The 57,671-nt window shown below is 66.1% G+C and carries 46 protein-coding genes (2 of these 46 cut by a window edge); 29 read left to right on the top strand and 17 right to left on the bottom strand.

The genetic code is table 11. From position 1 onward, the window contains the following. Positions 1–1,055: the 5' portion of a DNA-processing protein DprA gene (gene dprA, locus DFO50_RS03195; RefSeq protein WP_107888955.1), read on the bottom strand. Its footprint begins 46 nt before the window's first position; 1,055 of the gene's 1,101 nt are visible here — the first part of the coding sequence; it begins with the start codon at positions 1,053–1,055; its stop codon lies beyond the left edge, outside the window. A gap of 236 nt (positions 1,056–1,291) precedes the next feature. Between dprA and def the strand changes: the two genes are divergently transcribed. Continuing rightward, positions 1,292–1,795: a peptide deformylase gene (gene def, locus DFO50_RS03190; RefSeq protein WP_028498666.1), complete on the top strand. Its 504-nt coding sequence runs from the start codon at positions 1,292–1,294 to the stop codon at positions 1,793–1,795. Between the two features lie 55 nt (positions 1,796–1,850). After that, complete coding sequence (fmt, locus tag DFO50_RS03185) at positions 1,851–2,780, top strand: methionyl-tRNA formyltransferase (RefSeq protein ID WP_028498665.1); 930 nt, start codon at positions 1,851–1,853, stop codon at positions 2,778–2,780. Positions 2,781–2,804: 24 nt separating this feature from the next. On the opposite strand, the gene DFO50_RS03180 is transcribed toward fmt, so the two are convergent. The 3 genes from DFO50_RS03180 to DFO50_RS03170 form a co-directional block, all read right to left on the bottom strand. Further along, positions 2,805–4,778: a U32 family peptidase gene (locus DFO50_RS03180; protein ID WP_112692012.1), complete on the bottom strand. Its 1,974-nt coding sequence runs from the start codon at positions 4,776–4,778 to the stop codon at positions 2,805–2,807. A gap of 71 nt (positions 4,779–4,849) precedes the next feature. Next, entirely contained in the window at positions 4,850–5,239 is a 390-nt protein-coding gene (locus tag DFO50_RS03175; protein WP_028498663.1) for a hypothetical protein, read from the bottom strand. Positions 5,240–5,542: 303 nt separating this feature from the next. Beyond that, positions 5,543–7,405 carry a ribonuclease catalytic domain-containing protein gene (locus DFO50_RS03170; RefSeq protein ID WP_107888953.1) on the bottom strand — a complete coding sequence of 621 codons (1,863 nt, stop codon included), beginning with the start codon at positions 7,403–7,405 and terminating at the stop codon, positions 5,543–5,545. A gap of 71 nt (positions 7,406–7,476) precedes the next feature. Between DFO50_RS03170 and DFO50_RS03165 the strand changes: the two genes are divergently transcribed. Continuing rightward, positions 7,477–8,973: a diguanylate cyclase domain-containing protein gene (locus DFO50_RS03165; protein ID WP_146745004.1), complete on the top strand. Its 1,497-nt coding sequence runs from the start codon at positions 7,477–7,479 to the stop codon at positions 8,971–8,973. Positions 8,974–8,980: 7 nt separating this feature from the next. On the opposite strand, the gene DFO50_RS03160 is transcribed toward DFO50_RS03165, so the two are convergent. Then, on the bottom strand, positions 8,981–10,597 hold the full coding sequence (locus DFO50_RS03160) for a methyl-accepting chemotaxis protein (RefSeq protein ID WP_028498660.1): 1,617 nt from the start codon (positions 10,595–10,597) through the stop codon (positions 8,981–8,983). A gap of 18 nt (positions 10,598–10,615) precedes the next feature. Then, positions 10,616–11,743 carry an EAL domain-containing protein gene (locus DFO50_RS03155; protein WP_028498659.1) on the bottom strand — a complete coding sequence of 376 codons (1,128 nt, stop codon included), beginning with the start codon at positions 11,741–11,743 and terminating at the stop codon, positions 10,616–10,618. Positions 11,744–12,500: 757 nt separating this feature from the next. Here DFO50_RS03155 and DFO50_RS03150 point away from each other — a divergent pair. Together DFO50_RS03150 and ruvB are read left to right on the top strand one after the other, a co-directional pair. Continuing rightward, on the top strand, positions 12,501–13,457 hold the full coding sequence (locus tag DFO50_RS03150) for a LysR family transcriptional regulator (protein WP_051528734.1): 957 nt from the start codon (positions 12,501–12,503) through the stop codon (positions 13,455–13,457). Between the two features lie 118 nt (positions 13,458–13,575). Beyond that, complete coding sequence (gene ruvB / locus DFO50_RS03145; protein WP_028498658.1) at positions 13,576–14,610, top strand: Holliday junction branch migration DNA helicase RuvB; 1,035 nt, start codon at positions 13,576–13,578, stop codon at positions 14,608–14,610. A gap of 30 nt (positions 14,611–14,640) precedes the next feature. Here the strand turns inward: ruvB and DFO50_RS03140 are convergent, their stop codons facing one another. The 3 genes from DFO50_RS03140 to DFO50_RS03130 all read right to left on the bottom strand — a co-directional run bounded on the left by DFO50_RS03140 (position 14,641) and on the right by DFO50_RS03130 (position 17,647). Then, positions 14,641–15,480: a ThiF family adenylyltransferase gene (locus DFO50_RS03140; RefSeq protein ID WP_051528733.1), complete on the bottom strand. Its 840-nt coding sequence runs from the start codon at positions 15,478–15,480 to the stop codon at positions 14,641–14,643. Positions 15,481–15,552: 72 nt separating this feature from the next. Further along, positions 15,553–16,611 (bottom strand): M48 family metallopeptidase, encoded by a 1,059-nt coding sequence (locus tag DFO50_RS03135; protein WP_107888951.1) that lies wholly within the window; start codon positions 16,609–16,611, stop codon positions 15,553–15,555. Further along, entirely contained in the window at positions 16,589–17,647 is a 1,059-nt protein-coding gene (locus DFO50_RS03130; protein ID WP_199489721.1) for a YjgN family protein, read from the bottom strand. The genes DFO50_RS03135 and DFO50_RS03130 overlap by 23 nt, the downstream gene beginning before the upstream one ends. 142 nt (positions 17,648–17,789) lie before the next feature. Between DFO50_RS03130 and DFO50_RS03125 the strand changes: the two genes are divergently transcribed. Next, positions 17,790–18,548, top strand: a complete 759-nt coding sequence (locus tag DFO50_RS03125; protein WP_028498655.1) for a TlyA family RNA methyltransferase — start codon at positions 17,790–17,792, stop codon at positions 18,546–18,548. A gap of 24 nt (positions 18,549–18,572) precedes the next feature. Here the strand turns inward: DFO50_RS03125 and DFO50_RS03120 are convergent, their stop codons facing one another. Continuing rightward, complete coding sequence (locus DFO50_RS03120) at positions 18,573–19,280, bottom strand: pseudouridine synthase (protein WP_107888949.1); 708 nt, start codon at positions 19,278–19,280, stop codon at positions 18,573–18,575. 326 nt (positions 19,281–19,606) lie between these two features. Here DFO50_RS03120 and DFO50_RS03115 point away from each other — a divergent pair, with 326 nt between their 5' ends. Then, positions 19,607–22,534: an HD domain-containing phosphohydrolase gene (locus tag DFO50_RS03115; protein WP_112692011.1), complete on the top strand. Its 2,928-nt coding sequence runs from the start codon at positions 19,607–19,609 to the stop codon at positions 22,532–22,534. Here DFO50_RS03115 and DFO50_RS03110 read toward each other — a convergent pair. Continuing rightward, positions 22,531–23,172: a bifunctional 4-hydroxy-2-oxoglutarate aldolase/2-dehydro-3-deoxy-phosphogluconate aldolase gene (locus DFO50_RS03110; RefSeq protein WP_028498653.1), complete on the bottom strand. Its 642-nt coding sequence runs from the start codon at positions 23,170–23,172 to the stop codon at positions 22,531–22,533. The genes DFO50_RS03115 and DFO50_RS03110 overlap by 4 nt on opposite strands. Positions 23,173–23,343: 171 nt before the next feature. On the opposite strand from DFO50_RS03110, the gene bioH reads away from it, so the two are divergent. From bioH to DFO50_RS03060, 10 genes are all read left to right on the top strand, one after another. After that, positions 23,344–24,123: a pimeloyl-ACP methyl ester esterase BioH gene (gene bioH, locus DFO50_RS03105; protein WP_112692010.1), complete on the top strand. Its 780-nt coding sequence runs from the start codon at positions 23,344–23,346 to the stop codon at positions 24,121–24,123. Positions 24,124–24,234: 111 nt separating this feature from the next. Further along, positions 24,235–25,131: a malonyl-ACP O-methyltransferase BioC gene (gene bioC / locus DFO50_RS03100; RefSeq protein WP_112692009.1), complete on the top strand. Its 897-nt coding sequence runs from the start codon at positions 24,235–24,237 to the stop codon at positions 25,129–25,131. Between the two features lie 73 nt (positions 25,132–25,204). After that, positions 25,205–26,122: a patatin-like phospholipase family protein gene (locus DFO50_RS03095; protein WP_028498650.1), complete on the top strand. Its 918-nt coding sequence runs from the start codon at positions 25,205–25,207 to the stop codon at positions 26,120–26,122. A 69-nt stretch (positions 26,123–26,191) separates the two neighbouring features. After that, positions 26,192–26,788, top strand: a complete 597-nt coding sequence (ruvA, locus tag DFO50_RS03090) for a Holliday junction branch migration protein RuvA (protein ID WP_028498649.1) — start codon at positions 26,192–26,194, stop codon at positions 26,786–26,788. 2 nt (positions 26,789–26,790) lie between these two features. Further along, a complete protein-coding gene (locus DFO50_RS03085; RefSeq protein ID WP_112692008.1) occupies positions 26,791–27,399 on the top strand; it encodes a phosphatase PAP2 family protein in 609 nt (202 codons plus the stop codon). A gap of 151 nt (positions 27,400–27,550) precedes the next feature. Then, positions 27,551–27,766, top strand: coding sequence for a hypothetical protein (locus DFO50_RS03080; RefSeq protein ID WP_112692007.1), 216 nt, complete (start codon positions 27,551–27,553; stop codon positions 27,764–27,766). 65 nt (positions 27,767–27,831) lie between these two features. Next, entirely contained in the window at positions 27,832–28,935 is a 1,104-nt protein-coding gene (locus tag DFO50_RS03075) for a hypothetical protein (protein WP_146745003.1), read from the top strand. 15 nt (positions 28,936–28,950) lie between these two features. After that, complete coding sequence (locus DFO50_RS03070) at positions 28,951–30,816, top strand: S9 family peptidase (protein WP_158537394.1); 1,866 nt, start codon at positions 28,951–28,953, stop codon at positions 30,814–30,816. A 3-nt stretch (positions 30,817–30,819) separates the two neighbouring features. Then, positions 30,820–32,061: an HlyD family secretion protein gene (locus DFO50_RS03065; protein ID WP_107888943.1), complete on the top strand. Its 1,242-nt coding sequence runs from the start codon at positions 30,820–30,822 to the stop codon at positions 32,059–32,061. 5 nt (positions 32,062–32,066) lie between these two features. Beyond that, positions 32,067–34,148: a peptidase domain-containing ABC transporter gene (locus DFO50_RS03060; RefSeq protein WP_233495172.1), complete on the top strand. Its 2,082-nt coding sequence runs from the start codon at positions 32,067–32,069 to the stop codon at positions 34,146–34,148. Positions 34,149–34,214: 66 nt separating this feature from the next. Here DFO50_RS03060 and DFO50_RS03055 read toward each other — a convergent pair whose 3' ends face one another. The 3 genes from DFO50_RS03055 to DFO50_RS03045 form a co-directional block, all read right to left on the bottom strand. Continuing rightward, on the bottom strand, positions 34,215–35,183 hold the full coding sequence (locus tag DFO50_RS03055; RefSeq protein ID WP_028498648.1) for a septal ring lytic transglycosylase RlpA family protein: 969 nt from the start codon (positions 35,181–35,183) through the stop codon (positions 34,215–34,217). A gap of 203 nt (positions 35,184–35,386) precedes the next feature. Further along, the gene (locus tag DFO50_RS03050; protein ID WP_112692006.1) at positions 35,387–35,851 is read right to left on the bottom strand and encodes a tRNA (cytidine(34)-2'-O)-methyltransferase; all 465 of its coding nucleotides are present in this window, start codon (positions 35,849–35,851) and stop codon (positions 35,387–35,389) included. An 82-nt stretch (positions 35,852–35,933) separates the two neighbouring features. Further along, on the bottom strand, positions 35,934–36,722 hold the full coding sequence (locus DFO50_RS03045; RefSeq protein WP_107888940.1) for a ComF family protein: 789 nt from the start codon (positions 36,720–36,722) through the stop codon (positions 35,934–35,936). Between the two features lie 49 nt (positions 36,723–36,771). Between DFO50_RS03045 and bioB the strand changes: the two genes are divergently transcribed. Both bioB and bioF read left to right on the top strand, forming a co-directional pair. After that, positions 36,772–37,782, top strand: coding sequence for a biotin synthase BioB (gene bioB, locus DFO50_RS03040; protein WP_036385495.1), 1,011 nt, complete (start codon positions 36,772–36,774; stop codon positions 37,780–37,782). Between the two features lies 1 nt (position 37,783). After that, positions 37,784–38,929, top strand: a complete 1,146-nt coding sequence (gene bioF, locus DFO50_RS03035) for an 8-amino-7-oxononanoate synthase (RefSeq protein ID WP_112692005.1) — start codon at positions 37,784–37,786, stop codon at positions 38,927–38,929. 53 nt (positions 38,930–38,982) lie between these two features. Here the strand turns inward: bioF and DFO50_RS03030 are convergent, their stop codons facing one another. Then, positions 38,983–41,646: a hypothetical protein gene (locus DFO50_RS03030; RefSeq protein ID WP_146745002.1), complete on the bottom strand. Its 2,664-nt coding sequence runs from the start codon at positions 41,644–41,646 to the stop codon at positions 38,983–38,985. A gap of 211 nt (positions 41,647–41,857) precedes the next feature. On the opposite strand from DFO50_RS03030, the gene DFO50_RS03025 reads away from it, so the two are divergent. The 5 genes from DFO50_RS03025 (at position 41,858) to DFO50_RS03005 (ending at position 48,846) form a co-directional block, all read left to right on the top strand. Next, positions 41,858–42,934 (top strand): efflux RND transporter periplasmic adaptor subunit, encoded by a 1,077-nt coding sequence (locus DFO50_RS03025; RefSeq protein ID WP_158537393.1) that lies wholly within the window; start codon positions 41,858–41,860, stop codon positions 42,932–42,934. Positions 42,935–42,956: 22 nt separating this feature from the next. Beyond that, positions 42,957–46,013, top strand: a complete 3,057-nt coding sequence (locus DFO50_RS03020; RefSeq protein WP_112692002.1) for an efflux RND transporter permease subunit — start codon at positions 42,957–42,959, stop codon at positions 46,011–46,013. A gap of 33 nt (positions 46,014–46,046) precedes the next feature. Next, complete coding sequence (locus DFO50_RS03015) at positions 46,047–47,036, top strand: serine/threonine protein kinase (protein WP_028498641.1); 990 nt, start codon at positions 46,047–46,049, stop codon at positions 47,034–47,036. A gap of 156 nt (positions 47,037–47,192) precedes the next feature. Then, positions 47,193–48,209, top strand: a complete 1,017-nt coding sequence (locus tag DFO50_RS03010) for a class I SAM-dependent rRNA methyltransferase (RefSeq protein ID WP_028498640.1) — start codon at positions 47,193–47,195, stop codon at positions 48,207–48,209. A gap of 421 nt (positions 48,210–48,630) precedes the next feature. Further along, positions 48,631–48,846, top strand: a complete 216-nt coding sequence (locus DFO50_RS03005; protein ID WP_112692001.1) for a hypothetical protein — start codon at positions 48,631–48,633, stop codon at positions 48,844–48,846. A 94-nt stretch (positions 48,847–48,940) separates the two neighbouring features. Here the strand turns inward: DFO50_RS03005 and DFO50_RS03000 are convergent, their stop codons facing one another. Then, positions 48,941–50,623, bottom strand: coding sequence for a PAS domain-containing methyl-accepting chemotaxis protein (locus DFO50_RS03000; RefSeq protein ID WP_028498638.1), 1,683 nt, complete (start codon positions 50,621–50,623; stop codon positions 48,941–48,943). Positions 50,624–50,636: 13 nt separating this feature from the next. After that, the gene (locus tag DFO50_RS02995) at positions 50,637–51,731 is read right to left on the bottom strand and encodes an HD-GYP domain-containing protein (protein WP_028498637.1); all 1,095 of its coding nucleotides are present in this window, start codon (positions 51,729–51,731) and stop codon (positions 50,637–50,639) included. Positions 51,732–52,039: 308 nt separating this feature from the next. Here DFO50_RS02995 and ada point away from each other — a divergent pair, with 308 nt between their 5' ends. From ada to kdpB, 5 genes are all read left to right on the top strand, one after another. Then, positions 52,040–53,116, top strand: a complete 1,077-nt coding sequence (ada, locus tag DFO50_RS02990; protein ID WP_107888930.1) for a bifunctional DNA-binding transcriptional regulator/O6-methylguanine-DNA methyltransferase Ada — start codon at positions 52,040–52,042, stop codon at positions 53,114–53,116. Positions 53,117–53,496: 380 nt separating this feature from the next. Further along, positions 53,497–53,592 (top strand): K(+)-transporting ATPase subunit F, encoded by a 96-nt coding sequence (kdpF, locus tag DFO50_RS02985; protein ID WP_084299915.1) that lies wholly within the window; start codon positions 53,497–53,499, stop codon positions 53,590–53,592. A gap of 124 nt (positions 53,593–53,716) precedes the next feature. Further along, complete coding sequence (gene kdpA, locus DFO50_RS02980) at positions 53,717–55,435, top strand: potassium-transporting ATPase subunit KdpA (protein ID WP_233495171.1); 1,719 nt, start codon at positions 53,717–53,719, stop codon at positions 55,433–55,435. Positions 55,436–55,446: 11 nt separating this feature from the next. Beyond that, positions 55,447–56,130 carry a K(+)-transporting ATPase subunit C gene (gene kdpC, locus DFO50_RS02975; protein ID WP_051528725.1) on the top strand — a complete coding sequence of 228 codons (684 nt, stop codon included), beginning with the start codon at positions 55,447–55,449 and terminating at the stop codon, positions 56,128–56,130. Between the two features lie 15 nt (positions 56,131–56,145). Beyond that, positions 56,146–57,671, top strand: the 5' portion of a protein-coding gene (kdpB, locus tag DFO50_RS02970) for a potassium-transporting ATPase subunit KdpB (RefSeq protein ID WP_112692000.1). 556 nt of this gene lie beyond the right edge of the window; the window shows 1,526 of its 2,082 coding nt (coding positions 1–1,526); it begins with the start codon at positions 56,146–56,148; its stop codon lies beyond the right edge, outside the window.

Raw genomic sequence — 57,671 nt, 5'->3', positions numbered from 1 at the left:
CCAGCGAGCTCTAGCGGCAGCAGCATCGCCAAAACCCCCTCCACCGTCAAGCCCGTACGTTGCGCCAGGGTATCGGCATCGACCGGATCGAAGCCCAGCGCAGCCAGCAGCCGCGCGTCGCCGGCGGCGAATTCACTCTCCGGGACAGCGGCGGGTCCGGCGACCGGCGGCAGTGCCGGCAAGGGCGGCAGTTCGGCCAGGATGTCATCCAGCGACTCGGTCAGCCTGGCGCCGTCGCGGATCAGCGCATGGCAGCCGCGCGACAGTGGCGAGTGAATGGACCCGGGAATGGCGAACACTTCGCGGCCTGCCTCGGCAGCCTGGCGCGCCGTGATCAGCGAGCCGCTGCGCAGGCCGGCCTCGACCACCAGGCAGCCGGCGCCGAGCCCGGCGATGATGCGGTTGCGGCGCGGGAAATGGGCGGCCAGCGGCGGCGTGCCGAGCGGAAACTCGCTGACGATCAGGCCGTGACCGGCGATGCGTCGTGCCAGCGGCCGGTTGCAGGCCGGATAGACGCGGTCGATACCGGTGCCGATCACGGCGACGGTGGCCGCCGGGGTGTCGACCGCGCCGTCATGGGCCGCCGCGTCGATGCCGGCGGCCAGGCCGCTGACGATGGTATAGCCGGTGTCGGCCAGCGCCCGGGCGAAGCGGCCGGCATCGCGGATGCCCTGCGCGCTGGCATGCCGGCTGCCGACGATGGCGAACAGCGGCCGGGACAGCAGTTCGCGCCGGCCGTGCAGGAACAGCAGCGGCGGCGCGGCCGGCGACTGTGCCAGCGCCAGCGGGTAGTCTGCGTCGAGCCGTGTCTGCAGCGAACGGGTCGCGTCGGCGGCCAGCCAGTCGGCTGCCGCCTGGCGCGCAGCCCGGCTGTCGTCGCCGGCAATCGCCGCGGCCAGCTGGCGCGATACGACGCTGGCCAGCTGCCGGGGCGGTGCGGCGCAGATGGCCTCCGCCGTGCCGAATGCCTCCAGCAGGGCATTGAACCCGATCGGACCGAGGCCCCTGACATGGAACAGATGCAGCCAGGCATCGTGGCCGGTCAGCAGGCTCATGGCCGTATCGCCACGGCGATAAGGTCTGGCGTCGTCACAGCCGATATAATGGAAAAGCGCATGGAAGCCTCTTGCCGGACGAAACGGACAGCACCATGTTGCAGATGAACGACAATGACGGGCGGCGCCGACGGTCAGGCGGTCCGGAATACCGGGCATGACCACGGTGCGGCGAGGCCCCGCCGCCTCCGGCGACCCGTCCCCAGACAACGCAATGTATTAGATAACATCACCCTATGGCGCTGCTCAACATCCTGAATTACCCGGACGACCGTCTGCACACCATCGCCAGGCCGGTGGCCGAGGTGGACGATCGCATCCGCACCCTGATCGACGACATGGGCGAGACCATGTACGCCGCGCACGGCATCGGCCTGGCGGCGACGCAGGTCGACGTGCACGAACGCCTGCTGGTGATCGACCTGTCCGACACCCATGACGAACTGCAGGTGTTCATCAACCCGGTCATCACCCATCGCGATGGCGAGGTGGTGTACGAGGAAGGCTGCCTGTCGGTGCCGGGCGTCTACGACAAGGTGACCCGTGCCGAGCACGTGATCGTCGAGGCGCTGGACCGCGACGGCAAGCCGTTCACGCTGGATACCGACGGCCTGCTGGCCATCTGCATCCAGCACGAGATCGACCACCTCGACGGCAAGGTCTTCGTCGAGTACCTGTCGCCGCTGAAGCAGAACCGGATCCGGAACAAGCTCAAGAAGCGCGAACGCCAGAGCATGTAGCGTGGTCGCACCGGGCCTGGCGCCCGGATTTCGCTTTTTCAGATCGGATCGTCACATGAAACTCATCTTCGCCGGCACGCCGGATTTCGCCGCCGCCGCCCTGTCCGCGCTGCATGCCGCCGGACACGACATCGCCCTGGTGCTGACCCAGCCCGACCGGCCGGCCGGCCGTGGCATGAAGCTCAAGCCGTCGGCGGTCAAGGCGCGCGCGCTGGAACTGGGACTGCCGGTCAGCCAGCCGCAGACGCTGCGCGATGCCGGCGCCCGGCAAGCGCTGCACGACATCGGGGCCGACGTGATGGTGGTGGCCGCCTACGGGCTGATCCTGCCGCAGGCGGTACTGGACATCCCGCCGCTCGGCTGCCTGAACATCCATGCGTCGATCCTGCCGCGCTGGCGTGGCGCCGCGCCGATCCAGCGCGCGCTGCTGGCCGGCGATGCCGAGTCCGGCGTCACCATCATGCAGATGGAAGCCGGGCTGGACACCGGTCCGATGCGGCATGTCGTGCGCACGCCGATCAGCGCCACCGACACTGCCGCCAGCCTGCACGACCGGCTGATGGCGCTGGGCGCGGCCGCCATTGTCGAGGTGCTGGCCGATCCGGCCGCCTTCCCGCCCTGCACGCAGCCGGAAGCGGGCGTCACCTATGCGGCCAAGCTCGACAAGGAAGAGGCCCGGCTCGACTGGACCCGGCCGGTGGCGGAACTCGACCGTGCCGTGCGCGGCTACTGCCCGGTGCCGGGCGCGTGGACCACGCTGGGCGGCGATCTGCTGAAAGTGTGGGGGGCGAGCCCGGCCGACGGGCGCGGTGCGCCTGGCACGGTGCTGGAAGCCGGCCACGACGGCCTGCTGGTCGCTTGCGGTGATGGCGCGCTGCGCCTGAGCGAAGTCCAGCCTGCCGGCGGCAGGCGCCTGGCGGCCAGTGCCTTCGCGGCCGGCCGGCACGGGCTGGTCGGCCAGTTGCTCGGCACCGACCCTGCATAAGGGCGGTCGCCCGGGCCGCTGACCCTACGGCTGCTTGCGGTGGAAGGTCAGCGGCTGGACCGGCACGCTGGACGGCGGCGGGGCGTTGAAAATGTGTTTCTTCATCTTGCCCATGACGTGCATTTCGCACGGCTTGCAGTCGAAGGTCAGGGTATAGGTCTCGCTGCCGGACTTCAGTGTCATCGGCTCGGCGCGGATCTGGCCCTTGACGCCGATGACCCCTTTGGCCTGCTTCGGGCACAGGTTGTAGCTGAAGCGCAGGCAATGCTTGGTGATCATCAGGCTGACCTCGCCCGGCTCCTCGTGTGCCTCGTAGGCCGCATCGATCAGCGTGACGCCGTGGCGGGCATAGAACGCCCGGGCCTTGTCGTTGTACACATTGGCCAGATACGACAGTGAGGTCTCCGGATACGGCACCGGCGGTTCCAGCGGCGCCTTGCGCGGCGGGCGCGGCCAGTTGGCGATGCGCGCGGCGGCCAGCCGGGCGACCACGTCGCGGCGCAGGGCGTTGATGGCCGAGGCCGGCACGAACCAGGCCGAGGCCAGCGCCAGCTCGACGCCGTGGGCGACGAACATGGTGCTGCCCAGCTTGGCCAGGCTGTCGCGCAGCCCGGCTTCCGCCCGCGCGGCGTCACGGGCCGGTTCCAGCATCAGCGCCATGGCGGCCGATGCCGTCCCGCCATCCTCGTCGGTGGCAGTCAGTTTCAGTCCGTCGGGCTGGTCTTCCAGCTTCAGCCAGACGCCGACCCGGCGCTCGGCCGACTTGCGTGTCAGCGCCTGCTCCCAGGCATGGTCGCGGTTGCGGCTGACTTCCGTGCCCGGCTTCAGCCCGTCCAGCGCGCGCATGCCCTCGTTCGGATACACCCGCCAGCGCGTGGTGCCGTTCTCGCCAGGACCGGTCATTTCGACGGTATTGGCCTGCATGCCGTGCACTTCGCGCTTTTTCATGTAGTTGAGGCCGTCGCCGTTGGCGAGCGGCTCGGTGGCGTCGATCTCGAACCAGTCCTGGGCCAGCCGCGTTACCGTGCCGACCGGTACGCCGATAAAGGTCGGCGAATCGAAGGCGCCGATATCGTCATGGCGGCCGTTGACGAAATAATCGGTATGGCCGCGATGGAAGGACTTGTCGATATCCGGCGTGAACAGGATCTCGCTGCGGCCGCTGGAGGCGCGCGCCAGTTCCGGGCGGCGTTCGAGGATCTCGTCGAGCAGCAGCCGGTAGTGGGCGGTGATGTTCTTGACGTAGTTGGCTTCCTTGTAGCGCCCCTCGATCTTGAACGAGCGCACGCCGGCGTCGATCAGCGCTTCCAGATTGGCGCTCTGGTCGTTGTCCTTCATCGACAGCAGATGCTTGTCGAAGGCGACCACGCCGCCACTGGCATCGGTCAGCGTGTACGGCAGCCGGCAGGCCTGCGAACAGTCACCCCGGTTGGCGCTGCGGCCGTTGTCGGCATGGCTGATATAGCACTGGCCGGAAAACGCCACGCACAATGCGCCGTGGATGAAGAATTCGAGTGTGGTGTCGGCCGGCAGCGCATCGCGCACGGCGCGGATCTGCGCCAGCGTCAGCTCGCGCGCCGGCACCACCTGGGAAAAACCGGCATCGGCCAGGAAGCGCGCCTTTTCCGGTGTGCGGATGTCGCACTGGGTGCTGGCGTGGAGCTGGAGCGGTGGCAGGTCGAGTTCCAGCAGGCCCATGTCCTGCACGATCAGCGCATCGACGCCGGCCTCGTACAGCTGCCAGACCAGCTGGCGCGACGGTTCCAGCTCGGCATCGTGCAGGATGGTGTTCAGGGTGACGAAGATGCGGGCGTGGTAGCGGTGAGCGAATTCGGCCAGACCGGCGATCTCGCTCACCGTGTTACAGGCGTTGTGGCGCGCGCCGAACGACGGGCCGCCGATGTAAACCGCGTCCGCGCCGTGCAGGATCGCCTCGCGGCCGATGTCGGCGGTCCTGGCGGGCGCGAGCAGTTCAAGCTGGTGGGCGGGCAGGCTCATGACGTGGTCGTCCGGGGTCGGTAGGAAAAGGGCGGCAGTATAACGGATCGACCGGGCGCCGCCGCGACCGCTCACGTGCCGCTGTGTGCCGCCTGCCCGTACAGGTAGCCGGGAAACACGCAGATCGACACGTCGGGCGCGTCGACCTCGTCGCGGTGGCCGAGGAAGATCCACAGCTGCTGACCGTCGCTGAGGAGGCGGTACACCGGTTGCCCGGCACTGTAGAACATCAGTTCGCGGCCGCGAAAGCCGTCGAGCGGCATCATCGGTTTGCGCGGGGTATCCAGCAGCATGGCGGCGGCATCGGTGTCGAGCGAACGCAGGCGACGGCAGTCGTCGATCGCCACGGCGGTGAACATCAGCAGCAGCGGGATCGGCAGCAGGATCCAGGCGGCATTGACGAGAAACAGGGCGCCGCAAATGGCGGCACCGGTGAAAAAGAACGCGCTGTCGAACTTCACGGGACTCTCCGGTAAGGGCGCCTGCAGTGGCGTCCGGACGTGTCCCCTTGACGGACGAGGGGGCGAAAACGGTGTCGCGACCCTCCGCCTGGCCAGGCTGTCGGGCCGGGCCTGACACCACTTGCAATAATGGCATACGGACGGCGTGATTGCCGTCCGTGATCGGGAGGGATTCTAGTGGCAGTCGGCGCGCGTAACGAGTGCAAGTGACTGAGCAGAAAGGGAAATGGCGCAATTGTGTAGCGTTGCGTCGCGCCGGTGCCGCCGACGGCCGGCGAACCGGCCCTGGCGGCATCACTGGCGTCAGGCGCTTTCCGGCGTGACCTTGCCGAGCACGCGGAATTCGATTTCCAGCGCCAGCTCGTCGATGCGTGCCACCTGCAGCCGCACCCGCTCTCCGGATGCCATTTCCGGCAGACCGGCCACGCGCGTGGCCATCGGCAGGCCGTCGAGGCGGACCAGGTCGTCCTTGATCCACTGCGCGGTGATGTCGCTCACGTTTTCCTGACTGAACCAGCGCAGGCACCAGAAGCGCTCCATCTGGTACTGGAAATCGCCATAGGCGTTGTAGGCGACGTCGAAATCGCGCAGCCGGGCGAACAGGTCGGGGTCGCCGCGCTTGTAGCGCGGGGTCTCGCCGCGAACCATGGCCACGATCTGCTGCTGGTTGACAAAGTCGGCCGCGCGGCGCAGCGGCGAGGTCGACCACGCGTACTGCGGCACGCCGAGGCCGACGTGCGGTTCGGCGGCGGTGGTCATGCGTACCTTGCCGGCCGTCTGTGCCCGGTACATGGCCGGGATGCCGGCGGCGGCCAGGTCGCCGCCCCAGGTGGCGTTGGCCAGGATCATCAGCTCGGACACCAGCTTGTCCATCGGCGCGCCGCGGCGGCGCGGCGTCAGCACCACCTTGCCATCGACGATGGCGAAGTTGTAGTCGAGACGCTGCTGCTGGTTGCTGTCGGCCTTGCCGCGGCCGACTTCCAGCGCGTTGGCGAATTCCCACAGCACGCGCAACTCGTGCTTGTATGGATAGTCGCGGCCCGGATCGTGGGCCAGCGTGTCTTCGTTGAATACCGTTTCCAGCCAGTCGTGCCGCAGGTTGGCGGTGATTTTCACGCTGTCGACCCGGCTTTCGTGGCCGAGGATGCGATAGTCGTCCGGCGCCACCTCGAAGTACACGCTGACCGCCGGGCAGTGCCGGCCTTCGGCCAGCGTGAACTGCTGGACCAGCGAATCAGGCAGCATGGTGATCTTCTCGCCGGGGAAATACACCGTCGACAGGCGCTGGAATACCAGCTTTTCCACGTCCGAATCCGGACCGACGCCAAGCGTCGGCGCGGCGATATGGACGCCGATGCGCCAGTTGCCGTTGTCGAGGCGGGTCAGCGACAGCGCATCGTCGATCTCGGTGGTGGCGGAATCGTCGATCGAGAACGCTTCGACACCGGCGTCGGGCAGGCCGGCCGGCATCTCGACCGCCTCGAACACCGGGAAGCCGCGTCCGCGCGGGAAGTGCTCCATGATGAAACCGGCCAGCAGATAGTCGGGCACCGACGAAATGCCGCCGCGCTCGGCCACCAGCTTCAGCGGCGACACCTGCAGTGCCTTGCTGGCGGCTTCCAGCCCCTTCCATTCCAGCGTGTTCTTGTCCGGACGCCACAGCAGCGACATCAGGTGCGGCTTCCACTCTTCCGGCAGCTGGCCGGCGCGGCAGGCGTCGACCCAGCCGTCAATCTGCTGCTGCTGGCGCTTTTTCTTCTCGATGCCGGCCAGCGCAGCCTGCAGCGCCTCGTGCGGGGCGGCCTTGTAGCGGCCCTTGCCCTTCTTGTAGAAATACATCGGGGCGCCATGCACGCGCAGGGCAATCGCCGCACTTTCCAGTGCTGACGGCTTGTGGCCGAAATAATCTTCTGCCAGCGTTGCCGCATCGAACTCCGCGTCGCCGCAGCACTCCCACAGGAAGTCGATGTCGATTTCCGCCGCCTGCTGCTCGGCCGCAGGCAGGAAATCGGCCAGGGCCGAGCTAAAGCGCAGCAGGATCGCTGCCGATTTGATTTTGGATCGCTTGCCGTGAGGGGCCTCCACCTGGAGGCTGGTATCGTTGTCGGTCAGGACGGCGCCCACTTTGAATCCGCCGTCTTCCTCGTAAAATACGTTGGTCGCCATCGCCTTGACCGCATTGCTGAAAAAGGCGGCGATTATAACAGCGGCGCCTGACTGTGCGCCCGGAGCCCTGCATGCCAGACCTGTCCCGAGAATTGACCGACATCGAGCGGGGCCTCGCCTTGCTGGGCCGTGGCTGGGATACGCCACTGGCGGCCCACCTCGCCTATCTGGCGCTGAACCTGAAATGCCAGGCCGAGCGCGATGGCGAGGATGAGCTGGTCGCCGCTGCCCAGACCCTGGCGCATTCACTGCACGATGCCGTTCGCGAGGCCAGGCAGACCGGGCACCCGCCGGCCGACCTGACCCAGGCGCTGGCGGCCCGTCTCGCCAGGCTCAAGGCCAGCCGCAAGCTGGCCTCGCCGCCGCCGGGCCTGCCGGTGGTGCATGGCGGCATCCTGCTGCTGGCCGGGCCCGGCGATGACGTCGCGGCGCTGGAACAGTCGCTGGCCCGCTATGGCGTAACGCTCAGCGTCCACCCGGACCCGGATGCGCTGATCGCCGCGCTGGACACTTTTCAGCCGGCCGCGCTGGCGCTGGTGCGTACCGACAGCCGCCACGATGCGGCGATGTCGGCGCTGGCGCGGACCCGGCTGGCCCACATACCGTTCGTCGTCCTGTCGCCGGAATCGGACTTTGCCAGCCGCATTGCCGCCGTCCGGCTGGGGGCGAGCGTGTTCCTGCCATGGCCGGTCGGTCACGACGAACTGCTGACGGCGCTGGCGGTCCCGCTGGCGGACAGCCAGCCGTTGCGCGTCCTGGTGATCGACCCGCAGGTCGATCTGGTCCACTGGTATGCCGACGCGCTGACCGCTGCCGGCATCGAGGTCCTGCTGGCCTCTTCCGGCGCCGAAGGCTACGACAGCATGTTGCGCAATCACCCGGACGTGCTGCTGGTCAACCGCATCCTGCCTGACTGCGACGGCCTGGATTTTGCCCGGGTGGTGCGGCAGACCTGCCCGGTACCGCCGATGCCGGTCCTGATGCTGGCCAGCGAGGCGCTGCAGCCGCAGCGACGGCTGTCCGACGAAAGCATCGAATACTGGCTGGCGCGGCCGGTCGCGACCGATGAACTGCTGGTGGCGGTCCAGCGTGCCGGCCGCCGCCGCCGGCTGCAGCTCGGACTGAGCCAGCGCGACGCGCTGACCGGGGCGCTGACGGTCCAGGCGCTGTGCGAACGGCTGGACGAGGAACTGTCGCGCGTGGCACGCAGCGCGCAGCCACTGGTGCTGGCGCTGGTCGACCTGAACGGCTTCTCGTCGTTCAACCGGCGCCGGGGCTATGCCGCCGGCGACCGGGTGCTGGCGACCTGGGCGCGCTTCCTGCGCAAGCGGCTGCGCCGCAACGACCTGATCGGGCGTGTCGATGGCGACGCCTTCGTGCTGGTGCTGCCCGATACCGGGCTGGAAGCCGCGCAGGCGCTGCTCGACAGCCTGTCGCTGGCCTTCTCCGAGCTGGCGCTCGGTGACGGCGACGCCGCCGAACGGCTGTCGTTCAGCATGCGTCTGTGCGAGGCCGATCCCCGGCTGCCGGCGGCCGAGCAGCTGACCACGCTGGAGACGGACGTCTGAGGCGACACTAGACGCGGAAGGCCTGGAGGGTGTCCTGCATCTCGGCGGCCGCCTCGCGCAGGGAGGCGGCCGACGCCGCCGTATGCGTGGCGCTGGTATGGCTCTGCTCGGTCATCCGGGCGATATGTTCGACCCCCTGGGCAATGCTGGTGCTGGTCAGCGACTGTTCGCGCATCGAACCGGAAATTTCCGCCACCTGGGTCACCGTGCCGTCCGTGCTGTCGATGATGCGCTGAATGGCGACCGTGGCCAGTTCCGCCTGGCTCATGCCGTGGCCAAGCAGGGACACGACACCCTGCATCGACTCCACGGTTTCATTGGCCCCCTGCTGGATCAGGCGCACGGTCCGGGTGATCTCCTGCGTCGAGGTTGCCGTTCGCTCGGCCAGCATGCGGACTGCATCGGCGACCACGGCAAAGCTGCGGCCGGACTCGCCGGCGCGGGCGGCTTCGATCGCCGCGTTCAGCGCCAGCAGATTGGTCTGTTCGGCGATATCCTTGATCACGGCGATGACCGTGCCAATGGCCGCAGTATGGGCCTTCAACTGCTCGATCTGGCCTGCGGCCAGCTGCACGGTCGACTCGGTGTTGCGGAAGCCGCGGATGGTGTCGTCGATGACTTCGCCGCCATGGCTGGCTTCCTTGCCGGCCTGCTGGCTGCTGTGACTGGCCTGTTCGGCGCGGTCGGCCGCATGGGTCACACTGACGGTCATCTGCTCGACGGCCGCCGACATGCTGGCCGCCGATTCGCTGACCTGCAGCGAGGCCTGCGAGACGTCAGCCGAGGCGGCTGCCACCGTTTCCGCCGCTGCATTCACATTGCTGCCCAGGGTGTGGAGGCGCTGGAAACTGCCCTGCAGTACGTCCAGCAGCCCGTTCAGCGCCTGGTAGGTCTCACTGATTTCGTCTTGTTGCCGGCGCCGGAAGCGGCGGGTGAAGTCGAAATCCCGGGCAAGCTGGTTCAGCCCGTCGCGCAGGGACGTCATCGGCCCGTAAATGGTCCTGACCGCCCAGATGCCGCCGCCCAGCAGCAGCAAGACGACCACGGTTGTCACCCCCAGCAGCACCAGTCGGGCATTGTCGATCGATTCGTCCACGTCCTGCTCGGACTGATCCAGCACCGAGATGTTGAAGTCGACGGTTCGCTTGAAGGTCTCGAGGGTTACTTTCCCTTGAGGGCGTGTGGCCTGGGCGATCATGGCGGCCGCCTGGTCGGTCTGCCCGAGGTCGGACAATGCCAGCACCTGGTACATCAGCGCCTGATAGCGCTCCACTTCCGTCTGCAGCACCTTGATGTTGGCTGTGTCCTGCGCATTCGTGGCCAGGTTGTCGGCATAGTATTTGAAGTGCTCGTTCAGCCATTTGCTGCCTTCGGCGATATTCGCGCGCAATGCGGCCTTGTCTTCGGCGTGAAGGCTCAGGACATGCAGCAGCATATTGTGGCGCAGGGTTGAAAACTGGTCCTGCAGCTCTGCCAGTGCCTTGACCGACGGCAGTGAATCGTCGGTGATGCTGGCGATGGAGGTCCGGATGCTGCCGAAGGCCAGCAGGGCGGAAAGGGACACAATCAGCAGGCCGATGATGCCGGTGCTGCACAGCGCATAGAGGCGGGTCGATATTTTCATGTGTGACTCGGAGGAGGCTCAGTGAGGTTCGAGCTGATTCAGCGGAACGGGTTTTTCGATCGCATAGCCCTGGGCATAGTCGATGCCCAGTCCGGTGACGCAGTCGAGTACCTGCATGTTCTCGACCTTCTCGGCCACGATCTGCTTGCCGAGGTGCCGGCAGGTTCGGCACAGCTCGCGGACCAGATCGCGGTTCAGCGGGCTCTGGTCCAGGCCAATGATGAAGCTGCCGTCGATCTTGACCAGGTCGACGGGCAGGTCGCGCAGATAGGACAGCGTGGCGCTGCCGCTGCCATAGTCGTCCAGTGCGAAGCGGTAGCCGTACTCCCGCAGCCGCTGCATCACGGCGATGGCGCGCGGCAGATCCCTGATGCGGCTGGTTTCCGTCAGCTCAAAGCAGATTTCCGCCGGATTGATGCGGTGCTCACGCTGGCGGGCTTCGATGAACGCGGGCAGGTCGGTTTCCGTCAGGCTGTGCGCGGACAGATTGATGGCGGTCCACCGGCACGGCGTGTTGCCGCCCGGACGATGGTTTGCCAGCCAGGCATAGGCGCGGTCGACGACCCGGCGATCCAGCTCCGGCATCAGGCCGAGTCTCTCCGCCTCCGGCAGGAAGGAGTCCGGCATCCACAGCGCGCCGTCGTGGTCGGTCAGGCGGGCCAGGATTTCATGGTGATAGCAATCGCTGCCGATCGAGTCGAGCGGCAGGATGCGCTGCGAGTACAGCGTGAGACGATCGGCTTCCAGTGCCCCGCGGACCCTGTCCTCCCTGCGCAGCGGCTCGATTCTCTCGTCCAGTTGTTCGGCGTCGTCGATCAGCGTCAGGCGGGAGTGGGCGGCCGGCCCGGCCCGCTGGCTGGCCACCAGCGCCCGGTCGATGAGGCTGTCCGGCGAATGGACGGGGGTGTGGGCCGCCAGCAGGATGAGGTGGACCGGGATCGGCAGTGACTCGCTGGAGCGCATCTGGCGCACGCTGGTGATGCGGGCCAGCAGGGCATTGCCGAGGATCTGCAGGTCCTGCCCGGCCTGGTACGGAAGCACAAAAGCCAGACTGTCATCGGCAATGTGGCAGCTGTGCTGTTCCAGCAGATCGCAGATCAGCCGGATTTGCGCCTGTGCGCGGGCCCGTCCGTCAATTGCCAGCATGGCGTGGTAATCGCTGAGAGTCAGTACGCCAAGGGCAAAGGGCTGCCGATTGGCGGGAGAGCGTAATTTCTCCTGCAAGACGTTCAAAATTTTCCCCGTCCTTGTCAAATTTCAACCGGGTACCGAAGAGGTAACCGCTCGTTCCGGAAAAATGCCTGGTGTGCCCGGAACATCGGCCTGCGGATTTTTATCTTGAATCAGGGCAGGGGTTCTGCGGAATGGTGTTAATTATATAGTTGCTGCAAAAAAACACCTGTTGGTTATTCAGGTAAATCATTTATGGGATGCCGGCAGATTATATAGTGGAAATCCGTTTTATTTATCCGGCGCGAGGAAAACAGCCAGCATTTTCTGCAAAAACATATGTCTATGGGGTCGAATAGTTTTTATGCTACTTGCGTCAAGGACACGGTAATGTAGTGACGGTGCGAGGCTGCCAAACGCCGGAGCCAGTGCGTTTTTATTACATTGCAATTTTTGGATGCCGGAAAACTTGGATTTTGCATCGCCTGTTTTCTCGCCTGCCAGAAAAAGCCGGTAGCCGCCGCTCGTCCGAAGTCTATTGTCTGGCAACTTACATACACATATGATTGTAAACGTGGATTGCAGCTATCTGGCCTTTCGGTGACAGACAGTGAGCAGTGATTGGAAATAGGTGGTGGCTTCATCCCTGATTCCCCACACGGTGGCGACGGGACGAAAGCTCATTCTCCTTCGCTTTGAAGGCCTGATCGAAATAACAATTGGTTTTATTCCTATGGACAATTACAAAATCCTGCACCCGGAGTGCGTGCTTGCCTTTGTGGCACTGGGCGAAGAAGGTTCTTTTACCGCCGCAGCGGCAGCACTGAGAGTCAGTCATTCCGTCGTCAGCGAGCGCATCAAGAAACTCGAGACCTACGTGAATGCACAATTGGTGCTGCGCACGACACGGAGCATGTCACTGACACCTGCCGGCGAGAAATTCCTGCAGGCCTGTCGGCGGATCATTGATGAATACCGTGATGCGGTGGCCGTGGTCCGCAGCGATCACGAATATCCGCACGGGCTGTTGCGCATTGCCGCGCCGGATTATCTGATCCTGCACTATCTGACCGAAAGTGCCGTGGCGTTTGCCGGACAATACGCGGAGGTCACGTTCGACCTGATGGCCACGGAAAACCACATCGATCTGCTGGCCTCGCGGGTCGACATCGACATCCGCGTCGGTCAGCCGCGGGACTCCAGCCTGCATGCGGTCAAGCTCGCGGACTGCCGCCAGAGCCTGGTGGCCAGCCGCGACTATCTGACGCGTCACGACCGGATCTGCACGCCGCAGGATCTGCTGGAGCATTCGCTGATCGCGCATGAAACCAGCGCGCAGTCCTGGCACTGGGTGTTCTCCCGTCCCGGTGACAAGGACGAAAAAGTGCTGGTCAAGGGGCGTCTGCGCGCCAACAGCACCAGCATCATGCGGAATCTGGCGCTGGCGGGTGGCGGTGTGACGGAACTGCCGGACTTTCTGGTCGCCGACGATCTGGCGGCCGGCCGTCTGGTCCATGTGCTGCCGGAATGGAACCTGTCGGCCGGGGGCATCTATGCCATCTACCCCAGCCGCAAGCACCTGCCTGCCCGGGTACGCCTGTTTATCTCCCTGCTGCGCGAGCAGTTTGGCGCGGCCCCGGCATTCAAGCGCCGGCTGCTGGGGGCGATGGCGGCATCCGCCCTGAATTGAACGGGCGGCTGTCAGCCGAATTCTGACCAGCATCGGGCTGACGGCGGCTACACTTGGCACATTTCCGCGCCTGGCCGCGTTGTGCCGACGGGGCCGCCAATCCGCAAGAAGCCAGCTCATGATTGAAACCGACTCCCTTACCAGCGGTGCGCCCGAACGCGTCGTTGCGCCCCGCCCGCTGTCCAACCAGGAAGAAGCGCTGGAGCGTGCACTGCGCCCGAAGCAGCTCGACGACTATGTCGGCCAGCACAAGGCGCGCGAACAGCTGACCATCTTTATCGAGGCGGCCAAGATGCGCGGCGAGGCGCTGGACCATGTGCTGCTGTTCGGACCGCCGGGGCTGGGCAAGACCACGCTGGCCCATATCGTGGCGCGCGAGCTGGGGGTCAACCTGCGCCAGACCAGTGGTCCGGTCCTGGAGCGTGCCGGCGACCTGGCGGCGCTGCTGACCAATCTGGAACCGCACGATGTGCTGTTCATCGACGAAATTCACCGCCTGTCGCCGGTGGTGGAGGAAATCCTCTATCCGGCGCTGGAGGACTACCAGCTCGACATCATGATCGGCGAAGGGCCGGCCGCCCGTTCGGTCAAACTCGACCTGCCGCCGTTCACGCTGGTCGGGGCGACGACCCGCGCCGGCATGCTGACCAACCCGCTGCGCGACCGCTTCGGCATCGTGGCGCGGCTGGAGTTCTATACCGCCGACGAGCTGAAGCAGATCGTGACCCGGTCGGCCGGTCTGCTGAACGTGGATCTGGCCGATGACGGCGCCTTCGAGATCGCCCGCCGTGCCCGCGGCACGCCGCGGATTGCCAACCGCTTGCTGCGCCGGGTGCGCGACTACGCCGACGTCAAGCACGACGGCCGCGTGACCGCCGCCGTTGCCGATGCCGCTCTGGCAATGCTCGATGTCGATCCGGCCGGGCTCGACGTGATGGACCGCAAGCTGCTCGATGCCATTCTGAACAAGTTTGCCGGCGGGCCGGTCGGCCTCGACAACGTGGCCGCCGCGATCGGGGAATCGACCGATACCATCGAGGACGTCATCGAGCCATATCTGATCCAGCAGGGCTATCTGCAGCGTACGCCGCGCGGCCGCATGGCGACGGCGCTGTCGTGGAGCCATTTCGGGCTGGATGCGCCGTCCGTCTAGGGCTGTGGCAGCCGGGGCGGGGACTGCCGGTCAACAGCTGGTGTGCTGTTCCGTCGTTTGCCCGCCGGTGTTGCCGTCCGTCGCCTCGTCCCGGTTTGCCGGCGCAACCCGGGTCAGCCGTGCCAGTACACGGCTGACCGCGACCAGGCCGAACACGGCGGTCACGGTGACTGCCGAGCCATAGCCGGCACAGGCCAGTCCCTGCGGGGCGGTACCGGTGTCACAGGCGGCGCCGGCCTGCGGGCGGCGTATCGGCTCGGCCGAATACACGCACTCGATGCCGAATTTGCGCCCGGCCTCGCGCGGGAAACCGTAGCCGCGGCGCAGCGTATAGCGCAGCCGGGCACAGACGGCGTCGCCGGTCACCCGCGACAGGTCGTCGACCTGCACCCGGGTCGGGTCAACGCGGCCGCCGGCGCCGCCGCTGACCACCAGCGGGATTCGCGCCCGGTGACAGTGCGCCGCGATCGCTGCCTTGGCACGAATGTCGTCGATCGCATCGACAACGGCGTCGAACGGGCCAGCCAGCAAATCGGCAACGTTGTCGACGGTGACGAAATCCTCGATCAGCCGGATCTCGCACTGCGGGTGGATGGCGCGCAGGCGGGCGGCCATGGCCTCGACCTTGGGCTGGCCGAACACGCCGTCCAGCGCATGGATCTGACGGTTCACATTGGATTCGTTGACATTGTCCAGGTCGATCAGTGTCAGCCTGCCGACCCCTGAGCGGGCCAGCGCCTCCGCTGCCCAGCTGCCCACCCCGCCGATCCCGATGACACAGACGTGCGCCGCGCGGATGCGAAGGGCGGCATCGTCGCCATACAGACGGTTCATCCCGCCGAATCGGCGGTCAAGGTCGGGCGCGGTCATGGCAGGCAAGTTCTTGAAAAAACGGCGGATGCTAGCGCCGGTGCCGCCCCGGCGCAAGCATCGCGTCGTCTATCAGCCCGGGAAGCGCTCGCGGTCCGCCTGACGCAGCCGGGCAATTCGTCCGGCGGTGTCCGGGTGGGTCGATGCCCACTCCATGTTCCGCTGGTGCGCATCCGCCGCCGATGGCGCATGTGCGGCGTCGAGCCGGCCAAGCAGCGCGGCCAGCGGCGCGGCGTGCAGGCCATTCATATGCAGCAGCCGGATCGCGTATTCGTCGGCCTCGGTCTCGTCGTCGCGCGAATGGCGCAGTTCGAGCCAGGTGGCCGGCAAGACCGCCAGCAGGCTGGAGAAGTCGCCGAGCCAGAAGGCGAATGCGCTGCCGACCACCGTGGTCTGCACCATCTGCCGCAGCGCGTGTCGCCGGTCGACGTGGCCTGCCTCGTGCAGCAGCACACCGATCAGCGCGTCGTCATCGCGGCTCAGGGCCACCAGTTCGTCGGTCATGACCAGCGTGCCGCCCGGCAGGGCAAAGGCATTGGGACCGATGTCACTGGCGCGGAACAGCAGCGGCCCGGCCCCGGCCGGCACACCGTCCAGCGCGGCGAAACGCGCCCGCAGCGCCGCCTGCCGGCTGGCCGGCAGCGTGGTCGGACGCATCAGGCTGCGATCGAGCAGGTCGAGCGTGGACGCATCCATCACCGTCGTGACCGAATCCGGCACGGCGGCGGCCAGTTGCGCCGACACCCATGGCAGGGCGAAGCGGTAGCCGCCGACGATGACGGCGACCATCAGCAGCAACGCCAGCAGCGCGGCCCGCCAGTGTTGCTGCCAGCGGTCGATGCGGCTGGTGCGCATGCCGGCCTGCACCAGCAGCCGTTCCAGCCCCTGCTGATCGTCGACTTCGCACAGGCTGCCGTCGGGAAAACCGAGCTGGCGCGGGGCATGACGGTGGGCATCGGACAGCTGCACGCTGCGCGGTGCGACCTCGAAGGCGATGCCGTCGCCCTGCACCTGCAGCGCGCCATGGCGGAACGACAGCACCACCGCGCGGGCCTGCGCGGTCTTGCCGTCGAACAGACGGGCATCGACCCTGGCCGGGCCGGCCGGATCAGAGACTGATATCGATGTCATACCAGTCCGTCATGGCGTCGCCAAGCGCAGAAACACCTTGCGTCTGGCCGGCGGCGAAGCTGTCGAGCGGCACGCTGGCGGCCACGCTGACATGCTGCAGCCGGTAGCGCAGCAGACGGATGCGGGCGAACGGGTAGAACAGGCCCAGAGTGACGATCATGCCCAGCAGGTTGGTGACCAGAATGGCCAGCAGCGGCAGCGTGCGCACGTCGCTGCGGAAGCGCAGCGCGTCGTCGCCGAGCGTGGTGCCCGACCAGACCAGGTTCTGCAGCGATGCCACCATGAAGGCGTTGATGGCGAAGATCCCGGCATAGGCCGGCAGCGCGATCATCAGCAGGCTCGACACGGCCGGCATTTCCAGATTGCCGCCATCCAGCAGGATCGAGGTCAGCGTGGCGACAATGACGCCGGTGACGATCAGCATGCCGATCACGGCGAACATCAGTCCGTACACGCTGCCGGTGCGCAGCCGGATATGGAACGGGGTGCTGCCGTAGCGGGAGTGCTCATGCTGGTATTGCTTGAAGCGCTGGTAGGCGATCGGCGCCAGCAGGCCGCACGAGACCAGGGCCAGCACCGGCCACAGCAGCAGCGTCCGGTAGGCGCCGGCCAGCCGGCCATCGAAACCGAAGCGCAGGCCGCGATGGCTGGTATAGGCCATGCGGAAGCTCAGCGAGCGCATGATCAGCCAGGGCAGGACGGCGACGAACAGCGCGCTCAGTACCAGCGACAGCAGCGGCAGGATGCCCTCCAGCACCTGCGTCACCACCACCAGCGCGAAGACGATGATGCGGCCCTTGAGGATGGAGAGCGGGTTGCCGTGATAGTCGAAACCGTGGCCGTCCAGCTGCGTGTTGCGGTACAGGTAGCGCAGCGTGCGCACCTTGGCCCAGGCGGAATAGATGCCGAGGGTGAGGATGGACAGGAACAGATTGACGATCCAGATGCGGAAGTATTCGCTGCCGGTTGCGGTGAAAGTCAGCGGCGTGGCGTCGGCCATCGGTGCGTCGTCGGGTATAAAGGTCATAATTTGCATGATTTTTTGATCGAGACGGCATGGTAGCAAGGCTTGCGGCGCTCCGGGATCGGATGAGTCCTAAATTGCGCGGCCGGCGCTTGACAGCGTGCAGCCGGGTGCCGACCATCGCGACCCTGTCCGTTACCGTCGATAAAACGCCATGCCGCGTGCCGATCTCCTGCTGGTTGAACTGGGTTTTGCCTCGTCGCGCACTGCCGCGCAGCGGCTGATTGCCGCCGGGCGCGTCAGCGTCGCCCGTCATGATGGCGCCCATGTCCTGAAGAAGCCGAGCGATACGCTGCATGCCGGCGACGATATCGTCGTCACGCCGGACCCGGCCGACCGCTATGTGTCGCGTGGCGCGCTGAAGCTGGCCGGTGCGCTGGCACAGACCGGCGTGCGTGTCGACGGCGTGATCGCGCTGGATGTGGGCCAGTCGACCGGCGGCTTCACCGACTGCCTGCTGCAGGCCGGTGCGGCACGGGTGGTCGGCATCGACGTCGGCCACGGCCAGCTGCATCCGCGCATTGCCGCCGACCCGCGCGTGGTGGCTTTCGAGGGCATCAATGCCCGTGCCCTGGACCTCGACGCCATTCGTGCCGCGGCCGGGGCCGGGCATGTCGACCTGATCGTGTGTGACGTGTCCTTTATCTCGCTGACCCTGGCGTTGCCGCCGGCCCTGCCGCTGCTGGCGTCCGGCGGTGTGCTGCTGAGTCTGGTCAAGCCGCAGTTCGAGGTCGGGCGTGACGGCGTCGGCGGTGGCGGCATCGTGCGTGACGAGAGTCTGTACGCCGGGGTGGAAACCCGGATTCGTGCGTTGCTGGCCGAACACGGGCTGCAGGTCCTGCACTGGCTGGACAGCCCGATCCTTGGCGGCGACGGCAACCGTGAATTCTTCGTGGCAGCCGTGCGCGACTGAGCACACGGCGGTCATTGCCGCCGGCTAACCCGGCGTGCCGCGCAGGGCGGTGACTTCGTCCGCCGTCAGTTCGCGCCACTGGCCTTCGGCCAGGTCGCCCAGTGTGACCGTGCCCACGGCAACCCGGTGCAGCGCTTCGACGCGATTGCCGACGGCGGCCAGCATGCGCTTGACCTGGTGGTAGCGGCCCTCGCCAATGACCAGCGTCAGCCGGCGGGCGTCGACGCGTTCGCACTGCCGCGCGGTGACCGGTGCCGGATCGTCGCGCAGCACCACGCCGCCGAGCAGCGCGTCGATCTGCGCGTCGTCGATCTCGTGCCGGCAGGTGACCAGATAGGTCTTGGGCACGTGGTGGCGTGGCGAACTGATCCGGTGCAGGAGCGGTCCGTCATCGGTCAGCAGCAGCACGCCGGTGGTGTCCTGGTCCAGCCGGCCGACCGGCTGGACGCCGCGTGCGGCAAACCGGGCCGGCAGCAGCGAGAACACGCTGTCGTGGGCCTGTGGCTCGCGCGAACATTCATGGCCGGCCGGCTTGTGCAGCAGCAGGTACAGCGATGCGCGCCAGACGGCGGCTTCGCCGTCCACGGCATGGTGCAGGCCATCCGGCTCGAAGGTGGCTGTCGGGCGGGTGACGATTTCGTCGCCGACGGTCACCCGTCCGGCGCGTATCCACTGCTGGCACTGCTTGCGACTGCCCCAGCCCTGGCTTTGCAGCAGGCGGTCGAGCTGCATCAGACCCGGGCGAGATTGCGGAAGGCCAGCGCCGCCTGTCTGGCGGCTTCAAGTGCGGCGGCCAGGCGTTCGTTCGGGACCGGCAGGGACGGGGAAGGTGACGGGATCGGCGAAGTCATGGTGCAGTGCAGTAAAAAGAGTGGCGCGGAGCATAGCGCTCCGGGCGGGCCGCGGCAAGCAAGGGGTTGATATGACAGCGGTTTTCTGTTGCGATTACGCAACCGCGTGTGTCATTGCACAGAAAGGGCGAGGCGACGAACGGCATATTCTCACTACCGCCTTCTATAACGAATCTGGACTGTTCCCTCCCAACTTTGCGGGACATCATGCGCAACCGGCTTTTCCATGCCCAGGTCTACCTGGCCTCCCTGTTCGTCGTGCTGATCCTGGCTGCCGGCGGCATCCTGACCTGGTCGCACTATCGCGATTCGACCCGGATGCTGCTGGATGCGACTACGCATATCTTCACCGCCTCGTCCGACTCGGTGCAGGTGCATCTCGACCAGGCAATGAGGCCGTCCGGGACCCTGTTGCGCCAGCTTGGCCAGGGACCGCTGGCCCGGGCCGGGTCGCTGGCGCAGCGCCAGGCCTCGCTGCCGGTCCTGCTGGCACTGCTGAAAGACTTTCCGCATCTGTCTGCGCTGTACGCCGGCTACGACACCGGTGATTTCTTCCTGGCGCGGCGGCTGGACAGCGCGGCCCTGCGCGAGCGTCTGGACCTGCCGGCGGAGGCCGCTTTTCTGGTACAGAGCATCGAGCACCGGCCGGATGGCGTGGCCGATGCGCGCTGGATCAGCTACGACAGCCGGGGCAATGAAATCGCCAGCCTTGCCCGGCCCGGTTATGTGTTCGATCCGCGCACCCGGCCGTGGTACCAGCATGCCGTCCACAATCCCGGCCTGCATACCATGACCGGGCCGTACCTGTTCTACACCAGCGGTACGGCCGGGATGTCGTTCGCGCGCGAAGCCGTGCCGGGCGTGGTGGTCGGTCTGGACATGGAACTCAGTGACCTGTCGGCCCTGCTGACGCGGCAGAAGGTGTCGCCGAGTGCCGAGATCGTGCTGTTCAGCGCCCAGGGCAAGGTGCTGGCCTACCGCGGCGACCCCGGCCATCCGGCGGCGACCCCGGCCGGCAAGCCCGAGCTGCCGGATCTGGACGCGCTGGGTTCGGCACCGCTGGCGGTCTTCTCCCGCCATGCGCTGAAACCCGGCGAAACCCACTTTCAGGTCGATGGCCGGGACTGGTTTTCATCATCGAGTGCGCTGGCGACCGGACATGGTCCGCCGCTGTATCTGGCGGTGCTGGCGCCGATGGACGAATTGCTGGTGGCCGCGACCCGCCAGCGCAACCAGTCGCTGCTGCTGACGGGATTGCTGGCACTGCTGTTGCTGCCGGTGTCGTGGTGGATCTCGCGCCGGGTGTCACGGCCGCTGGCCGAGCTGGCCGAGCGCACCCGGGCGATCCACACCTTCGATTTTTCGCAGTCGGCGCGGGTCCGGTCGCGGGTGCGCGAAATCGACGACCTTGGCCAGGCGCTGGAATCGATGCAGGGGACAATCCGCAATTTCCTCAATATCGGTCTGGCGCTGGTGCGCGAGCGCGATGTCGAGTCGCTGTATGCACGGGTGCTGCAGGAAACGCTGGATGCGAGCCAGGCCGGTGCCGGCGTGCTGTATCTGCTCGACGAGTCGGCCGCGCACCAGCTGCTGCCGGTCGGCAGCCGGGTGGCGGGGGGCGGGCAGCCCATCCTGCCGTGCCTGTTGCTGGAACAGTATCCGGATGCCGCGCTGGCCCGGGCCCTGGCCAGCGGCGAGACCTCGATCGAACGGCTGGCGGCCGCATCGCCGGCACTGGCGTCGTTCGGCCCCGGGCTGACGGCACTGGCCGGCACGGACGGGGTGACGCTGGTGGCGGTGCCGCTGAAAAACCGCGACGGCCGCGCCATTGGTGCGCTGGCGCTGTTTGTCGGCGAGGCGGCCAGTGCCAGCCATGAGCGGATCGCCTTTGTCGAGGCGCTGTCCGGGCTGGCGGCGGCGATGATCGACAACCAGCGCTTGCTGGCAGGGCAGAAAGGGCTGCTGGAGGCGTTCATCAAGCTGGTGGCCGGGGCCATCGACGCCAAGAGCCCGTATACCGGCGGCCACTGTCAGCGGGTGCCGGAGCTGACCAAGATGCTGGCGCGTGCGGCCTGCGACGCGAACAGCGGGCCATTCGCCGACTTCCGGCTGTCCGGCGACGAGTGGGAGGCGATTCATATCGCCGCCTGGCTGCACGACTGCGGCAAGGTCACCACGCCGGAATACGTGGTCGACAAGGCGACCAAGCTGGAAACACTGCATGACCGCATTCACGAGGTCCGCATGCGCTTCGAGGTGCTGAAGCGCGATGCCGACATCGACTACTGGCGCGGCGTGGCCGAAGGCGGTGAGGCGATGCTGCTGGCCGCCGCCTGCGACGCGCGCAAGCGCGAACTGAACGACGAGTTCGCCTTTGTGGCCGCCTGCAATATTGGCGGTGAATACCTGTCGCCGGACAAGGTCGAGCGCCTGCAGCAGATTGGCGCCCGCCACTGGACCCGTACGCTGGACGATACGCTCGGCATCAGCCAGGACGAGGCGCGGCGCAAGGGCGCGCGCATCCCGCCGCCGGTGGCCGAAGCGCTGCTGGCCGACAAGCCGGAACACCTGTTCGTGCGCAAGGAAGCCGAGGTCCATGGCGAAGGTAACCCGTGGGGATTCCGGCTCGAGATTCCCGAGTACAAGTACAACCGGGGCGAGCTGCACAATCTGTCGGTGTCGCGCGGCACGCTGACGCCGGAAGAGCGCTACAAGATCAACGAGCACATCGTCCAGACCATCATCATGCTGTCGCAACTGCCGTTCCCGCCGCACCTGAAGCAGGTGCCCGAGATCGCCGGCGGCCATCACGAGAAAATGGACGGCACCGGCTACCCGCTGCGGCTGAATGGCGGGCAGATGAGCGTGCCGGCACGCATGATGGCCATTGCCGACATCTTCGAGGCGCTGACGGCCGTCGACCGGCCGTACAAGGAGGGCAAGACGCTGTCGGCGGCGCTGGCGCTGATGCGCGGCATGCGCGACGGCGGGCATATCGATCCCGATCTGTTCGCGCTGTTCCTGACCAGCGGCGTATACCGGCGCTATGCCGAGCGCTACCTGCGCCCGGAGCAGATCGACGAGGTCGACGTGGCCCGGCTGCTGGAGCCTGCCCCCGCGCCTCCGCAGGGCTAGCCGGCCCGGCAGTCCGCCAGTGCCTCGCGCGCGGCGGCGGCGTTGTCCTCGATCCACGCCCAGTCGCGCCGCTGCAGGTGGTCGCCGGTCGCGATCCAGCCGGCGCCGATGGCGGCCACGCCATCCTGGGCGATAAAGCTGTCGGCATTCAGCGCGTCGACGCCGCCGGACACGATGAAGCGCAGGTCGGGCAGGGCCTGGTGGAAGGTGGCGACCTGGGCGACGCCGCCCTGGATCGGCACCGGCCCCAGCCGTACCCGGCTGAAGCCGGCTTCGCGGACCGCCATCGCTTCCGAAATCGTCGCCACGCCGGGCAGGTAGAGGACGCCGGCGTGACTGCGCGCCACGGCCTGCAGGCTGGGCGTGCTGCCGGGGCTGGAGATGAAGCGGGCCCCGGCTTCGACCGCATGGGTATAGGTGGCGGCGTCGATCACGCCGCCGATGCCGACGACCATCTGCGGGCACTGGGTGGCGATGGCGCGAATGGCGGCCAGGGTGTCGGCGCCGTGCCAGCGCAACTCGACCAGCGACAGGCCGCCGGCGCTCAGTGCGCGCGCCAGCGGGACGGCGTCGAGCGGGTCCGGCAGCGACACTTCGGGAATCAGCGGTACTCGGGCGAAATGGGCGTCTAGCGGCATGGGCGCATCCTGGGTTGGCATGAGGGGCCGCGCGGGGCGGCGGGCTGTTCGCATGGTGAGGGCGGCCGGCCCGGTTACAATACGGTTTTGACCCGTTGCCCGTCTGCCGGATGACTCTCTCTTCCCACGCTGTTACAGCCCGCATTATCGCGCCCGTTGCGCCGCTTGCCCATGTCCGCTGAGGCGCCGCTGATCCATTTCGAGACCCGGGGGCAGGGCTCTGACGTCGTGCTGCTGCATGGCTGGGGCCTGCACGGTGGCGTCTGGGACCGGATTGCCGACCGGCTGGCCGAACAGCATGCCGTGCATCTGGTCGACCTGCCCGGCCATGGACTGAGCCCGGCCCCGACCCATGCCACGATCGACGCGGTGACCGGGCGGATTGCCGACGCTTTCCCGCTGCCGGTGCACGTGGTCGGCTGGTCGCTGGGCGGTCTGGTCGGCCAGCACTGGGCGGCGACCCGGCCCGATGCCGTGCGTTCGCTGGCGCTGACTGCCACCAGTCCGCGCTTCGTGCGTGCGCCGGACTGGCCGCATGCGCAGGAGGCGGCGCAGATCGAGGCGGTCGGCGCCAGCCTGGCCACGGCGTTCGATGCCACGCTGACCCGCTTTCTTGCATTGCAGACCCTGGGTTCGGACTCGGCGCGCGAGACACTGGCGACGCTGCGTCGCGACCTGTTTGCCCACGGCCGGCCGCAGGGGCTGGAGGCGATGCTGGAGGTGCTGGTCCGCAGCGACCTGCGGGCCGACGCGGCAGCCATCGCCTGCCCGACCCTGTTGCTGTTCGGTCTGCGCGACGCCATCACGCCGATTGGCGCCGGCCGCTGGCTGGCCGGGCAGATCGCCGATTCGCGGCTGGTCGAGTTCCCGCGTGCCAGCCACGCGCCGTTCCTGTCGCACGAGGCGGATTTTCTCGCCGCGCTGACGACGTTCCTGACGGAACATGACTGACCCGACCGTCCGTCCCGTGGTGGCTTGGCATCCCGGCCAGCTGCCCCCATCTACCCGCGTTATGGTTTCCGACAATGCGCATATTCGCCCGTCGCGGGCAGGCTGAATCCGATGAGCTCTGAATCGTTCTACACCGACAAATCGCGCGTCCGCGCCTCGTTCGACCGTGCCGCGCGCAGCTATGACGGTGCCGCCGTACTGCAGCGCGAGGTGTCGGACCGCATGGCCGGCCGCCTTGACCTGATCCGGCATGCGCCGGGGGTGATCCTCGATGCCGGCAGCGGCACCGGCTATGGCGCGGCAACCCTGCGCGACCGCTATGCCGATGCGCGGGTGGTCGAATTCGATCTGGCGCTGTCGATGCTGCAGGCGTCGCGCGCCAAGCAGATGCCGGCCGGCCTGCTGAAGAAGCTGTTCACCCGGGCGCCGGCCCAGGTCTGTGGCGACCTGGAAAACCTGCCGCTGGCGACCGGCTCGGTCGACATGGTCTGGTCGAATCTGGCCGTGCAGTGGATGAATACGCCGGACCGGGTCTTCGCCGAATTCCACCGCGTGCTGAAAGTGGACGGGCTGCTGATGTTCTCGACCTTCGGCCCCGACACGCTGAAGGAACTGGGCGCCGCCTTTGCCGGTGTGGATGCCGCTACCCACGTCAACCGCTTCATCGACATGCACGATCTGGGCGATGCACTGGTGCGTGCCGGTTTTGCCACGCCGGTGATGGACATGGAAAAAATCGTGCTGACCTATGACGACGTAAAAGGCGTCATGCGCGACCTGAAGGCCATCGGCGCGCGCAACGCGACCGAGGGCCGCGGGCGCGGGCTGATGGGCAAGCATGCCTGGGCACGGGTCGAGGCCAACTATGAGCAGTGGCGCCGGGAAGGACGGCTGCCGGCCACCTATGAGGTGGTATACGGCCATGCCTGGCGACCGGCCGCAGCGCCGAAGCGCAAGCTCGACGATGGCCGGGACATTGTCGAGTTCATGCCCCGACGTCCGGCGTAGAATGGCCGGACGTCAGCTTCCCTTCACCTGCTTCCTTCACGCTGGCGGCTTTTCGCCGCCCGGTCTGCCCATCATGCAACGCCGTCGTTTCCTCGCCGCTTCCCTGTTCCTGCTGCTTTCCGCCTGCGCGACCACGCCGCCGCCGGAGCCGGTTACCCCGCCGGCGGCACTGCCCAAGCCGCGCATTGCGCTGGCGCTTGGCGGTGGTGCGGCCAAGGGCTTTGCCCATATCGGCGTGATCAAGGTGCTGGAAGCGCATGGCATCCATGCCGATATCGTCACCGGGACCAGTGCCGGCAGCGTGGTCGGCAGCCTGTACGCGGCCGGCTACAGCGGCTTCCAGCTGCAGAAGGTGGCCCAGCAGCTCGACGAGGCCGACCTGCGCGACCTGACCGTGTCCAGCCAGGGTTTCATCAAGGGCGAGGCGCTGCAGGCCTACGTGAACCGGCTGGTCGGCAATCGCAATATCGAAAAGCTCGGCAAGCCGTTTGGCGCCGTTGCCACCGACCTGTCGTCCGGTCGCCGGGTCGTGTTCCGGCGCGGCAATACCGGCCAGGCAGTGCGTGCGTCGTGCAGTATCCCGAATGTGTTCATCCCGCCGGTGATCCAGGGGCGTCGCTATGTCGACGGCGGCCTGACCAGCCCGGTGCCGGTCTCGGCCGCGCGGGAAATGGGCGCAGACCTGATTATCGCCGTGGACATTTCCGCCCGCGCCCGCAACGGCAAGGCCGAAGGCTTCCTCGGCCTGCTCGACCAGAGCGTGACCATCATGGGCGAGCGGCTGCTGAACCAGGAGCTGAAGGATGCCGACGTGGTGATCCACCCGTCGGTCGGCCAGATCGGCGGCGCCGATTTCGACGCGCGCAACCGTGCCATTCTCGAAGGCGAAAAAGCCGCGCAGCAGATGATGCCGCTGATCCGTGCCCGCATCGATGCCAAGGCGCGCGAACTGGCTGCCGCGCAGGCGGCAACCCGGACCGTCTCCCGCTAGCGTCTGGCCCCGTGGCCGCATTCCGGGCGACAATCCCCGTTTTCCCCTTCTAGCAAAGAACACGACGCCATGATCGGACGCCTTGCCGGCACCCTGCTGGAAAAACACCCGCCCCAGATTCTGATCGACGTCGCTGGCGTCGGTTATGAAGTCGACGTGCCGATGAGCACCTTCTGCCTGCTGCCCGCGCCCGGCGCGGCGACCACGCTGTGGACCCATCATGCGGTGCGCGAGGACGCGCAGCTGCTGTACGGCTTCGCCAGCCGTGCCGAGCGTGAAGTGTTCCGCCAGTTGATCCGCATTTCCGGTGTCGGCGGCAAGCTGGCGCTGGCGCTGCTGTCCAGCCTCAGCGGTGACGAACTCGCGCTGGCGGTCGAGCGCGACGACATCAAGGCGCTGTCGCGCGTGCCCGGCATCGGCAAGAAAACCGCCGAGCGGCTGATCCTCGAACTGCGCGGCAAGCTGGTTGCCTCCAGCGGCGTGCCGTTGCCGATGGTCGCCGGCAATGCCGTCAGCGAGATCGACCCGCGCGACGACATGGTCAATGCGTTGCTGGCACTGGGCTACAACGCCCGCGAGGCCGATGCCGCGCTGAAGGGCGTGCCGGCCGGCACCGACGTCGGCGCCGGTATCCGCATGGCGCTGAAGGCGCTGGCAAAGGGCTGAGCATGAAGTGGCCGGGCTGGATCGCAGCGACGGTTTTCGTGGCGGTGGCGACAGGACTCAATACGCCGCAGATGGCCGCGCTGGACCAGTCCGTCTTCCGCGGGCTGGCCGCTGCGCCGGCGCCATTCCTGTCGTTCGCCTATGGCTGGGATCTGGCAGGCAAGGCGCTGCCGACACTGGGCATCGCCGCGCTGCTGGCGGCACTGGCCTGGCGGGCCGGCCGGCGGCGCGATGCAGGGTTCCTGATGCTGGCGGCTGCGGGGGCCTGGGGCGTCAATGGTGCGCTGAAACTGGTGGTCGAGCGCCCCCGGCCGCCCGGCATGCCGGATGTCGGTACCTTCGGCAGCTCGTTCCCGAGCGGTCACGCGATGGGTACGACCGCCCTGTATGCCGCGCTGGCCTGGCTGCTGGCGTCCCGCCTGCAGCGTCCGGGCGCGCGGATTGCCGTCTGGCTGGCGCTGGCGGTGTGGCTGACACTGACCGCCCTGACCCGGCCGGCGCTGGGCGTCCACTACTTCAGCGACGTACTGGCCGGCACCGCCGCCGGGCTGGCCTGGGTGGCGCTGTGCGTGAGCTGGCATGCGCGAAGCATGGGAAACGAATGTCAATAATCATATGCCAATTCAAATGGCATTAATGGTTTTTTTGCCACAGTAACCGGCCACACATGTTCCGCAACTTTTGACTGAATCTTTCCTTCTGTGCAGTCTGGATTCGCCACTCTATTCCGAGAGGCAATTTCGACCGCAATGGAGGTTTGAAATGAAAGGCATGGAAAACACGGGCCAGGCGATGGCCAGTCATGGGGCCAATACGGAGGCCACTTCCGCAATGGAAGCCGGAAATGTCCGTACGCTGGCGGGAACGCTGATGCGTGAACTTGCTCCGTCCGAGCTGGATCTGGTGGCGGGTGGTGTATTTGCGTTTGCTGGTGCTTCCCAATATCGAGGTGGGGGTGACGTAATTATTATGGCTTGACCTGAGTCGATCGCCTCTGTCCTTTGCCATGGATGGGGGCGGTCAGCCCGTGGGGTTTTCTCATTATGGCAAAGAAAATTCTGATTATTTCCCACCCGCTGGATCTGCATGCGGCAGCGGTGTCCTTTTCGCTCAAACTGGCCGGCCACCAGGTTGAAATCTGGTATCCGTCCGAGTTTCCTGCCTTCCAGACAGTGACGTACCGTATTGATGCGCAGGAGGCGAGGCTGGAAATCGGCGAGGCAGAGGCATTGCATCATGCCTTCGACGTGATCTGGAACCGGCGGCTTGCCGCCCCGGCCATGGCGAATCATCTGCATCCCGCGGATGTGGAAGCGGCGGCCAGGCAGAGCCGCTGGTTTCTTGAATATCTACCGGACTTGCTGCCGTCCGCCCGCTGGGTCAATCCTTTTGCAAGCTGGCGCCGGGCCGAATACAAGCCGCTGCAACTCCGGATCGCAAGGCAATGCGGATTCCGGCTGGCACCCACCCTGATTTCAAATAGCCCGTCGCGAATCACTGCTTTCTTTCATCAATATGCCGGGCAGGTGGTGGCGAAGCCACTATTGCCTGAATGGAGGGAAATGCACAATGGTGGCATTCGCGCCCTGCATGCCGAAGCCTTACTGGAATCGCATCTTGAAAATGTGCAGCGGCTACAGGCCATGCCTTACGTGTTTCAGCGAAAAATCGATATTGATTACGAGATCCGGGTCACCGTACTGGGTCGCGAACTGCTTGCCGCCCGGATAGCGCGCAGCGGCAATCCGGACGTGTCGGATCTGCATCTGGACACCACGACGGCGGCGTGGCTTGCGTTGCCGCGCAAGCTGGAACGCCCGTGCCGGGCCTTGATGTTGGCCATGGAGCTCGAGTTCGCCTGCATCGACCTGGCCGTGGACCGGTCGGGCATGGTGTTCTTTCTTGAGGTCAACCAGGCCGGGCAGTTCCTCTGGCTTGACCAGGCCTTGCCGGGTCGCAATGTGTTGCGCCGCTTTTGCGCGTTTCTGACCGGGAATGACGGGGCATGGCTGGATCGTATCCGGTCTTTCCCGGACACGCTGGCCTGCCACGAATTCAGGGATGCCTTGCGGCATACCCTGCGGACGACCCGGAATCATGAGGGTCTTTTACCGGCGACGGCGGCGGCAAGCCTGCGCCAGTCGTGAGTGATGGAGGTTTGCATGACCACATCGATCCGTAGCGCCCCCCGATACGAAGCTCATGGCCGCGGTCGGCAGTTGCAGGCGCTGCCCGACACGCTGGCCAGGCTGCTTGAGTGTCTGGTCAATCAGCCGGAACCCTTGTGCCCGGGTCTGTCGCCCGATGGGCAGACGCTGTTCCATCTCCGGAGAGAGGACGCCGGGGCGTCCCTGATTGCCAGGGAGGTGGCCCGCGGCCTGGAAACCGTGCTGATCCGGCAGGACGCCTCCCTGTTCGCGCAGTACCCTTCTCCGGATGGCCGGTACCTGGCTTTGGGTGTGTCGCCGGGCGGCATGATTCATGAGTCTGTCCTCGTCATGGATCTGGCCACTCGGCAGATACAGTCGGTTCAGACCAGTCAGGACGCAATCTGCAGGGTGGCCGGCTGGTTGGATACCAGCAGCCAGCTCGTGGTCTGGACAGACGGCTTTGCGAAAATGACCTGCGGGCTTTATGTGATTGAAGATGATGGGGCATGGAGTCTTCTGTTTGCCGCGCCTGGGGGTAGCCGACTGGCTGACGCTTCTCGCGATGGCAAGCGGGTATTAGTCATCCATTGTCCCCAGCGTGGTCAGGTGCATTTGTACGAGGTCGTTCTTGCGACGCGACAAGCGAGGCTGCTGACGCCGCTTGAACCTGAGGCGGAAGTGGTCTTTGCCCACTATTCGGGATGCGGGAAATACATCCATGTGGTCAGCAATCTCGGGGCTGACCGCCATTATCTGGGCACGATTCAGGTCGGTACCGCGCAGCCGGTGCTGCCAACACCGCTGTATGCGAGGGACGACGCGGATCTGAGCTGGTTTGCCCCGCTGGGGCAAGGAACGGCGGCGGTCATGCGCTGGACGTCTGCCCGTTCGGATGCGCTAGAGACGGTCAGCATGGTGGGGCCGGTGCTCAAGTCGCTGGGCTCGCGCGAATTCGCCAGTATCCCGGGCCTGTCTGTCGCAAGCCAGGCGGCACGGATTGCCGTGTGCGCCGAGCGTGCCTCGCGACCGGCCTCCATCGAAGTGAGGGATCTCATGTTACGGGTGCAGGGGCCTGAAAATCCGAATGCCGCCCTTGCTGGTTTCGTGATGCAGGAGCCTGAATTCGTTGAATTCAGTGCCCACGATGGGCTGCTGCTGTCCGGCTGGCTGTACCGTGCGCCGCCGGCGGAGGGCCAGGCGCCGCGGGTCGTGCTGTATTTTCACGGCGGGCCCGAAACGCATGAACGCGCCGAATTCAGACCGCTGTTCCAGACGCTGCTGGCGGCCGGCATTTCCGTGTTTGCACCCAATGTCAGGGGCTCGACTGGACGGGGCCGCCACTTCAGTGAACTCGACAATGGTGCGCTGCGTCGGGATGCGCTTCTGGATATCGGCAATTGTGCCGAGCTGATGCTGGCGCATGAAATTGGCCTGCCGGGCCGACTCGGCATCATGGGGGAATCCTATGGCGGTTATATGACGCTGGCTGGCCTGGCCGCCTTCCCTGAGTACTTTGCCGCCGGAGTCAGCATCTGCGGGATCAGCAATTTCCTGACCTTTTTCGAGCGGACGGCGGTCTACATAAAAGAGATCTCCAGGCGCGAATATGGCGATCCAGACACCGAGCGGGACATGCTGAAAGCGCTGTCGCCCTGCTACCGGTTTGCGTCTGTCGAGGCACCGATTCTGTTCATTCATGGCGAGAACGATGGCAACGTGCCGTATACGGAATCGCTGGAGGCCTTCCGGACCCTGGTCGGGCTCGGCAAGGACGCGGGTCTGTTGAGCTTCCCGGGAGAGGGGCACAGCGTCTCCGGCAAGAAAAACCAGATAACCGAGCGCGACCATACGGTCCGGTGGTTTCTGCAGTTCCTGTAGGCCATGCGACTCTTCCGCGCCGCGGTCCTCGTCCACGATGACACACGACAGTACGGACGTATCGTGCTGGCGCGGCCAGTGAGTTTTGCCTGGCTGACCGGGCTGTTTGTCGCCATCGCCGTGTCGATCGGGCTGTTTCTGGCCGGGTTTTCCACCACGCGCAAGGTTCAGGTCGGCGGGGTGCTGCTGCCGCGCGACGGGTTGATCGGGGTGCTGCCGGCACAGTCCGGCAGGGTCATGGAAGTTCGGGTGCGGGAAGGACAGGAGGTGGCGGAAGGGGATGTGCTGTTCGTGCTGGGCAATGACCGGACCAGCGCTACCCGGGGAGAAGCCGGGGTGGCGATGACCGAGCTGCTGACTGCGCGACGCGACAGTCTGGTCCGGGAACGGCAGTGGCTCGATCGGCAGGCGATGCAGAAGCACACGGCCCTGCGGCGGCGGGTGAGCGAGTTGACGCACGAGCTCCGTCGAATCGATGCGCAGATCGCCTTGCTGCGCCGCCGTGTTGATCTGGCCGGGCAGTCCGTGGCGCGCAGCCGCGAACTGCTGCTGGCCGGTTTCATTTCCGCCGCGGGTGTGCAGGATGCGGAATCGGGATGGATAGACCAGCAGGCCCGGCTCAGTGACTTGCAACGTATCCGCGCGTCTGTGCTGCGCGAGCGGGATACCGTGCGGGCCGATCTGGATGATACGGTCATACAGGCGCGACGCGATGCGGCTGCCGTGCAGCGGCAGGCGGATGGCGTGGAGCAGGACCTGACCGAGAACGAGGCGCGGCGGCGACTGCTGGTGCGTGCGCCACATACCGGCAGGGTCAGCGGCATGACGGCGCAAGCGGGCCAGGTCGTGGCGGCGGAGCAGTCGCTCGCCTGGCTGCTGCCACGGGACTCGCGGCTGGAGGCGGAGCTGTATGCGCCCTCGCATGCGGCAGGCTTCGTCAGACCGGGCATGGTCGTACTGATTCGCTATCAGGCCTATCCCCATCAGAAATTCGGCCAGTTTCGCGGCATGGTGCGCGAGGTCTCGCACAGCCCGATCAGCGGGAGGGCGCCACTGGACCGTGGCGAGCAGGATGAGCCGCGCTATCGCATCCGTGTGACGCTGGCCCGGCAGCACGTGACCGCATATGGCCGGCCGGAAGCGCTGCGGCCGGGCATGAGGCTGGAGGCGAGCCTGTTGCTCGAACGGCGAAAGCTCCATGAATGGGTGCTGGCGCCGCTCTACAGCTTTCATGGGCGGATGTGATGCGCGTGCCGCTTCGGCTCGCCTTCTGGCCGCGCCGGCGCCTTCCCGTGGTGCTGCAGACCGAAGCCGCGGAGTGCGGGCTGGCCTGCCTGGCCATGGTGGCCGGCTTCTGGGGGATGACGCTGGACCTGCTCAGCCTGCGCCGCCGTTTTCCGGTATCCCTGAAGGGCGTCACGCTGAAAGGGTTATTGGCTATGGCTGCAGGGCTGGGTTTTCAGGCGCGTCCCCTGACGCTGGAGATGGCCGGTCTGCCGTACCTGAAGCTGCCGTGCGTGCTGCACTGGAACATGAACCATTTTGTGGTGCTGAAGGCGGTGGGGCGCGGGCAGGCGCGGATCCACGATCCGGCCGTCGGTGAACGCCGGCTGTCCCTGGCTGCAGTTTCCCGGCAGTTCACCGGCGTGGCGCTGGAGCTGGCGCCGGGGTCGGCATTCCGGAAAGTAGAAGCAAAACGGTCGTTTACCCTGCGCTCGCTGATGGGGCGGATAGAGGGACTCGGATGTGGGCTCGGGCAGATGCTGCTGCTGGGGCTGGCGTTGCAGGTGTGCGCGCTGGTGCTGCCGTTCTATCTGCAATGGGTGGTTGACGAGGTGCTGGTCTCGTCGGACCGCGACCTGCTGACCGTGCTGGGCTCGGGCTTTCTGTTGCTGGTACTGCTGCAGACCGCCATTGGCGGGGTCCGCAGCTGGGTGACCACGGTGCTGGCCACCAGCCTCCACTTCCAGTGGCTGGGCAATGCGTTTGCCCACTTGCTGCGTCTACCGCTGCCGTGGTTCGAAAAGCGTCATCTTGGCGACATCGTCTCGCGTTTCAGCTCCATCCAGCACATCCAGCAAAGCCTGACGACGCAGCTCGTGGAAACCCTGCTCGACGGTCTGCTGGTCATCGTCACGCTGGGGATCATGGGGATGTACAGCGCCGGTCTGGCCATGGTGAGCCTGATCGCCGTCGCGCTGTATGTGTTGCTGCGCCTGGTCCTCTTCCGTGCGCTGAGGGATGCCACCGCCGAACAGGTGCTCCATGCGGCCCGGCAAAATACCCATTTCATTGAATCGGCTCGCGGCGTGCAAAGCCTGCGGCTGTTTCATCGTCAGGAAGTGCGTCGCATTGGCTGGATGAATATCCTGGCCGAACAATTCAATGCCGACCTGCGCGTCGCCCGGCTGTCGGTCTCGTGTCAGACCGCCAGCACCTTGCTGTTCGGTGCGGAGCGGGTGGTCGTGGTCTGGCTGGCCGCGCTGGCGGTGATGGACAACCGTTTTTCCGCCGGCATGCTGTTCGCTTTCCTCAGCTACAAGGACCAGTTCAGCCAGCGCATGGCTGCGCTGATCGACACGCTGTTCGAACTGCGCCTGCTGCGCCTTCATGGCGAACGCGTGGCGGATATCGTGCTGACTGAGCCGGAGCCGGAGCGGAACGGGATGGAAACCGACCTGGCCCGGCTGCCGATGACGCTGGAGATCCGTCGTCTGGGGTTTCGCTACGCCGACACTGAGCCTTATGTGCTGAGAAACATCAATCTGCACATTCCCGCCGGTCAATGCCTGGCCATTACCGGTGCCTCGGGCTGCGGCAAGACCACCTTGCTGAAGCTGATTCTGGGTCTGCTTGAGCCCACCGAAGGCGAGATTCTGGTCGGAGGCATTCCGCTCGGACGGTTGGGTCTGAACAATTACCGTCAGCTGCTGGGGACAGTCATGCAGGATGACTCGCTGTTCGCCGGCTCGATTGGCGACAATATCTGCTTTTTCGACCCCCAGCCGGACCCCGGGCGCATCCGGCAATGCGCCGAACGGGCAGCGATCCATGAAGACATCATGGCCATGCCGATGAATTACCACACGCTGGTCGGCGATATCGGAACCGGTCTGTCCGGCGGACAGAAGCAGCGCGTGCTATTGGCTCGGGCCCTGTACAAGCAGCCCAGATTGCTGGTGCTGGATGAGGCGACCAGCCATCTGGACGTGGAAAACGAACGACGGGTCAACACCGCCTTGCGCGGCATCGACATGACCCGCATCCTGGTGGCTCACCGGCCGGAAACCCTCGCCATGGCCGAACGTGTCGTTATTCTCGAATCACCATGAAACATGGCCCCGGCTTTTCGAGCCTGGGGCCATGTCTGTCATGCCTGTCTTGCTGCACCCGGGGGGTCAGCGCATCACCACCGTCTGGACCTTCAGCGCCTGTGCGACTTCGCGGGCGCGGGCCGGGCTGACGAACGGGCCGAGGCGGACCCGGTACAGGCCGTCACGGTCCACGATCTCCAGATCGCCTTCCTGGTTCTCGTCATTGATCATCGCCTGCAGCCGGGTACGCTGCGCTTCGGCATTGGCCTGGCTGCCGAAGGCACCCAGTTGCAGCCAGATACCGGCCGAGTCCATCGACTTGCGGGTCGTGGTGGCGACGGTGTCGTTGGCGATGGTTGCCGGACGCGACACCGGCATCAGCGCCGAGGCGAACGGACGGGCATCAGCCGGCTTCGGCAGGTCGTTGGCGGCCAGGCGGGTCGTGCTGTTCACCCGGTCGTCCGGCCATACGCGTTCGACGCTGACACTGGCGCTGCCGGTGTCGACGTAGCCGAGCTTGTAGGCGGCCGCATACGACAGGTCGATCAGGCGTCCCTTGTGGAACGGGCCACGATCATTGATCCGCACCACAACGGTCTTGCCGTTGCGCTTGTTGGTGACGCGGACAAAGCTGGGAATGGGCAGGGTCGGATGCGCGCCGGTCATGGCGAACATGTCGTAGGCTTCACCGGACGAGGTCCGCTTGCCGTGGAACTTCTTGCCGTACCACGAGGCGGTGCCGCTGGCCTGGTACGGTTTGTTGCTGGTGTCCGGTGTGTAGTTGACGCCGAGGGCGGCGTACGGACGGTTGGCCCAGCGATGGTTGGGTTCATCCACCGGAATGGCGTCGGGGATGCTGTCGAGGTTGGCCGGGACCAGGTCGCCGGGACCGTCATCTAGGTAGTAACCGCCGCCCTTCTTGGCGGGGATGAACTTCTTGCCGGCGTACTTGCCGGCGGAAGCGGTCTTGTTGTTCGGTGCCGACGATGTAGAACAGCCGGCAAATATCAGCGTGCTCAGCAGCGCGAGCCACAGCCATCGTAAAGGCTTCATCGGCACTTTCCTTATGCTGTTGCGCGGGGTGCGCAAGGTTGATGGGAACGGGATGTCGCTAATGCTCTTTCTGTAACCCGAGGACATGAATGGCTTGATAGGCGAGGCCAGCGGCCCGCCACAAGCGTTACTGGACGAACGGCAGGCAAAATGCTGCACTGCAACCCGTCATTGACCCGCCGCCCGCGTCGGGCGGGGACGTGTCAGGCGGCGCCGGAAAATCCGTGCTGCCGCCAGGCTTCGAACACCGTCACCGCGACGGCGTTTGATAGGTTCAGGCTGCGTTGCCCTGCCCGCATGGGCAGTCGCAAGCACCTGTCTTCGGCAAATCCCGCCAGCACCGGATCGGGCAAGCCGCGGGATTCCGGACCAAACACGAACACGTCATCGGCCTCGAGCGCAACGGCATCGGGGCGACGGTTCGCCCTGGTGGTCATGGCAAACATGCGGCGACCGGACAGCGCCTGTCGGCAGGCGTCCCAGTCGCGGTGAACGGTCATTGTCGCGTACTCGTGGTAGTCGAGCCCGGCGCGACGCATGCGGGCATCGTCCAGCGGAAAGCCCAGTGGCTCGACCAGATGCAGCTCGCAACCGGTGTTGGCACAGAGGCGGATGACGTTGCCGGTATTCGGTGGAATTTCCGGCTCAAAGAGGGCGACGGCGAACATGTGGAAAAGATTGTGCAAGCGCATCAAGGGCTTGGTCAAGCCAGCCCCCCTGCCGGCACGGCAAAAACGGGGCGCGCGAGGGTCACGGCCGGGTCGTCGGCAATGGATTTTCACCGTTGGCGCCGATTTGGTGGTAGGCGGTTTCCGCAGCGGCCTCGCTGGCGCCCGGCGTGCGCGCCAGCACCCAGCCGTCGACACGGGCGGCACCGGCGCGCAACAAGGCGCGGGTTGCCGCCGACAGGGTCGCACCGCTGGTGACGACGTCGTCGAACAGGGCGAGGACGAGTCCGTCCAGCCGGCCGTTGACGGCGAAGGCACCGCGAGGATTCCGCCGTCTCGCGGCCAGTGTCAGCCCGGCCTGGGCCGAAGTGTCTCTGATCCGCAACAGTTGCCGGTCGATGACGGGAATCTGCAGCCGGCGGGCAAGCGGACGGACCATTTCCTGGCTCTGGTTGAAGCCTCTTTGCGCCTGTCGGGCCGGGTGCAGGGGCATGGGGATCACCGCATCGACCGGGGCGACCCGTCCGGACAGGCCCTGTACCGCCAGTTCGGCCAGTGCGGCCACGCTGGCAAGGTCATGACCGTATTTGCAGCGGTACAGCAAGGCGTCGAGCGGGAACGCCAGCGTCCAGCCGGCCGTCAGCCGGGCAAAGGCCGGGGGATGGCGCAGGCAGCGCGGGCATGGCAAGGCCGCGGGCGACGGGGCGGCGCAGTGCGGGCAGGCCGGAGACGGCGGCCGCAGCAGCGCGTTCAGGCAGGGGGCGCAGACCGGATTGCGGGCGCTGGCAGCACAAAAGATGCAAATCTGTTCAAAATTTACACAGTTGTTCAGAAAATGGCGCAGCCAGTTTGACAGCGTGATGTGCTTCATCGACGATGACCCCCATTCCGTCAGACAACGACACGAGCAAGTATCCGCCATGAACACACCGTCCCGTCCGCTGGAATTCCAGCAGCCCGCCACGCCGCATCCCCAACTTGAATACTGGAGTGTGTGCAAGGTCGAGGCCCTGTTCGAAACGCCATTCCTCGACCTGGTCCATCGCGCCGCAGAAGTGCACCGTCGCCTGTTCGATCCGCGCGCGATCCAGCTGTCGACCCTGCTGTCGATCAAGACCGGCGGCTGCCCGGAAGACTGCGGCTACTGTCCGCAGTCGGCCCGTTTCGATACCGGTGTGCAGAGCCAGAAGCTGCTGGATGTCGAAGAAGTGCTGGAAAAGGCCCGGCTGGCCAAGGCGCGCGGCGCCAGCCGTTTCTGCATGGGGGCGGCCTGGCGCGGCCCGAAACAGAAGGATGTGGACAAGGTCAGCGAAATCATCAGCGCGGTCAAATCGCTCGGCATGGAAACCTGTGGCACCTTCGGTCTGCTGAAGCCGGGCATGGCCGAACAGCTGAAGGAATCGGGCCTCGACTACTACAACCACAACCTTGATACCTCGCCCGAACACTACGAAGACATCATTCATACCCGCGGCTTCGACGACCGCATGGATACGCTGGGCAAGGTGCGGGGAGCGGGGCTCAAGGTCTGCTGCGGCGGCATCGTCGGCCTGAACGAAACGCGCAAGGAACGCGCCGGCCTGATCGCCAGTCTGGCCAACCTCGATCCGCAGCCGGAGTCGGTGCCGATCAACCAGCTGGTCAAGGTCGAGGGTACGCCGCTGGCCGATGCCGAAGAACTGGACTGGACCGAATTCGTGCGCACCATCGCCGTGGCGCGCATCACCATGCCGACCAGCTTCGTGCGCCTGTCGGCTGGCCGCCAGCAGATGCCGGAAGCGATGCAGGCCATGTGCTTCATGGCCGGGGCCAATTCCATCTTCTATGGTGACAAGCTGCTGACCACCGGCAACCCGGAAGCCGACCACGACGCCGAACTGATGGCCAAGCTGGACCTGTACCCGTACCAGCAGCCGGAAGCTGGCTGCTGACGTGCCGCGTCCTGCCGAACTGGCCGACCGCCTGGCCGACCTCGACGCGCGTTACCGCCGTCGCCGGCGTCCCCGGGTCGACAGCCCGCAGGGGCCGCATATCGTGGTGGATGGCCGAACGTACCTGACGTTCGCCAGCAACGACTATCTGGGCCTGGCCAGTGACGCGCGATTGATCGACGCACTGGCCGACGGGGCGCGCCGCTTTGGCGCCGGCAGCGGATCATCCCATCTGCTGACCGGACACCTGGCGGCGCATGACCGGTTCGAGCGGCACTTTGCCGATTTTGTCGGCCGCGAGGCTGCCCTGCTGTTCTCAAGCGGCTATCAGGCCAATACCGGTGTGGTCGGTGCGCTGGTCGGGCGCGGCGACACGGTGTTTTCCGACCGGCTCGCCCATGCGTCACTGATCGACGGCTGCCGTCTGTCCGGCGCCGAACACGTGCGTTTTCGCCACAATGACCTCGACGGGCTGGAAAGCCGGCTGGCGGCCCATCCCGGCGGCGCGCGGCTGATCGCCGTCGATGCCGTCTACAGCATGGATGGCGATCTGGCGCCGCTGGCCGACCTGCTTGCGCTGGCCGAGCGCTACGATGCGTGGCTGTATGTCGATGATGCACACGGCTTCGGCATACTCGGTGACGGCGGTCGCGGCAGCCTGGCTGCCGCGGGGCTGGACAGTCCGAATCTGGTGCAACTGGCCACCTTCGGCAAGGCGGCCGGTCTGGCCGGGGCGGCCGTGGCGGGCACGGCCACGGTGATCGACTGGCTGGTCAACAGTGCGCGCACGGCAATTTTCACCACGGCCTGTCCGCCATCGCTGGCCCACGCGCTGACGGTGATGCTCGATGTGGTCGGTCAGGCCGATGAACGCCGTGCCGACCTTGAGGCGCGCATCGTGCAGCTGCGAGAGGGTGCCGCTGCCCGCGGCCTGGCGCTGCTGCCGTCCCGCACCGCGATCCAGCCATTTCCGTGCGGCGACGACGCCGCGGCACTGGCTGCGGCCGCACGGCTGCGGGAACGCGGCATCTGGGTGCCGGCGATCCGCCCGCCGACGGTGCCGGTGGGCAGCGCACGCTTGCGGGTGTCGCTATCCGCCGCACACAGCGCGGCCGATGTCGAGGCGTTGCTGGACGGCTTGAGCTGATCACTGCGAGGGAGAGCGCCGGCGCGGCGCTCTCCACTTCGTCTTATCTGGGCTCAGCGTGGCGTCAGGTCGTCACCAAGGTCGGGCATTTCGTCCGGCCACGGCGTGTCCGGCTCGGGTTCCGGTTCCATGGCGGATGGCGGCATCACTTCCTCGTCGAAGCTCAGGTCCGGCAACTCGAAGGCCGGCGCCGGCGAAGCGGCCGGTGCGGGAACCGGCTCCTGTTCCTGTTCTGCTCCCGCCGCCGGTTCCTCTGGCAGCGACAGTGACGGGGGCGCCTTCGGCGTCAGTTCGACCAGTACCTCGACCAGATCCTCGGCGCCTTCGACCGGTTCGCCACGCTGCACGCTGCCAATCATGTCGACCAGCACGGCAATGATGTCGGCGCCGATTTCCAGTACCGGTTCCGGGTGGAAGCGGCTGGCATCGAGGGCGGCGGCGAAGGCGGCAGCCAGCGAGCCCAGTGCGGTTTCGCCGGCCGCTTCGGCCTCGGCGGCCAGTGCCTGGGCGGCCTGGACCATGTCGTTGTCGATGCCGCCGCCGGCAGAGGCGCGCGAGCGGCCATGGATCAGTTCAGTCAGGTGCGCCTGAGCGGCGACGCCCAGCGCGGCGCGCTCGATGGCCGCGTTGCTCGGTACGTCGGCATCGGTGGGCGCTGCATACAGGTGTGGCACCTCGGCAAGCGAAATCGAGGCTGGAGCGGGAGGTGGCGCCGGAACCGGGTCGGCCGGCGTGGCCGACAGCGATTGCATGTCGGCAGCCAGCTGCTGCAGCTCGCCTTCCGGCAACGGGGTCCCGGCCTGTGGCATCTCGGTCAGCGCGCGCTGATGCGCTTCCAGCGCCTCGATATCGTCCTCCCCCAGTTTCGGCCAGCGCTTCAGACAGTCGGTCAGGCTGTCGAGCGCTTCGGCAACCCGCTCGCCCTCATCGGCCGCGGGGCCGCAGACCGGCAGCTCATCGGCATGCGTCAGCAGCGCGCTGGCCAGCCTGGCCAGCGCCGGGGTGCCGAGGGACGGCAATCCGTCATTCAGGGTGACCAGCGCGTCGCGGAACAGATTGAAGTGCGAGGTGCTGCCATTGGCGATCCGCTGCCAGTTCGACTGCAAGGCGGCGGCCAGTGCGGCGAAGACGGCGGCCTGCGGGTGAGGCTCGATCGACAGCGCCTGGCGCGGTGCGGCAAACGGGGCGCTGGCGATCAGCGGCAGCTCCGGCAGCGGGGCGGGTACAGGTCGCGGCGACTCGGGGATACCGGTTTCCGGCGCGGCGTCGGCGGCCGGGCATTCATCGCCGATCGACAGTTCGGGGATATCGGTGGCTGGCAGTGCATCGCCGATGGACAGTTCGGGGATGGCTGCTGTCGGCGCGTCATCGGTGGGCGGGAGTGCGTCACCGATCGTCAGTTCCGGGATACCGGTTTCCGGCGCGGTGTCGGCGGCCGGGAGTGCATCGCCGACGGACAGTTCGGGAATGTCGGCTGCTGGCGCGGCGCTGGCGGTCGGGAGTGCATCGCCGATGGACAGCTCGGGAATGTCGGCTGCCGGTGCGGCGCTGGCGGTCGGGAGTGCATCGCCGATGGACAGCTCGGGAATGTCGGCTGCCGGTGAGGCGCTGGCGGTCGGGAGTGCATCGCCGATGGACAGTTCGGGAATATCGGCTGCCGGTGAGGCGCTGGCGGTCGGGAGTGCATCGCCGATGGACAGTTCGGGAATATCGGCTGCCGGCGCAGCGTTGGTGGCCGGGAGTGCATCGCCGATGGACAGCTCGGGGATATCGGCGGTCGGCGCGGCATCGGTGGCTGGCAGTGCGTCGCCAATGGACAGTTCGGGGATGGCCGCTGCCGGCTCGTTGATCGGCAATAGCGGGGGAACTTCCATCCGGGTCGGCAGCGCATAGCTGCTGGACGGTGCAACCCAGCGCACCGACTCGAGCCGCTCATGAACCGGCGCGTCTGTCCCTGCATCCGGAACGGCCCAGTCCAGGGACAGGTCGGGGATATCGGCATCGGGCTGTGGAGGAGCGATATCGTCGATGGTCGGGATGGCATCGACCGGGTCCAGCGTCGGGATGGCCGACACCCCGGATGGTGGCGGTATCGCGTCGTCGACAGTCGGGATGGTATCGACCGGGTCCAGCGTCGGGATGGCCGGCCCCCCGGATGGTGGCGGTATCGCGTCGTCGACAGTCGGGATGGCATCGACCGGGTTCAGCGTCGGGATGGCCGGTGCGGCCGGCGCCGGTGCATTCAGGTGGCGGCGCAGGGCCGCGGCCGTTTCGCCTCCGCCGGTTACGCTGATGCGCTGCCATAGCGACAGGGCCAGCGCCTCGGGCAGGGTAAAAGTCTGCGTCGCCAGGCTGCGCACCTGTTGCGACAGGGCATTGAGAATTTCGCGCGTGGCCGGCGACCGGTCCTTGCACGATTCCAGCGCGCCTTCGGCCAGCCAGCAGAATTGTCTGGCGACCGGATCGCGCTGCAGGCTGCCGAGCACGGCCAGTGTTTCGCGCATCAGATCCATTGCCTGCTGGTGGCCGGTTCGTCCCCACAGCAGCAGGCCGCGTTCGAACTGGTGCTGCTGATCGGCCGCCAGCTGCGCGCGCGATTCAGGCGGCACGTCGAGCGCGATCAGGAAGCGGGGGGCGGGGCGGGACAGGCGTTCGGCTAGCTCGGCGGCATTCATAGGAGGCAGGGTCGTTGCGGCGGCAGTGATGTCGTCGGTCAATTGATCGGTCAATGACAGGGGATATTAAACGAGGTTGCCGACAAACCCTACCGGTGTGCTACCGACGGCTGACTTTGTGGCCGGTTCCGGCATGAGTGGCAAGACGATATTCAGCTTCACAGCGTATGCTTGCCGGATTTTTCCGAAGCCATGCGCCTGCCCGTCAGGTGCGTGGTCGACCCCTGATTTTCACCGGCTCGATATCCTGCCCATGCCCCGTTTGCTGCCTGTCCTGTTGACACTCCTGATTGCCGCCTGCTCCGGTGGTGCCAGGGATGACGGTCCGAAGGGGCCGCCACCGGTGTCGGTTTCGCTGGAAACCGCCCGTATCACGCCGATCGAGCAGCGCGCCCGTGCGCTGGCCGTGGTCGAGGCGATCAATGCGCCCGACGTGGTGGCCGAGGTCGACGGCCGGGTGATTGCCGTGCTGGCCGACGTCGGTCAGTCGGTACATGCCGGTCAGCCGCTGGCGCGGCTGGATTCGGCCGATGCTGCCAGCAAGCGGCTGGCGGCCGAAGCCGATGTCGCCCGGCTGGCCGCGCTGGCCGGGCAGGCGGAGAGCGAATGGCGTCGCGGCCGCGAACTGGCCGGACAGGGCTTCATTTCCGCGTCGGCGGTGGACGACCTGGCCGCCAAGGCGCATGCGGCGCGGGCGCAGCATGCGGCAGCCAGCGCCCAGGCTGCCCAGGCGCGTCGCGATGCCGCGCGGACCACGGTGCTGGCGCCGATCGCCGGTCGCATCGATGCCCGTCTGGTCGGCGTTGGCGACTACGCCACGGCCGGCAAGCCGCTGTTTGTGCTCAGCGGCGAACAGGGCGGTCTGCGGCTGCGGCTGGGACTGACCGGGCGCGATCCGCAGGCCATCCGGCCGGGACTGACGGTGCGGGTGTATCGCGACAATGCCGGTCCGCTGGACGTGCAGGTCAGCGATGTGCGCCCGGCAGTCGACAGCAACAGCGGCGCAATCATCGCGCTGGCCGCCCTGCCGGCCGGCAGTGGCCTGACCGCCGGCCAGGCATTGCCGGCAGATCTGGTGCTGGCCCGCCGCGACGCCCTGTCGGTGCCGCAGATTTCGGTGGTCGACCGGCCGGCCGGTCGCGTGGTCTATGTGGCGGCCGGCAGCAAGGTCTCTGCCCATCCGGTCAAAACCGGTATCGAACAGGACGGTCGCATCGAAATTCTCGACGGGCTGAAGGCCGGCGACCGTGTCGTCGCCGATGGCGCCGGTTTCCTGACCAACGGCGCGGCGATCCGCGACAAGTCGGCACGGCCGGAGGCTGCCAGATGAGCGGCGCACGGCGGAGCCCACGATGAAGATTGCCGAACTGTCCATACGCCGCCACGTGCTGGCGTTCATGATGTCGGCCGTGCTGATCCTGTTCGGCGTGGTCGCCTTCGAGCGCATCGGCATCGACCGTTATCCGAATATCGACCAGCCGGTAATCTCGGTCTCGACCCGGCTCGACGGCGCCACGCCGGAAGTGATCGACCAGTCGGTCACCCAGGCGATCGAAAGCGCGGTCAACAGCGTGCCCGGCGTTGACCTGATCGAGTCGACCTCGCAGGCCGGTCGCTCGTCGGTGAAGATCACTTTCAATCTGGACAAGAACGTCGACGTGGCCTTCAACGAGGTCCAGGTCAAGGTCAGCCAGGCACAGCGCCAGCTGCCCGATGCGGCTGACGCGCCGGTGGTGTCGAAGACCGATGCCAATGCCAGCCCGATCATCTGGCTTGGCCTGACCGGCGACCGTACCGCCAAGCAGCTGTACGCGTATGCGGACACGGTCATCAAGAAGCGGCTGGAGACCATCGACGGCGTCGGCGAGGTCATCATCCGCGGACGGGGCGAGCGGGTGATCCGCGTCGACCTCGATCCGGTCAAGCTGGCCGGCTTCGGCCTGTCGCCGATGGATGTGGACGCGGCCGTTTCGCGTGAGCACCGCCAGGCGCCGGGCGGCACGCTGAAGGAAGGCGACCGCGAATACCAGGTCAACCTGAACCTCGAATACACCACCATCGACGAATTGCGCGAACTGGTGGTCGGCTACCGCGGCGCTGCCGCCATCCGGCTGGCCGATGTCGCCGTGGTGGCCGATGGCGAGGGGGACGTGCGCAGCATCACCCGCTTCAACGGCCAGCCGGGGGTGAATATCGGCATCATCCGCGTGACCAACAGCAATATGGTGGCGGTGGCCGATGGCGTGCTGGACAAGGTCAAAAAGGAAATCGTGCCGGCGCTGCCGCCGGGGGTGAAGCTGACCGTGGCGTCGAACGATTCCAGCTTCGTGGTTGAAATGGTCAATGCGCTGGAAGACCACTTGTTCGAGGGCACCCTGCTGGCCGCGCTGGTGGTATGGCTGTTTCTGCGCAATCTGCGTTCGACCCTGATTGTCGCGCTGGCGATTCCGGTGTCGCTGCTGGGCGCGGTCGCGCTGATGTATTTCCTTGGCTACACCTTCAACACCATTACCCTGCTCGGCCTGCTGCTGCTGATCGGCGTGGTGGTCGACGACGCCATTGTGGTGATCGAGAACATCTGGCGGCTGCGCGAGGAAGGCGAGACTGACAGTTTCCGTGCCGCGGCGGAAGGCAGTCAGCAGGTGGTGTTCGCGGTGATTGCCGCCACCTTCAGCCTGGTGGCGATCTTCGCGCCGGTGGTGTTCCTGTCCGGGCTGATCGGCCGGCTGTTCAATTCCTTTGCCGTCGTGGTCGTCGCCGGGGTGATGGTGTCGCTGTTCGTGTCGGTGACGCTGACGCCGATGCTGGCCAGCCGGATGCTGAAGACCATGCCGCATCATGGCCCGCTGTACCGCCGGCTGGAAGCGGCGTTCCAGCGCCTCGAGGACGGCTACCGCGGCATGCTGCGCTGGACGCTGTCCCATCGCGGGCTGGTGCTGGCGGTGGCTGGCGCCAGCGTGGCCGCCAGCGCGCTGATTTTCATGGTAATGAAGACCGAATTCCTGCCGGAAGAGGACGAAGGCCGCTTCCTGGTCAGCATGAAGACGCCGATCGGGGCGTCAATCGACTACACCGACCGCAAGACGGCCGAGCTGGAGAAGATCATCCGCGCCCAGCCCGAAATCGGCAGTTTTCTGTCCATCATCGGCGGCTTCGGCGGCGGGCAGGTCAACCAGACCACCTTCGTCGTGCGCCTGAAACCCAAGGCCGAACGCCAGCGCTCGCAAAGCGAGCTGATGGCGGCGATGCGCAAGGCGTTTACCCAGGTGCCCGGCGTGCGGCCGTCGGTCTTCCCGTTTCCGCGCATCGGTGAAAGCCGGGGCGGCAAGCTGCAGTTTTCCGTGGTGGGGCCGGCGCTGGATGTTGTCAGCCAGTCCGCCGATGCCCTGGCCACCCGGCTGGGTGCCGACAGCCGCATTGGCCGGCTGGACAGCGACGTCGACCTCGACCAGCCGCAGCTGAAGCTGGATATCGACCGCGCCGCTGCTGCCCGGCTGGGCCTGTCGACCCAGTCGATCAGCGATGCGGTCAATCTGCTGACGGCCGGCACCACGCCGGCACGCTTCTCCGACAGTGGCGAGCGCTACGATATCCAGGTGCGGGCGCTGGAATCATCGCTGGACCGGCCCGATACCCTCGGCGCGGTGTTCCTGCGCGGGCAGGACGGCAAGCTGGTGCGGCTGGACAGCGTCGCGCGCATCCGCCATACGCTGGGCCCGACCCAGATCCAGCGCCAGGATCTGCAATATGCGGTCCAGTTGAAGGGCTCGCCGACCGTGGCGCTGGCCGATGCGGTCAAGCTGGTCGATGCCGCTGCCAGGGCACTGCCGCCCGGTTACCGGGTCGAGTATCTCGGCGAGGCGCGCGAGCTGTCGCGCACTGCCGGTCAGCTGGCGTTTACCTTCGGCTTTGCCAGCCTGCTGCTGTACATGATCCTGGCCAGCCAGTTCAACTCCTTCCTGCAGCCGGCGCTGGTGATGCTGGCCGAACCGCTGGCCGTGGTGGGCGGGCTGCTGTTGCTGTGGATTACCGGGCATACGCTGAACGTGTACTCGGTGATCGGTCTGATCCTGCTGATCGGGCTGGTGGCGAAGAACGCCATTTTGCTGATCGACGTGACCAATCAGCAGCGTGCGGCCGGGCTGGCGGTGGACGAGGCCCTGCTGAAAAGCTGCCCGATGCGCCTGCGGCCGGTGCTGATGACCTCGCTGACCGTGATTCTGGCCATGCTGCCGGCCGCGCTCGGCTTTGGCGCTGGCGCCGAGACCAACGGGCCGCTGGCGGTGGCGGTGATCGGCGGCATGATCAGCTCGACGCTGCTGACCCTGTCGGTGATCCCGGCTGCCTATTCACTAGTTGAACAGTGGCATGCCCACCGCCTGCGCGACCGGAGCGGCAACAAGGCATGACGCGGGACGGGTCGCCGCGCGTATCATGCAGCGATGAACCCAGACCTCGTGCCTCCTTTCGCCGGGCTGACGCCCGATTGCCTGCTGACCGCGCTGGAAAGCGTCGGTCTGCAGGTCGACGGCAGCCTGCTGGCGCTTAACAGCTTTGAAAACCGCGTCTACCAGGTCGGTATCGACGACGGCGCACCGCTGATCGCCAAGTTCTACCGTCCCGGACGCTGGAGCGATGCGCAGATTCTGGAGGAGCACGCCTTCGTTGCCGAACTGGCCGAACGCGAGATCCCGGTGGTGCCGGCGCTGCAGATCGGCGGTGCCACGCTGCACCAGCATGACGGCTACCGCTTCTCGGTATTCCCCCGCCGGGGCGGGCGGGCGCCGGAGCTGGACCGGCCGGAAGTCCTGTCCTGGCTGGGGCGGTTTCTCGGTCGCATCCACGCCCAGGGCGCGGTGCGCGATTTCGGGCAGCGGCCGACCATCGATATCGTCAGCTTTGGCGAGACGCCGCTGGCCTGGCTGAAGGAACACCAGGTCATCTCGGGCGATCTGCACGATGCCTATCTCACGGTGGCGGCGCAGGCGCTGGACGGCGTGCGCCGGGGCTTCGACCGCGCCGGCGATGTGGGCCGGCTGCGGCTGCATGGCGACTGCCACGCCAGCAACGTGCTGTGGACCGATGCCGGCCCGCACTTCGTCGACTTCGACGACAGCCGCATGGGCCCGGCGGTACAGGACCTGTGGATGCTGCTGTCCGGCGAACGTGACGAGCAGCGGCGGCAACTGACCGACCTGCTGGTCGGTTACGAGGATTTCTGTGATTTCGACAGCCGCGAACTGCACCTGATCGAACCGCTGCGTACCTTGCGCCTGATCCACTACAGCGCCTGGCTGGCGCAGCGCTGGCACGATCCGGCCTTCCCGGCCGCCTTCCCGTGGTTTGCGTCGCCGCGCTACTGGGAAGAGCGCATCCATGAGCTGCGCGACCAGATCGACGCGATGAGTGCGTCGCCGCTGTGGCAGGGGTGACGACAGCCACGCGGGATGGGCACTGGCGGTGACGGTGGCGTCGGTCCGTTCCTCATAGAGTCGTCAGTCAACGACCTGTATCATGCGCCCATGTCGCTATTCCAGGGCCGGTCCGCGGCTTGCCCGGCGTCCGGCTCCCTATTCCAGAAAGTTTTCATGTCCGCTCCCATTACCGAACTGCTGCAGCGTGCAGCGGATCAGCGATCCGACCTGATCGCGCAGCTGCACGCGCAGGATACCAATGCCTATCGTCTGTTCCATGGCAGTGCCGAGGGCCGTCCCGGTCTGTCGGTCGACCGCTATGGCGACCTGCTGTTGCTGCAAACCTTCCACCATCCGCTGGAAGCCGACGAGCATCAGGCCATTCTCGAGTTCTACCAGACCGCCCAGCCCGGCCTGACAGCGGTCTACAACGATCGCAGCGGCGCCAATTCGCGCGTCGGCAACCGGCTGGACCCGGAAGCGCAGGCGGTGGCGGAGCAGCCGCGCCTCGCGCGTGAACTCGGCATCAGCTACCAGATCCAGGCGCGGCATGCCGGTCAGGACCCGTGGCTGTTCCTCGACCTGCGTGCCGGCCGGCGCCGGGTGATGGAGCTGGCCGAAGGCAAATCGGTGCTGAACCTGTTTGCCTATACCTGCGGTGTCGGCATTGCCGCCGCCAGGGCCGGGGCGGCATTTGTCATGAACGTCGATTTTGCCGAATCCAGCCTGGCGATCGGCCGCGCCAACGCCAAGCTGAATGACCTGCCGCACCGTCCGCGTTTCGTGCAGAGCGACGTGTTCGCCGCCGTGCGCCAGCTGTCCGGCATCGGCCAGCCGGAACGGGTGCGCGGCAAGCGCATGCCGCCGTTCCCGACGCTGGAACCGCGCCAGTTCGATCTGGTGTTTCTTGATCCGCCGCGCTATGCAAAGAGCCCGTTCGGCGTGGTCGACCTGGTCAATGACTATGCGGCGCTGTTCAAGCCGGCACTGCTGACCACCGCCCCGGGCGGCACGCTGATCTGCTGCAACAATGTGGCCCAGGTCGATCGCGACACCTGGCTGGCGCAACTGACGCGCAGCGCGGCCAAGGCCGGCCGTCCGGTCCATGATGTCGAGTGGATCGTGCCGGAGGCCGATTTCCCGAGCTACGACGGTCAGGCACCGCTGAAGATGGCGCTGCTGCACGTCTGAAGACTGCTCCGTAGATGGGCACCGACGGTCTCCGTGGCGTCGGTGCACGCCTGACTGACAGGCGTCTGCCGTGGACACGGCAGTCTGCCTGTTTGAATCCTGCCTCTCCCGTCCCCGCCGTCGCGGGGAAACCTCGCTTCGCTCCTCCGTTCGCTGTGGACGGGCAGTCTGACGCCGCAGGCCATTCTGGCTGCGGCGTTTTTCATGGCTGGCTGTGAGCGGATTAAGGCGGGATTAAATAAATGCAATAGTAGTTCAGAATTTTTGAACAATGTGTTCGATCATTTGCGCTATCTGTTTCGGTTGCTGATAACTATTATTCAGCCATGGACTGAACACCGCAGTAAAACAAGCCGCGCAGTTCAAATGGATTGTGAGAGCAATCACATCGACATACAGAATTCAATATTGAGGCATCATCATGAAAAAAATCATTCTTCCGCTGGTTTCCATGAGTCTGCTGGCCGGCGCTGCTTTTGCTGGCGGTGAAGGCATGAATAATCTGCAACGCATGCGCATGGAGAAGGAACAGGCTACCCAGGCAGCGCCGGCCAAATCGGCAGAACAGATTCAGGCTGCCAATGATTATGCGGAAAAAGTGATCAAGGCGAATCCGCACGATTATCAACGTCATTGATTTGCCCGGTTTAATTAAAAAAAGCCACTGTATTAACAGTGGCTTTTTCTGTTTCCGAATCTCGCCGGAAAATCCGGCGGCGGGGTCTGGCTGGCTAGGTGTTCGCCACTTTTTCCGGCTCAAAATAGTCCACAAGGTTCTTGAGTTCGCCGGCGGTGCGCTTGAGCTCCTCCGAGGCCAGCCAGGCACGCTGCGCCTCGCCCCGGTTCTCGACGATCAGTTCGGCCACCTGGCGCATGGCGCCGGCCACCTCGTCGGCGCCAAAGGCCGCCAGGCGGGTTGCCGTGGCCAGCTCGCGGGTTTCGCCCACCAGCGTCTGACCGATGCCACTGGCGTCGAATTCGCCGGCCAGATTCAGCAGTCGCTCGGCCCGTTCGCTGAGGTCGCTGGTCTCCGCCACCGCGTCGTCCAGCGAGCGGACTGCCGAATAGACGCGGTCATGCTGCTCTTCCGAGTGCTCGGTGACCTCGTACAGCGCAATGTTCAATGTGGCGCAGTGCTGGTGGATGCGCCGGGCGGCCAGGGCAATCTCGTCGATCATCACCTTCAGGTGCAGCTGCATCACGGCCGCGGCATGGTTCAACTGGCCGCTCTCCCCGGTGCCGGACAGGTCGATCTCGCCCTGCAGGTCGCCCTGGGCAATGCGGTTCAGCCGGCGGATGGACGCATTGAGCGGGTCGACGATGCCGCGGATGAACATATGGCCGACCAGCGCGACCACCGCCAGCCCGAACAGGATGCCGCCGATGGCAAAATTGCGGATGCGGTTGTTGCGCGCCAGCGTGTCCTCGTATTCCTGCCGGGCCGCGGTGATCAGCGAATTGCGCAGGTCCACGGCCGCCGTGGTGGCCGCCTGCTCCAGCGGCAGCACGCGCTGGCTGACCAGCTGGTCGACCCGCTGCGGGTCGTCACGTGCCGCGGCCTGTTCCACCGGCAGCAGCCCGTCACTGGTGTAACGGTTCAGCGCTTCGGTCAGCAGGTACATCTGCCGGGTGACCTGATCGGCCGCGCCGGTCAGCTGGCCGAGCAGCGAGTTGATTTCGTCGCGGTTGGCGCGCAGCTTCGCCACCTGGCTGTCCAGCGCCGTGAGCTGGCTGTCCTGGCCGGCCTGACTGCCTTCCTGCCGGGCCAGGCGGATTTCGAGCATGGTGGCGCGGCTTTCGCTGAGCCGGGTTTCGATCTTGCCGATGGTGGCCACCGGTTCCAGCTGCGCGTGGTACAGCCGGGAGAATGCATCGTCAGCCAGTTTGAGCCCACCGATACCCAGCGCACCGCCGGCCAGCATCAGGAAGGCCACGAACAGGCTGCCGGCGCGCATGCCATTGCGGATGCCGAGCCAGGCCGGCGGACGCGGGCGCCGCCGGACGGTGCCGGCCGCCATGTCGCGGTACAGTGCTTCCGCGGCTTCGATGGCGGCGGGCGTGGCATGCTTGCGCACCGACATGTAACCGATGACCTGGTCGTGGCGCTTGACCGGCACGACGCAGGCGTCGACCCAGTAGTAGCCGCCGTCCTTGCAGCGGTTCTTGACGATGCCGCGCCATGGTTGACCGCGTTTCAGCGTGCTCCACATGTCCTCGAAAGCGGCCGGCGGCATGTCCGGGTGGCGGACGATGTTGTGGTTCTGGTGCAGCAGCTCGTCGAGCGGATAACCGCTGACCTCGACGAACGCGTCGTTGGCATAGGTGATGGCGCCCTTGAGGTCGGTCTTGGAAACCAGGGTTACGCCGGGAGGGATGTCGGTTTGCCGGGAGGTAACGGGCAGGTTCTGCTTCATGACTTGGGCTTTCTTATGATTTCATCCACAGGCGCTTGAGCACCAGCGCGGCGGAACGGCATTCCTCGACGCGCAGCGAGCCAGTAATGCCATGGGCGGGGTCGGTCGAATCGCGACGTTGCGGGCGCAGGATCGGCATGCCGCTGCTGTCGTACAGACTCCACAGGTCCATCGGTTCATTCTGCTTCTGCCGCGAACGCACCACGGCGAATTCGCCGTTCGCCAGCCGTGCCAGCGTGCCGGGCGGGTGCATGGTCAGGGTCTTGATCGACAGCTGTACCAGCGGATCGTCATACAGTCGGGCGCGCTCGAGGAACAGGGATTTCAGTGCATCGCGCGGGAACTGTCCGACCCGGTTCGGCCGCGGCGTCACCATGGCCGCATAGGAGTCGGCAATGGCCAGCAGGCGGGCGCCGGGCAGGATGGCGTCGCCGCTCAGGGCGCGCGGATAACCGGAACCGTCGGTCCGCTCGTGGTGCTGGCGGACCAGTTCGAGCCACAGCGGATCGGTCACGCCCATCGTGGCCAGCAGGGCGGCCGAGCGTTCGGGGTGGCTGCGTACCAGCGCGGCCTGCTCCGGCGTCAGCGCCCCGGCCTGCTGGTCGAGCTGCGTCTGGACCGGCAGCAGGGCCAGATCGCGCGTCAGTGCTGCACAGGCCAGCGACAGGCGGGTCGATTCATCCAGTGCCATTTCGCGCGCGGCCACTTCGACCAGCGTGGCGCCAAGCAGCTGCTGGATTACCAGATACGGGTGCTGGCGATCCAGGTGCAGGGCGGCCAGCAGGGCGTCGGCGTCTTCGCTGCAGGCGTCGATGATGCCGCGCGCCAGGGCAAGGACGACCTGCCGCAGCTCGGCCTGCAGCGAGGCGGCCAGCAGGTGGGCATGCAGGCGCTTCAGTGTCAGCGCCAGGGTGTCGGCCCGGGCGAAGACCGGGTCTGCAGCCGGGGGCGGCACGACGTAATCGGGAAGGGTGGGAACCGGCTGCCCGGGGTTGTCGGCTGGCGGATCGGGCGCATAGGCACCGCGCGCCAGCAACGAGTCGATATGGCGCGGGATGCTCAGCACATAGCCCTCGCGCAGCAACAGGTTGCCATTCTCGTCATACAACGGCCAAGGCAGAGGCTCGTTCAGGACCAAATCGCTTTGGCGGATGCGTCGCATGGTGGATTGTCAGCCAATGGATCATGTGAAGGACGCTTCTTATGACATTCAATTCTTTTGATGACGATAAAATTTGTGGAGCACTTTGATCTGCATCAAGCACATTGGCATGGTCCCCGCTGCCAATCAGGTTTTCCCCTGCGGCAAACTGTCCGCGGCCGGTGCTGGCACCGGATTCGGTCGCAAGAAACGGGGCGCTTGCGACCGGATTCGCCGCTACAGTGGACACTGTCCCCCGTGCCGCCGGACCTGTCATGACCCTTGACCCACTTACCGATCTTCCGCGCATCGACGGCGATGATGCCCGCTGGGCGGCGGTGCAGGCCCGTGATGCCCGTGCCGATGGCCAGTTCGTCTATGCCGTCACCACCACCGGGGTTTACTGCCGGCCCAGTGCCTCGGCGCGGCTGCCGAAGCGCGAGCATGTCGTGTTCTTTGCCACCGCACAGGATGCCGAGGCGGCCGGCTACCGTCCGAGCCGCCGCCTTTCCGCCGACCAGAGCGCGGCCGCCGCCCGCCGCGCCACGCTGGTGGCCGGGGCCTGCCGGCTGATTGAAGCGGCGGAGACACCGCCGGTGCTGGCCGACATTGCCGCCCGGCTGGGCATCAGTCCGTTCCACTTCCACCGGCTGTTCAAGGCCGAAACCGGGCTGACACCCAAGGCCTATGCGAATGCGTTCCGCGCCCGTCGGCTGCGGGCGGAACTGGGCGGGGCGGCCTCGGTCACGGCCGCCGCCCATGAAGCCGGCTTCAACGCCAGCAGCCGTTTCTATGACTCCTCGGCAGGCCTGCTCGGCATGCGGCCCCGCGACTACCGCGACGGTGGCCGGCACGCCGAAATCCGCTTTGCCGTCGGTCAGTGCTCGCTGGGGGCGATTCTGGTGGCGCAAAGCCAGCGCGGGTTGTGCGCAATCCTGCTCGGCGATGACCCGGACCGGCTGCTGCGCGAATTGCAGGACCGGTTTCCCCGCGCCACGCTGATCGGCGGCGATGCCGGCTTCGAGCGGCTGGTGGCCGAGGTGGTCGGTTTTGTCGAGGCGCCGGCGCTGGGCCTGAATCTGCCGCTGGACGTGCGCGGCACCGCCTTCCAGGAACGGGTGTGGCTGGCGCTGCGCGACATCCCGCCGGGCACGACGGTCAGCTATGGCGACATCGCCGCGCGCATCGGCGCGCCGAAGGCGGTTCGCGCCGTGGCTCAGGCCTGCGGTGCCAACTGCCTGGCGGTGGCCATCCCCTGTCACCGCGTGGTGCGCCGCGACGGCGATATCTCCGGCTATCGCTGGGGCGTCGAGCGCAAGCGCGAACTGCTGCGGCGCGAAGCGGGCGGCTGACCTGCCCCGGGCCTCATGGCGACGGACCGGTCCTGGCCGAGACCGCCACTGCAGCGGTATTGCCGGGCCGCCAACAGCAATTGGCTTCGACCGCGGAAAACGGATCAGACCTGATTATGGTGCCATTCACCCGGGCCTCGGTATCAGCGCAGGTTCCGGGCATTCCATATGCGATTTTTACAGGTTTGCCTGAAATCAATTTCCCGGTTCTATATCAAAATCCCTACTCTCCCGGTTCGTGCTTGGAATGGTTGGCTGTGCTTGCGATTACCGTTTTTAAAAGCAGTAATCGAACCGCAAAAGCGACAGAGTATGAAGCCTGAAATCCATAGCATCCGATAAGGCATGCATGCATGCCGTGCCTTGATTAGGAGCTTAACATGGGCGCAAATTTCATCAATATATTGGCAGGTGTCATTTCAATCGGTCTGTTTGCCTATCTGTTTTTTGCGCTGGTAAAGGCAGAAAAATTCTGAATGGCGGACCCTGAAAACCTATCAACTACTCCTGGGTGACGTATATGGGTGACTTAGTTTTCGTGGCCGTGACGCTTGTGTTTTTCGCATTCGTTGCCGGTTTCATTATCAGCCTTGAAAAAATATGATGGGTACCAGCATGGTTGGCGATATTACTCAATTCGTCGTTATCCTTGCGATCATGACCGGCCTGGTCGTGGTGCTCGGGAAATGGATAACGCATCTTTTCACCAGTCCGGCACACAATATTCTCGAACGGGGGACCTACCGGCTGCTCGGAGTGAACCCGGAAGAGAAAATGTCCTGGAAGCGCTATGGCATGGTTCTGGTGCTCAGCAACGCGGCAATGATGTTGCTGGGTTATCTCATTTTGCGCGTGCAGGATTTCCTGCCCGGCGACCTGCTTGCACGAGCCGCGCAGACACCGGATCTGGCCTTCAACACGGCAGCCTCCTTCACGACCAATACCAACTGGCAGGCCTATTCGGGTGAATCGAGTCTCTCGAACTTTTCGCAGATGGCCGCCATTACGTTCCTGATGTCGATCAGCGCCACCACCGGCCTGGCCGCGGCGGGCGGGTTCATGCGCGGCCTCAGCCGCAAGAGCACGACGGATATCGGCAACTACTGGGTCGACTTCACCCGTTCGCTCTATCGGCTGCTGCTGCCAGCCAGTTTCGTGATGGCGCTGGTCTATGTGTGGCAGGGCATGCCGCAGACGCTGAGCGCCGATGCGGTCGCGACCACGCTGGAGGGCGTCAGGCAGCAGATCATTCTGGGCCCGGTAGCCAGCTTCGAGACCATCAAGCATATCGGCACCAATGGCGGTGGCTTCTTCGGCATGAATGCCGCGCATCCGTTCGAGAACCCGACGCCGCTGACCAATACCCTGCACATGCTCAGCATGCTGCTGATTCCGTCGGCGCTGACCTATGCCTTTGGCTCGATGATTCTGCGCCGGCGCCAGGGGTGGACCTTTTTCGCCGCTTTCCTGGTGATGTTCCTCGGATTTCTGACCCTGATCTACAGCGCTGAGCAGGCAGGCAATCCGCTGCTGACACCGATGGGGGTCGATCAGACCCAGAGTGCGACATCGGGTGGCGGCAATATGGAAGGCAAGGAAGTGCGTTTCGGCATTGCCCAGACCAGCATGTTCGCCACCGTCACCACGGCGGCCACGACCGGTTCGGTGAATTCGATGCACTCTTCGCTGACGCCGCTGGGAGGCCTGGTTCCGATTGCCCAGATGATGTTGAACAACGTGTTCGGTGGTATCGGGGTGGGCTTCATCAATCTCATCACCTACGCGATCCTGACGGTCTTTCTGGTGGGCATGATGATCGGGCGCACGCCCGAGTTTCTCGGCAAGAAAATCGAAGCGCGGGAGATGAAGTACGTGATGCTGGCCATTCTCGCGCACCCGCTCAGCATTCTGGGCTTCACCGCGATCGCCTGCCTCATGCCGTCCACGCTGGACAGCCTCTCCAATATGGGGCCGCACGGCTTCAGCGAAGTGCTTTACGCCTACACCTCGGGCACGGCCAACAACGGTTCCGCCTTTGCCGGCCTCAATGCCAATACGCCGTTCTTCAATACGACGATCGGTCTTGCCATGCTGGCGGGCCGCTATCTGACCCTGCTGCCGATGCTTGCCGTGGCAGGCGTGATCGCTGCCAGGAAAGCCGTTCCCGAAGGTCCCGGCACGCTTTCGACGGCGACGCCGCTGTTCGCCGGCCTGCTGGTGTTCATTGTCATCGTCGTCGGCGGGCTGACCTTCCTGCCAGCGCTCGCCCTCGGTCCTATCGTCGAGCACCTGATGATGCTCACTGGCGCGACATTCTGAGGACTGATCCCATGCATAACGCAAAAACCATCGTCAAAACAACGAATCCGGCGTTGCTGCCGCCGTTCAAGGGCATCGCCCGGCCGGTGATCGTCTCTGCCGTGTTCTTCATGCTGCTGACCGGCATCGGCTATCCGCTGGCCACGACCGGGGTCGCCAACCTTCTGTTTCCCGACCAGGCGCAAGGCAGCCTGATCGTGAATGACGGCAAGGTGGTGGGGTCGCGCCAGATCGGCCAGCATTTCACCAGGATGGAGTACTTCCACAGCCGGCCGAGTGCGACGGTGGGCGCCGACCCGGCCGATCCGTCCAGAACCATCGACCAGCCCTACAACGCCGCAGCGAGTGGCGCGAGCAACCAGGGGGCGATCAGCAAGAAGCTGCTCGCGGCCGTTGACGAGCGCACCAGGACCTACCGGGCAGTGAATGGACTGGCGACTGACGTTGCCGTTCCGGTCGATGCCGTAACGGCCTCGGCTTCCGGTCTCGATCCCCACGTCTCGGTCGCCAATGCGCGGCTGCAGGCGCCGCGCGTCGCCAGGGCGCGTGGCCTCCCGGTCGGGCAGGTCCTTCGACTCGTGGATCAGCATACCCATGCGCGCCAGCTCGGTCTGCTTGGCGATCCGCGCGTCAATGTCCTGGAACTCAACCTCGCGCTCGACGCGGCCGCTCCGGCCCGGCCCGCCGCGCAATAAGACAGGGGTGTCAGCATGTCCTCCACAGATACAAGCTTGCCGCAAGGCGAATTCACGGGCAGCACTTTCAGGCCCGTCTCCCGGGTTGCGGTGATCGGCGAGGCGTTCTGCAAGCTGTCGCCGCGCGTGCAGCTCAGAAACCCGGTGATGTTTGTCGTCTATCTCGGCAGCATCGTGACCACGCTGCTCGGCATTCAGGCGCTGGGCGGCGACGGGGAGGCGCCGGCGGGGTTCATCTTCGCCATCGCCGCCTGGCTCTGGTTTACGGTGCTGTTCGCCAACGCCGCCGAAGCGCTGGCCGAAGGGCGCGGCAAAGCCCAGGCCGACGCATTGCGTTCCACCCGCAAGCGGGTGGTCGCCCAGGTGCTCAAGGAGCCCCGGCGCGACAGCCAGTCCTGGCCGGTACCCAGTGATGAACTGGCCGTTGGCGCCTTTGTGCGCGTCGAGGCGGGCGAGATCATCCCCGCCGACGGTGAAGTGCTGCAGGGGGCGGCATCGGTCGACGAGTCGGCGATCACTGGCGAATCGGCGCCGGTCATTCGCGAGTCCGGCGGCGATTTCTGCTCGGTCACGGGCGGCACCCGCGTGCTGTCCGACTGGATCGTCATGCGGGTCACGGCCAGACCGGGCGAAGCCTTCCTCGACCGCATGATCGCCATGGTCGAAGGCGCCAAGCGGGGCAAGACGCCCAACGAGATCGCGCTCAACATCCTGCTTGTCGCCCTGACCCTGATCTTTCTGCTGGTCTGCGTGACGCTCCTGCCGTTTTCCAGCTTCGGCGCGATCGTCAACGGCGCGGGGTCTCCGGTGACCATCACGGTGCTGATCGCCTTGCTCATCTGCCTCATTCCGACCACCATCGGCGCCCTGCTGTCGGCGGTCGGTGTCGCCGGCATGAGCCGCATGATGAAGGCGAACGTGCTCGCCACGTCCGGCCGCGCGATCGAGGCGGCTGGTGACGTCGACGTGCTGCTGCTCGACAAGACGGGCACCATCACGCTCGGCAATCGCGAGGCCTCGGCTTTTATCCCGGCGCCCGGCGTGACCGAACAGGCGCTGGCCGATGCCGCGCAGCTTGCCTCACTGGCCGACGAGACGCCTGAGGGCCGCTCCATCGTTATCCTGGCCAAGCAGAAATTCAATCTGCGCGGCCGTGAAGTGCAGGGGGCGGAAACGATTGCCTTCAGCGCCCATACCCGCATGAGCGGCATCAATATCGACGATCACCAGATCCGCAAGGGAGCGGCGAGCGCGATCCGCACTCATGTCGAATCGCTGGGCGGCATCTTCCCGCCGGAGCTCGCCAAGCTTGTCGATGAGGTTGCCAGACGTGGCAGCACCCCCCTGGTCGTCTCGGACGGCAGCAAGGTGCTGGGCATCGTTGAACTGAAGGACATCGTCAAGGGCGGCATCAAGGAGCGCTTCGCCGAACTGCGTGCCATGGGCATCAGGACGGTGATGATCACGGGTGACAACAAGCTCACCGCGGCGGCCATTGCCGCCGAGGCAGGGGTCGACGACTACCTGGCGGAGGCCACACC

The sequence above is a fragment of the Microvirgula sp. AG722 genome (assembly GCF_003269145.1).
Classification (GTDB): Bacteria; Pseudomonadota; Gammaproteobacteria; order Burkholderiales; family Aquaspirillaceae; genus Microvirgula; species Microvirgula aerodenitrificans.
Note: the sequence above shows the minus strand (reverse complement) of the source record. Positions and strands in the feature narration are given on the sequence as shown.

Coding starts and splice junctions, on each gene's coding strand:
- bioB (WP_036385495.1), top strand. CDS start 36,772: ATGAACACACCGTCCCGTCCGCTGGAATTCCAGCAGCCCGCCACGCCG.
- DFO50_RS03055 (WP_028498648.1), bottom strand. CDS start 35,183: ATGAAGCCTTTACGATGGCTGTGGCTCGCGCTGCTGAGCACGCTGATA.
- DFO50_RS03010 (WP_028498640.1), top strand. CDS start 47,193: ATGTCCGCTCCCATTACCGAACTGCTGCAGCGTGCAGCGGATCAGCGA.
- bioC (WP_112692009.1), top strand. CDS start 24,235: ATGAGCTCTGAATCGTTCTACACCGACAAATCGCGCGTCCGCGCCTCG.
- DFO50_RS03050 (WP_112692006.1), bottom strand. CDS start 35,851: ATGTTCGCCGTCGCCCTCTTTGAGCCGGAAATTCCACCGAATACCGGC.
- kdpF (WP_084299915.1), top strand. CDS start 53,497: ATGGGCGCAAATTTCATCAATATATTGGCAGGTGTCATTTCAATCGGT.
- DFO50_RS03045 (WP_107888940.1), bottom strand. CDS start 36,722: ATGAAGCACATCACGCTGTCAAACTGGCTGCGCCATTTTCTGAACAAC.
- DFO50_RS03140 (WP_051528733.1), bottom strand. CDS start 15,480: ATGACCGCGCCCGACCTTGACCGCCGATTCGGCGGGATGAACCGTCTG.
- DFO50_RS03070 (WP_158537394.1), top strand. CDS start 28,951: ATGACCACATCGATCCGTAGCGCCCCCCGATACGAAGCTCATGGCCGC.
- DFO50_RS03080 (WP_112692007.1), top strand. CDS start 27,551: ATGAAAGGCATGGAAAACACGGGCCAGGCGATGGCCAGTCATGGGGCC.
- DFO50_RS03155 (WP_028498659.1), bottom strand. CDS start 11,743: ATGCTGGCAATTGACGGACGGGCCCGCGCACAGGCGCAAATCCGGCTG.
- DFO50_RS03065 (WP_107888943.1), top strand. CDS start 30,820: ATGCGACTCTTCCGCGCCGCGGTCCTCGTCCACGATGACACACGACAG.
- DFO50_RS03165 (WP_146745004.1), top strand. CDS start 7,477: ATGCCAGACCTGTCCCGAGAATTGACCGACATCGAGCGGGGCCTCGCC.
- DFO50_RS03135 (WP_107888951.1), bottom strand. CDS start 16,611: ATGACATCGATATCAGTCTCTGATCCGGCCGGCCCGGCCAGGGTCGAT.
- DFO50_RS03015 (WP_028498641.1), top strand. CDS start 46,047: ATGAACCCAGACCTCGTGCCTCCTTTCGCCGGGCTGACGCCCGATTGC.
- bioH (WP_112692010.1), top strand. CDS start 23,344: ATGTCCGCTGAGGCGCCGCTGATCCATTTCGAGACCCGGGGGCAGGGC.
- DFO50_RS03125 (WP_028498655.1), top strand. CDS start 17,790: ATGCCGCGTGCCGATCTCCTGCTGGTTGAACTGGGTTTTGCCTCGTCG.
- ada (WP_107888930.1), top strand. CDS start 52,040: ATGACCCTTGACCCACTTACCGATCTTCCGCGCATCGACGGCGATGAT.
- DFO50_RS03005 (WP_112692001.1), top strand. CDS start 48,631: ATGAAAAAAATCATTCTTCCGCTGGTTTCCATGAGTCTGCTGGCCGGC.
- kdpA (WP_233495171.1), top strand. CDS start 53,717: ATGATGGGTACCAGCATGGTTGGCGATATTACTCAATTCGTCGTTATC.
- DFO50_RS03020 (WP_112692002.1), top strand. CDS start 42,957: ATGAAGATTGCCGAACTGTCCATACGCCGCCACGTGCTGGCGTTCATG.
- kdpC (WP_051528725.1), top strand. CDS start 55,447: ATGCATAACGCAAAAACCATCGTCAAAACAACGAATCCGGCGTTGCTG.
- DFO50_RS03150 (WP_051528734.1), top strand. CDS start 12,501: ATGGACAATTACAAAATCCTGCACCCGGAGTGCGTGCTTGCCTTTGTG.
- DFO50_RS03120 (WP_107888949.1), bottom strand. CDS start 19,280: ATGCAGCTCGACCGCCTGCTGCAAAGCCAGGGCTGGGGCAGTCGCAAG.
- DFO50_RS03130 (WP_199489721.1), bottom strand. CDS start 17,647: ATGCAAATTATGACCTTTATACCCGACGACGCACCGATGGCCGACGCC.
- DFO50_RS03115 (WP_112692011.1), top strand. CDS start 19,607: ATGCGCAACCGGCTTTTCCATGCCCAGGTCTACCTGGCCTCCCTGTTC.
- def (WP_028498666.1), top strand. CDS start 1,292: ATGGCGCTGCTCAACATCCTGAATTACCCGGACGACCGTCTGCACACC.
- DFO50_RS03160 (WP_028498660.1), bottom strand. CDS start 10,597: ATGAAAATATCGACCCGCCTCTATGCGCTGTGCAGCACCGGCATCATC.
- ruvA (WP_028498649.1), top strand. CDS start 26,192: ATGATCGGACGCCTTGCCGGCACCCTGCTGGAAAAACACCCGCCCCAG.
- fmt (WP_028498665.1), top strand. CDS start 1,851: ATGAAACTCATCTTCGCCGGCACGCCGGATTTCGCCGCCGCCGCCCTG.
- DFO50_RS03170 (WP_107888953.1), bottom strand. CDS start 7,405: ATGGCGACCAACGTATTTTACGAGGAAGACGGCGGATTCAAAGTGGGC.
- DFO50_RS03025 (WP_158537393.1), top strand. CDS start 41,858: ATGCCCCGTTTGCTGCCTGTCCTGTTGACACTCCTGATTGCCGCCTGC.
- DFO50_RS03095 (WP_028498650.1), top strand. CDS start 25,205: ATGCAACGCCGTCGTTTCCTCGCCGCTTCCCTGTTCCTGCTGCTTTCC.
- DFO50_RS03075 (WP_146745003.1), top strand. CDS start 27,832: ATGGCAAAGAAAATTCTGATTATTTCCCACCCGCTGGATCTGCATGCG.
- ruvB (WP_028498658.1), top strand. CDS start 13,576: ATGATTGAAACCGACTCCCTTACCAGCGGTGCGCCCGAACGCGTCGTT.
- DFO50_RS03085 (WP_112692008.1), top strand. CDS start 26,791: ATGAAGTGGCCGGGCTGGATCGCAGCGACGGTTTTCGTGGCGGTGGCG.
- DFO50_RS03000 (WP_028498638.1), bottom strand. CDS start 50,623: ATGAAGCAGAACCTGCCCGTTACCTCCCGGCAAACCGACATCCCTCCC.
- DFO50_RS03180 (WP_112692012.1), bottom strand. CDS start 4,778: ATGAGCCTGCCCGCCCACCAGCTTGAACTGCTCGCGCCCGCCAGGACC.
- DFO50_RS03110 (WP_028498653.1), bottom strand. CDS start 23,172: ATGCCGCTAGACGCCCATTTCGCCCGAGTACCGCTGATTCCCGAAGTG.